At 64.8% G+C, this 55,716-nt stretch carries 55 protein-coding genes and 1 pseudogene (1 of these 56 only partly in view); 33 read left to right on the forward strand and 23 right to left on the reverse strand.

Annotated elements, in window-relative coordinates:
- Positions 1-202, forward strand: a pseudogene (locus Q3C01_RS18885) (IS110 family transposase); the annotation flags it as partial.
- A gap of 78 nt (positions 203-280) precedes the next feature.
- On the opposite strand, the gene Q3C01_RS18890 reads toward Q3C01_RS18885, so the two are convergent.
- Positions 281-931 (reverse strand): S24 family peptidase, encoded by a 651-nt coding sequence (locus Q3C01_RS18890; RefSeq protein WP_458146814.1) that lies wholly within the window; start codon positions 929-931, stop codon positions 281-283.
- 187 nt (positions 932-1,118) lie between these two features.
- Here Q3C01_RS18890 and Q3C01_RS18895 point away from each other — a divergent pair, with 187 nt between their 5' ends.
- Together Q3C01_RS18895 and Q3C01_RS18900 are read left to right on the forward strand one after the other, a co-directional pair.
- On the forward strand, positions 1,119-1,463 hold the full coding sequence (locus tag Q3C01_RS18895; protein ID WP_458146815.1) for a DUF952 domain-containing protein: 345 nt from the start codon (positions 1,119-1,121) through the stop codon (positions 1,461-1,463).
- Complete coding sequence (locus Q3C01_RS18900; RefSeq protein WP_458146816.1) at positions 1,460-2,557, forward strand: quinone-dependent dihydroorotate dehydrogenase; 1,098 nt, start codon at positions 1,460-1,462, stop codon at positions 2,555-2,557. Before Q3C01_RS18895 ends, Q3C01_RS18900 begins: the two co-directional genes overlap by 4 nt.
- 91 nt (positions 2,558-2,648) lie before the next feature.
- Here the strand turns inward: Q3C01_RS18900 and Q3C01_RS18905 are convergent, their stop codons facing one another.
- The 5 genes from Q3C01_RS18905 to Q3C01_RS18925 all read right to left on the reverse strand — a co-directional run bounded on the left by Q3C01_RS18905 (position 2,649) and on the right by Q3C01_RS18925 (position 8,361).
- The gene (locus tag Q3C01_RS18905; RefSeq protein ID WP_458146817.1) at positions 2,649-3,974 is read right to left on the reverse strand and encodes an MATE family efflux transporter; all 1,326 of its coding nucleotides are present in this window, start codon (positions 3,972-3,974) and stop codon (positions 2,649-2,651) included.
- Position 3,975: 1 nt separating this feature from the next.
- Positions 3,976-4,710 (reverse strand): MBL fold metallo-hydrolase, encoded by a 735-nt coding sequence (locus tag Q3C01_RS18910; RefSeq protein ID WP_458146818.1) that lies wholly within the window; start codon positions 4,708-4,710, stop codon positions 3,976-3,978.
- A 96-nt stretch (positions 4,711-4,806) separates the two neighbouring features.
- On the reverse strand, positions 4,807-5,109 hold the full coding sequence (locus Q3C01_RS18915; protein ID WP_283038374.1) for a DUF6460 domain-containing protein: 303 nt from the start codon (positions 5,107-5,109) through the stop codon (positions 4,807-4,809).
- Positions 5,110-5,671: 562 nt separating this feature from the next.
- Positions 5,672-7,327 carry an ATP-dependent DNA ligase gene (locus Q3C01_RS18920; RefSeq protein ID WP_458146819.1) on the reverse strand — a complete coding sequence of 552 codons (1,656 nt, stop codon included), beginning with the start codon at positions 7,325-7,327 and terminating at the stop codon, positions 5,672-5,674.
- Complete coding sequence (locus tag Q3C01_RS18925) at positions 7,324-8,361, reverse strand: ligase-associated DNA damage response exonuclease (RefSeq protein WP_458146913.1); 1,038 nt, start codon at positions 8,359-8,361, stop codon at positions 7,324-7,326. The genes Q3C01_RS18920 and Q3C01_RS18925 overlap by 4 nt, the downstream gene beginning before the upstream one ends.
- 69 nt (positions 8,362-8,430) lie before the next feature.
- Between Q3C01_RS18925 and Q3C01_RS18930 the strand changes: the two genes are divergently transcribed.
- From Q3C01_RS18930 to pdeM, 4 genes are all read left to right on the forward strand, one after another.
- On the forward strand, positions 8,431-9,357 hold the full coding sequence (locus Q3C01_RS18930) for a class I SAM-dependent DNA methyltransferase (RefSeq protein ID WP_458146820.1): 927 nt from the start codon (positions 8,431-8,433) through the stop codon (positions 9,355-9,357).
- A 118-nt stretch (positions 9,358-9,475) separates the two neighbouring features.
- Positions 9,476-10,705: an ABC transporter substrate-binding protein gene (locus Q3C01_RS18935; protein WP_458146821.1), complete on the forward strand. Its 1,230-nt coding sequence runs from the start codon at positions 9,476-9,478 to the stop codon at positions 10,703-10,705.
- Positions 10,706-10,899: 194 nt separating this feature from the next.
- Positions 10,900-13,512 (forward strand): ligase-associated DNA damage response DEXH box helicase, encoded by a 2,613-nt coding sequence (locus tag Q3C01_RS18940; protein ID WP_458146822.1) that lies wholly within the window; start codon positions 10,900-10,902, stop codon positions 13,510-13,512.
- Positions 13,513-13,629: 117 nt separating this feature from the next.
- The gene (gene pdeM / locus Q3C01_RS18945) at positions 13,630-14,328 is read left to right on the forward strand and encodes a ligase-associated DNA damage response endonuclease PdeM (RefSeq protein WP_458146823.1); all 699 of its coding nucleotides are present in this window, start codon (positions 13,630-13,632) and stop codon (positions 14,326-14,328) included.
- A 110-nt stretch (positions 14,329-14,438) separates the two neighbouring features.
- On the opposite strand, the gene Q3C01_RS18950 is transcribed toward pdeM, so the two are convergent.
- Entirely contained in the window at positions 14,439-15,302 is an 864-nt protein-coding gene (locus Q3C01_RS18950; RefSeq protein WP_458146824.1) for a LysR family transcriptional regulator, read from the reverse strand.
- 109 nt (positions 15,303-15,411) lie between these two features.
- Here Q3C01_RS18950 and Q3C01_RS18955 point away from each other — a divergent pair, with 109 nt between their 5' ends.
- Positions 15,412-16,338, forward strand: a complete 927-nt coding sequence (locus Q3C01_RS18955; RefSeq protein WP_458146825.1) for a DMT family transporter — start codon at positions 15,412-15,414, stop codon at positions 16,336-16,338.
- A 28-nt stretch (positions 16,339-16,366) separates the two neighbouring features.
- Complete coding sequence (locus Q3C01_RS18960; RefSeq protein WP_458146826.1) at positions 16,367-17,140, forward strand: MBL fold metallo-hydrolase; 774 nt, start codon at positions 16,367-16,369, stop codon at positions 17,138-17,140.
- 145 nt (positions 17,141-17,285) lie between these two features.
- On the opposite strand, the gene Q3C01_RS18965 is transcribed toward Q3C01_RS18960, so the two are convergent.
- From Q3C01_RS18965 to Q3C01_RS18985, 5 genes are all read right to left on the reverse strand, one after another.
- Positions 17,286-18,071, reverse strand: a complete 786-nt coding sequence (locus Q3C01_RS18965) for a TIGR02186 family protein (protein ID WP_458146827.1) — start codon at positions 18,069-18,071, stop codon at positions 17,286-17,288.
- Positions 18,068-18,985 carry a sulfite exporter TauE/SafE family protein gene (locus Q3C01_RS18970; RefSeq protein ID WP_458146828.1) on the reverse strand — a complete coding sequence of 306 codons (918 nt, stop codon included), beginning with the start codon at positions 18,983-18,985 and terminating at the stop codon, positions 18,068-18,070. Before Q3C01_RS18970 ends, Q3C01_RS18965 begins: the two co-directional genes overlap by 4 nt.
- A gap of 239 nt (positions 18,986-19,224) precedes the next feature.
- A complete protein-coding gene (locus Q3C01_RS18975) occupies positions 19,225-20,028 on the reverse strand; it encodes a COG3904 family protein (protein ID WP_458146829.1) in 804 nt (267 codons plus the stop codon).
- Between the two features lie 212 nt (positions 20,029-20,240).
- Positions 20,241-23,714, reverse strand: a complete 3,474-nt coding sequence (locus Q3C01_RS18980) for a tetratricopeptide repeat protein (protein WP_458146830.1) — start codon at positions 23,712-23,714, stop codon at positions 20,241-20,243.
- Positions 23,715-24,103: 389 nt separating this feature from the next.
- On the reverse strand, positions 24,104-24,691 hold the full coding sequence (locus Q3C01_RS18985) for a PadR family transcriptional regulator (RefSeq protein ID WP_458146831.1): 588 nt from the start codon (positions 24,689-24,691) through the stop codon (positions 24,104-24,106).
- Positions 24,692-24,872: 181 nt separating this feature from the next.
- Here Q3C01_RS18985 and Q3C01_RS18990 point away from each other — a divergent pair, with 181 nt between their 5' ends.
- From Q3C01_RS18990 to Q3C01_RS19005, 4 genes are all read left to right on the forward strand, one after another.
- Positions 24,873-25,256, forward strand: coding sequence for a nuclear transport factor 2-like protein (locus Q3C01_RS18990; RefSeq protein WP_458146832.1), 384 nt, complete (start codon positions 24,873-24,875; stop codon positions 25,254-25,256).
- A gap of 105 nt (positions 25,257-25,361) precedes the next feature.
- The gene (locus Q3C01_RS18995; protein ID WP_458146833.1) at positions 25,362-27,152 is read left to right on the forward strand and encodes an acyl-CoA dehydrogenase C-terminal domain-containing protein; all 1,791 of its coding nucleotides are present in this window, start codon (positions 25,362-25,364) and stop codon (positions 27,150-27,152) included.
- Between the two features lie 57 nt (positions 27,153-27,209).
- Positions 27,210-28,418 carry an acetyl-CoA C-acetyltransferase gene (locus tag Q3C01_RS19000; RefSeq protein ID WP_458146834.1) on the forward strand — a complete coding sequence of 403 codons (1,209 nt, stop codon included), beginning with the start codon at positions 27,210-27,212 and terminating at the stop codon, positions 28,416-28,418.
- 157 nt (positions 28,419-28,575) lie between these two features.
- On the forward strand, positions 28,576-30,789 hold the full coding sequence (locus Q3C01_RS19005; protein WP_458146835.1) for an FAD-dependent oxidoreductase: 2,214 nt from the start codon (positions 28,576-28,578) through the stop codon (positions 30,787-30,789).
- An 82-nt stretch (positions 30,790-30,871) separates the two neighbouring features.
- Here the strand turns inward: Q3C01_RS19005 and gstA are convergent, their stop codons facing one another.
- A complete protein-coding gene (gene gstA, locus Q3C01_RS19010) occupies positions 30,872-31,486 on the reverse strand; it encodes a glutathione transferase GstA (protein ID WP_458146836.1) in 615 nt (204 codons plus the stop codon).
- A 126-nt stretch (positions 31,487-31,612) separates the two neighbouring features.
- On the opposite strand from gstA, the gene Q3C01_RS19015 reads away from it, so the two are divergent.
- The 3 genes from Q3C01_RS19015 to Q3C01_RS19025 all read left to right on the forward strand — a co-directional run bounded on the left by Q3C01_RS19015 (position 31,613) and on the right by Q3C01_RS19025 (position 34,281).
- The gene (locus tag Q3C01_RS19015) at positions 31,613-32,101 is read left to right on the forward strand and encodes a MarR family winged helix-turn-helix transcriptional regulator (RefSeq protein ID WP_254102677.1); all 489 of its coding nucleotides are present in this window, start codon (positions 31,613-31,615) and stop codon (positions 32,099-32,101) included.
- A 99-nt stretch (positions 32,102-32,200) separates the two neighbouring features.
- Positions 32,201-33,571: a glutamate--cysteine ligase gene (locus tag Q3C01_RS19020; protein ID WP_458146837.1), complete on the forward strand. Its 1,371-nt coding sequence runs from the start codon at positions 32,201-32,203 to the stop codon at positions 33,569-33,571.
- 107 nt (positions 33,572-33,678) lie between these two features.
- On the forward strand, positions 33,679-34,281 hold the full coding sequence (locus tag Q3C01_RS19025) for a PAN domain-containing protein (protein WP_458146838.1): 603 nt from the start codon (positions 33,679-33,681) through the stop codon (positions 34,279-34,281).
- Positions 34,282-34,405: 124 nt separating this feature from the next.
- Here the strand turns inward: Q3C01_RS19025 and Q3C01_RS19030 are convergent, their stop codons facing one another.
- The 3 genes from Q3C01_RS19030 to tldD form a co-directional block, all read right to left on the reverse strand.
- Positions 34,406-34,972, reverse strand: coding sequence for a nucleotidyltransferase family protein (locus Q3C01_RS19030; protein ID WP_458146839.1), 567 nt, complete (start codon positions 34,970-34,972; stop codon positions 34,406-34,408).
- Between the two features lie 121 nt (positions 34,973-35,093).
- Positions 35,094-35,891, reverse strand: a complete 798-nt coding sequence (gene lepB / locus Q3C01_RS19035) for a signal peptidase I (protein WP_458146840.1) — start codon at positions 35,889-35,891, stop codon at positions 35,094-35,096.
- Entirely contained in the window at positions 35,888-37,315 is a 1,428-nt protein-coding gene (gene tldD, locus Q3C01_RS19040; RefSeq protein ID WP_458146841.1) for a metalloprotease TldD, read from the reverse strand. Before tldD ends, lepB begins: the two co-directional genes overlap by 4 nt.
- Before the next feature lie 192 nt (positions 37,316-37,507).
- On the opposite strand from tldD, the gene Q3C01_RS19045 reads away from it, so the two are divergent.
- On the forward strand, positions 37,508-37,795 hold the full coding sequence (locus tag Q3C01_RS19045; RefSeq protein WP_458146842.1) for a hypothetical protein: 288 nt from the start codon (positions 37,508-37,510) through the stop codon (positions 37,793-37,795).
- 74 nt (positions 37,796-37,869) lie between these two features.
- Here Q3C01_RS19045 and Q3C01_RS19050 read toward each other — a convergent pair whose 3' ends face one another.
- A complete protein-coding gene (locus Q3C01_RS19050; protein WP_458146843.1) occupies positions 37,870-38,406 on the reverse strand; it encodes an invasion associated locus B family protein in 537 nt (178 codons plus the stop codon).
- Between the two features lie 452 nt (positions 38,407-38,858).
- On the opposite strand from Q3C01_RS19050, the gene coxB reads away from it, so the two are divergent.
- The 14 genes from coxB to Q3C01_RS19120 all read left to right on the forward strand — a co-directional run bounded on the left by coxB (position 38,859) and on the right by Q3C01_RS19120 (position 51,085).
- Positions 38,859-39,698, forward strand: coding sequence for a cytochrome c oxidase subunit II (gene coxB / locus Q3C01_RS19055; RefSeq protein WP_458146844.1), 840 nt, complete (start codon positions 38,859-38,861; stop codon positions 39,696-39,698).
- Positions 39,699-39,766: 68 nt separating this feature from the next.
- On the forward strand, positions 39,767-41,380 hold the full coding sequence (ctaD, locus tag Q3C01_RS19060) for a cytochrome c oxidase subunit I (RefSeq protein WP_458146845.1): 1,614 nt from the start codon (positions 39,767-39,769) through the stop codon (positions 41,378-41,380).
- Between the two features lie 64 nt (positions 41,381-41,444).
- Entirely contained in the window at positions 41,445-42,194 is a 750-nt protein-coding gene (cyoE, locus tag Q3C01_RS19065) for a heme o synthase (RefSeq protein ID WP_458146846.1), read from the forward strand.
- A 7-nt stretch (positions 42,195-42,201) separates the two neighbouring features.
- Positions 42,202-42,369: a CoxF protein gene (locus Q3C01_RS19070; RefSeq protein ID WP_458146847.1), complete on the forward strand. Its 168-nt coding sequence runs from the start codon at positions 42,202-42,204 to the stop codon at positions 42,367-42,369.
- A 6-nt stretch (positions 42,370-42,375) separates the two neighbouring features.
- The gene (locus Q3C01_RS19075) at positions 42,376-43,035 is read left to right on the forward strand and encodes a cytochrome c oxidase assembly protein (RefSeq protein WP_458146848.1); all 660 of its coding nucleotides are present in this window, start codon (positions 42,376-42,378) and stop codon (positions 43,033-43,035) included.
- Positions 43,036-43,112: 77 nt separating this feature from the next.
- On the forward strand, positions 43,113-44,009 hold the full coding sequence (locus Q3C01_RS19080; protein ID WP_458146849.1) for a cytochrome c oxidase subunit 3: 897 nt from the start codon (positions 43,113-43,115) through the stop codon (positions 44,007-44,009).
- An 81-nt stretch (positions 44,010-44,090) separates the two neighbouring features.
- A complete protein-coding gene (locus Q3C01_RS19085; protein ID WP_458146850.1) occupies positions 44,091-44,477 on the forward strand; it encodes a DUF983 domain-containing protein in 387 nt (128 codons plus the stop codon).
- Entirely contained in the window at positions 44,474-45,229 is a 756-nt protein-coding gene (locus Q3C01_RS19090) for an SURF1 family protein (protein ID WP_458146851.1), read from the forward strand. The genes Q3C01_RS19085 and Q3C01_RS19090 overlap by 4 nt, the downstream gene beginning before the upstream one ends.
- A 117-nt stretch (positions 45,230-45,346) precedes the next feature.
- The gene (locus Q3C01_RS19095) at positions 45,347-45,712 is read left to right on the forward strand and encodes a nuclear transport factor 2 family protein (RefSeq protein ID WP_458146852.1); all 366 of its coding nucleotides are present in this window, start codon (positions 45,347-45,349) and stop codon (positions 45,710-45,712) included.
- 147 nt (positions 45,713-45,859) lie between these two features.
- Entirely contained in the window at positions 45,860-46,504 is a 645-nt protein-coding gene (locus tag Q3C01_RS19100; RefSeq protein WP_458146853.1) for a response regulator transcription factor, read from the forward strand.
- Positions 46,505-46,962: 458 nt separating this feature from the next.
- Positions 46,963-48,381, forward strand: a complete 1,419-nt coding sequence (gene thrC, locus Q3C01_RS19105; protein WP_458146854.1) for a threonine synthase — start codon at positions 46,963-46,965, stop codon at positions 48,379-48,381.
- The gene (locus tag Q3C01_RS19110; RefSeq protein ID WP_458146855.1) at positions 48,378-49,667 is read left to right on the forward strand and encodes a M16 family metallopeptidase; all 1,290 of its coding nucleotides are present in this window, start codon (positions 48,378-48,380) and stop codon (positions 49,665-49,667) included. The genes thrC and Q3C01_RS19110 overlap by 4 nt, the downstream gene beginning before the upstream one ends.
- Before the next feature lie 45 nt (positions 49,668-49,712).
- Entirely contained in the window at positions 49,713-50,300 is a 588-nt protein-coding gene (locus Q3C01_RS19115; RefSeq protein ID WP_449379159.1) for a GNAT family N-acetyltransferase, read from the forward strand.
- A gap of 104 nt (positions 50,301-50,404) precedes the next feature.
- The gene (locus Q3C01_RS19120) at positions 50,405-51,085 is read left to right on the forward strand and encodes a hypothetical protein (protein WP_458146856.1); all 681 of its coding nucleotides are present in this window, start codon (positions 50,405-50,407) and stop codon (positions 51,083-51,085) included.
- Positions 51,086-51,354: 269 nt separating this feature from the next.
- Here the strand turns inward: Q3C01_RS19120 and Q3C01_RS19125 are convergent, their stop codons facing one another.
- The 5 genes from Q3C01_RS19125 to Q3C01_RS19145 form a co-directional block, all read right to left on the reverse strand.
- A complete protein-coding gene (locus Q3C01_RS19125) occupies positions 51,355-51,840 on the reverse strand; it encodes a F0F1 ATP synthase subunit B family protein (protein WP_458146857.1) in 486 nt (161 codons plus the stop codon).
- Positions 51,841-51,845: 5 nt separating this feature from the next.
- Positions 51,846-52,412 (reverse strand): F0F1 ATP synthase subunit B, encoded by a 567-nt coding sequence (locus Q3C01_RS19130; protein ID WP_458146858.1) that lies wholly within the window; start codon positions 52,410-52,412, stop codon positions 51,846-51,848.
- Between the two features lie 59 nt (positions 52,413-52,471).
- A complete protein-coding gene (locus Q3C01_RS19135; RefSeq protein ID WP_027521425.1) occupies positions 52,472-52,702 on the reverse strand; it encodes a F0F1 ATP synthase subunit C in 231 nt (76 codons plus the stop codon).
- Positions 52,703-52,756: 54 nt separating this feature from the next.
- Positions 52,757-53,506: a F0F1 ATP synthase subunit A gene (locus Q3C01_RS19140; RefSeq protein WP_458146859.1), complete on the reverse strand. Its 750-nt coding sequence runs from the start codon at positions 53,504-53,506 to the stop codon at positions 52,757-52,759.
- A gap of 107 nt (positions 53,507-53,613) precedes the next feature.
- The gene (locus Q3C01_RS19145) at positions 53,614-53,988 is read right to left on the reverse strand and encodes an AtpZ/AtpI family protein (protein ID WP_458146860.1); all 375 of its coding nucleotides are present in this window, start codon (positions 53,986-53,988) and stop codon (positions 53,614-53,616) included.
- 348 nt (positions 53,989-54,336) lie between these two features.
- Between Q3C01_RS19145 and Q3C01_RS19150 the strand changes: the two genes are divergently transcribed.
- Together Q3C01_RS19150 and Q3C01_RS19155 are read left to right on the forward strand one after the other, a co-directional pair.
- On the forward strand, positions 54,337-54,858 hold the full coding sequence (locus Q3C01_RS19150) for a hypothetical protein (protein WP_458146861.1): 522 nt from the start codon (positions 54,337-54,339) through the stop codon (positions 54,856-54,858).
- Between the two features lie 150 nt (positions 54,859-55,008).
- On the forward strand, positions 55,009-55,473 hold the full coding sequence (locus Q3C01_RS19155; protein WP_458146862.1) for a secondary thiamine-phosphate synthase enzyme YjbQ: 465 nt from the start codon (positions 55,009-55,011) through the stop codon (positions 55,471-55,473).
- Between the two features lie 96 nt (positions 55,474-55,569).
- On the opposite strand, the gene Q3C01_RS19160 is transcribed toward Q3C01_RS19155, so the two are convergent.
- Positions 55,570-55,716 carry the end of an MFS transporter gene (locus Q3C01_RS19160; protein WP_458146914.1) on the reverse strand. The gene runs 1,479 nt beyond the window's last position, so 147 of the gene's 1,626 nt are visible here — the last part of the coding sequence; its start codon lies beyond the right edge, outside the window; it ends in the stop codon at positions 55,570-55,572.

The following is a 55,716-nucleotide window of genomic DNA, read 5'->3' on the forward strand; positions in this document are numbered from 1 at the left end:
AAAGCGCGTTCGCGATGCCCTCTACATGGCCGCTCTCAACGCGGTTCGCCGGGCCGACCTCTTCAAGGCCTTCTACTTGCGACTGAGGCAGGCCGGTAAACCAGCCAAACTCGCCCTCATTGCCGTTGCCAGGAAGCTGCTGACCATCCTCAACGCGATGATGCGCGACGGAAAGCCATATAAAATCGCTCCATCAACATAACAGTTGCCGGCCTTCGCCGGGACGACAATCGAGGTTGTGGTGGCCCCGACTACCGCGCTACGCGTCGCCACGAGTCTCTCACTGGCTCGCCCATACGATCCTTGCGATCCACGCGACATCGGCAACTGCGAGCGTGCGCTCGTCCTGCGCGCCATCGAGTGACTGCAATTCCAGCAACTTCGCCGTGCGGCGCTTCAGCGCCTTCACCAGCATCTCGCCGGCCCGGGTCTTCACCACCACGCGGTCGCCCTTGCGGATCGGTGTGCCCGGCGAGACCAGGATGACGTCGCCGTCGCGATAGGGTGCGAGCGCATCGCCTGCAATCTCCAGCGCAAAGCTGTGATCGTCCTCGGCCAAGGGCAGCGCGACTTCGCTCCAGCCCTTGCCGGCGGGAAGGCCTTGCTCGTCGAAATGGCCGCTTGTCCCAGCCTGCGCGAAACCGAGCAGCGGAACCGAGCGGCCGTCGCGCGCGCCATCGCCGATCAGCTGCACGAAGGTCTCGATCGAGGAGCCGGCGGCCGCGAGCGCTTTTGCGATCGATTCAGTCGAGGGCCAGCGTTCCCGGCCGTCGGAAGTCACGCGCTTGGACTTGTTGAAGGTTGTGGGATCGAGCCCCGCACGCTTGGCCAGCCCCGACGGCGACAGCCCGGCACGCACCGCGAGCCGATCCAGGGCGCCCCAGATCTGCTCGTGAGTCAGCATCCTCTGCGCTTTGGCCTGTCTGATCATCCGCGATCCGGCCCGCCTAGGAAAACTAGCCTCAAATCAACCGGTTTTCCGTTTTCGGTGCAAGAGGCGGCAGGCAAGTCTTGAGTTCGAAAGTTGTGGCCTTTACGGTCGCGCCCGGGTTTGGGACCCTTGGGAGCGAAAACCCCAAGAGACTCAACGAGCAAGCGCAAGCAGGACACCGCGACTGGTGGTCAAGATCTATAAAATTTGTGCCGCTTCGGCCTGGCGTGAGGCCGAGCGGGAGGGTGTGTACCGGGGCAGCACGGATGATGCGCGCGACGGCTTCATCCATTTCTCGACCGCCGCCCAGGTTCCCGAGACCGCGCGGAAGCATTTTTTCGGTCAGCGTGCGCTGTTCCTGGTCGAGATCGACGGCGATGCGCTCGGCGATGCTCTGCGCTGGGAGCGCTCGCGCAACGACGAGCTGTTTCCGCATCTCTATGGCGAGCTCGATCTCGGTGCGGTGATCTCGATCATCAATCTCGCCTTGCGCTCCGACGGCAATCACGACATTCCGGAGCTTGCCCCGTGATCCGCGCGTTCGACGCCCTCTCGCTGCCGGTCCTGCGCTGGCTCGATCCGGAGGATGCGCATCGCCTGGCGATCCAGGGCCTGCGCTTCCTGCCGCCGACCAAGCCGCGCACTGATGATCCGAAACTGGCGGTGCGGGCCTTCGGCCTGAATTTTCCCAATCCGATCGGCATGGCTGCGGGCTTCGACAAGAGCGCGGAAGTGCCGGATGCGCTGCTGCGGCTCGGCTTCGGCTTCGTCGAGATCGGCTCGGTGACGCCGCGCCCGCAGAGCGGCAATCCGCGGCCGCGGCTGTTTCGCCTGGAGCGCGATGAAGCCGTCATCAACCGCATGGGCTTCAACAATGACGGCGCGGCTATTGCGCTGCGGCGCCTTGCGGCGCGCGCAGGGAACGGCGGCATCGTCGGCGTCAATGTCGGAGCCAACAAGGACTCGCCCGATCGCGTCGCCGATTACGTCAAGCTGATCGAGACCTTCGCCCCGGTCGCGAGCTATTTCACCGTCAACGTCTCCTCGCCGAATACGCCGGGCCTGCGCAACTTGCAGGAGGGCGCGCTGCTCGACGATCTCCTCGCGCACGTGATCGACGCGCGCGAGCGGGTGCGCGAAAAGGCCGGTGACACCCCGGTGTTGCTCAAGATCGCGCCGGATTTGAGCCTCGCCCAACTCGACGACGTCGTGCAGGTCGCCCGCGCGCGCAAGGTCGACGGCATGATCGTGTCGAACACGACGATCGCGCGGCCGAGCACGCTGCGCGAGCAGATGCGCGCGAAGGAGCAGGGCGGTCTCTCCGGCCGGCCGCTGTTCCGTCTGTCGACGCGCATGGTTGCGGAGACCTATGTGCGCGTCGAAGGCGCGTTCCCGCTGATCGGCGTCGGAGGCGTGGATTCCGGCGGCGCGGCGCTGACAAAAATCCGCGCCGGAGCGAGCCTGATCCAGCTCTATTCGTCGCTGGTCTACAAGGGCCTCGGCCTCGTCGATGAGATCAAGCGCGATCTGACTTCCACGCTGTTGCGCACCGGGCGCGACTCGCTGTCCGAGATCGTCGGCGCCGACGCCGCAACGCTCACCGCCGAGGATTGGCCCGGGATGTGAGCCGTAGCCGCGTAGCCCGGATGGAGCGAAGCGTAATCCGGGGTGTGTCCGCGCGCTGGGGAGACCCGGATTTCGCTGCGCTCCATCCGGGCTACGGTTTTGAAAACGTCGCCCTGAACAGCGCCGGATAACGCAACCCCTGCAAGCCGCCGCGCGCGACGTAGAAGCCGAGCAGCGCGGTCCACAGTCCGGCGTTGCCGAACGCTTGCAGCGCCCACCATGTGCCCAGAAAAATCCCGAGCGAGGCCAGCATCAGATTGCGCATCTCGCGCGCCCAGGTCGCGCCGACATAGATGCCGTCGAAGCCGAACGCGAACACGCCCGGCAGCGGCGCGAGAATGATGAAGACGAGGAAATCCCGCGCGCTGCGGCGGACCTCTTCGCTGGCGGTCATCAGGTTGATCAGCGCCGGGCCGAACAGGGCGAACAGCACCGCGACGACGACGGAGAAACCGACGCCCCAGAGCAGCACCAGCCGCGTCGAATCGGCAAAGCCGCGTGCGTCGCGCGCGCCAAAGGTGCGGCCGCAGAGCTGCTGCGCGGCGTTGGCAAGGCCGTCGAGGAAGAAGGCGCTGACCAACAGGAAATTGTTGAGCACCGCATTGGCTGCCAGCGTGACGTCGCCGGCCCGCGCGCCCTTGGCGGTGAAGAACAGGAACACGGTGATCAGCGCTGCGGTGCGCACCATGATGTCGGAGTTGACCGACAGCATCCGGATCAGCTTGGCGCGGTCGAACAACCGCGCGTGGGGAATGGCGAGGCCGCCTTTGGCGAGACGCCGTGCCACCACCACGCTGAGCAGGAAACCCGCGGCCTCCGCGATGACGGCGGCGATCGCGGCACCTGCAATCCCGGTGTCATAGACCAGCACCAGCAGTATGGTGGCCGCCATGTTGATGAGGTTGATCACGATCTGCTGGAGCAGCGCAAGATTGGCGCGGGCGAGCCCCACCAGCCAGCCGAGCACGACATAATTCGCGAACGCCAGCGGCGAGGACCAGATGCGGATCGCGAAATAGGCCTTTGCGGCCCGCGTGACGCCCTCGCTGCCGCCCATCAGGCTGAACAGCACGGCGCCGAGCGGCACCTGGAGCGCGATCAGCGCGACGCCGATCAGGCCGGCCACGATAAAGCCGCGCACGAGGATTGCGCTCGTCTCCGCCGTCTCACCGGCGCCGAGCGACTGCGCGGTGAAGGCGAGCGTGCTCATGCGCAGGAAGGCGAACAGCCAGAACAGGCAGTCGAAGATCACCGAGGCCATCGCGACGCCACCGAGCAGCGCGGCATCGTTCAGTCGCCCGATGGCCGTGGTCGAGACCACGCCGATCAGCGGCGTGGTCAGGTTCGCGACCATCGCGGGGCCCGCGATGGCAAACACCTGCCTGGTGGTGACCCTGGGATGGACGGGTGCGTGCATGTCAGAACACGAGCACCATGCCGTCCTCCGCCGCCAGATGCGGCACGTCATCAAGGCGCGACAGCACGTCGTCGCTCATATGGGTGAGGACGAGCCGCTTGGCACCGATCTCGGGTAGATGCTGTTCCAAAGTCTTCAGGCTGAGATGGTTCTTGACCACCTTCTCGTACATGTAGGCCTCGGCGATGAAAAGGTCCGCGCCATGCGCCAGCGGAATGAGCGTCTCCGTCCATTCGGTATCGGCGCTATAGGCGAGCACACGGCCTTCGGCTGCGATGCGATAGCCGAGGAACGGCCCACCGGACTCGCCATGCACGACGGGATAGGGCGTCACCGTCACGCCACCGAAGCTGCGGCTTTCCTCCGGGGAAAGCGCAACGATGGAAAGATCGAAGCGCTGCTTGGTTTTCGATGAAAGCTCGAACAGCGCTTCCATCACCTGCGCGAGCCGCATCTCGATCCCTTGCGGGCCGGCGATCACCAGCGGCCGCGTTCTCTTGGAAAACTGTGCGTCGACCAGGAAGAACGGCAGGCCGGCAAAATGATCGCCGTGGAAATGCGTGATCAGGATCAGGTCGATCGCATCACGATCGATCTCGAGCCGCTTCAAGGCCGACACGGAGGAGGCACCGCAATCGATCAGGAAATTGGCTTCGCGTCCGGTGACGTGGAAGCAGGTGTTCAACCTGCCGCCCGAGCCGAACGCGTCACCGCAGCCGACGAAGCGCAATTGCATCGGCTGCGCGCTCCCTAAAGCATGCTTCGGACCCGAAGGGCCGCGTCAGCGCAAAGTGTGAAGCGGTTTTCCGACAAGATCATGCTCAAAACATGCCTACCGGCCGCGCGGCGCGCCGAACAGGCGCGACAGGAACCACACGGGGATCACGATGACTGCGCCAAGCAGGAAGTAGCGCCACAGCCAGTTGACCGCGTCGAAGCCGAGGTCCCACAGCCGCTGGAACAAGAGGCGAATGCTATGGATGATATTCCAGGGATCGAAGCCGATCGCGGCCAGCACGACGCCGACCAGGATCGAGAGCAGGACGAGGCGGAATGCGACCGCCAGCGGCGAGCCACCGAGAAAGCGGTACAGGCCGTCATGGCTTGCCGGCAAATCTCTGACGTCGTTGGCCATCTCAAAAAAACTCCTCAGCGGATTCGATCCCCATTATAGGGCACGGCGAGGCAGATGGGGAACCCGCGTTCCCCCGTCAATCGGCTTACCGCATTTTAATATCAGGCAAAAACGGGCGCGGCGATCTCCGACGCCACGGCGCGTCGCGGGAAAGCAACAACGGTAAGGTAAATGTGCATGTTCATGGGGGTGTGAACGCCCATCAATTCTCATCCCGTTGCGTCCGCCCCATAAGGGCGCGGCGCGATGTCGATGCCGGCATCGTGCAAGTTCTGGGACCGCCGCCGGGGCCAATTATGGGTTCTGTGCATATATGCTCGCCGGCTTTGCGCTGGCCGGCGGCGGGACCATTTTTTCGCGCAAAGGCGCGGACGGGTTTAGTTGGAGCGATGGGGCCGCGGGCGCACTCCACCTCTCCCGCTTGCGGGAGAGGTCGCGCCGAAGGCGCGGGTGAGGGCTGTGTCCTCTCGGGGGTTCTCGATTGCGGAGACACCCTCTCCCCAACCCTCTCCCGCAAGCGGGAGAGGGGGCGCATTTCCCTCCTGGCCGCGATCGAACGCTTTCAGGCCTCCACTTCTGCCGCTTCGCTCTTCAGCATCCTTTCCAGCGTCTCCAGCCGGTCGGCCTCGCGTGGCGGCTTGTCCCAGCGCAGGCGGCTGATGCGGGGAAAGCGCATGGCGACGCCCGACTTGTGCCGCGGCGAGCGCTGCAATCCTTCGAAGGCGACCCCCAGCACCAGCCCCTTGTCGGGCTCGTGCACGACATGGCGCACGGGGCCGAACTTTTCCGTGGTGTTGCGGCGGACGAAGCGGTCGATCTCGAGCAGTTCCTCGTCGGTGAAGCCGAAATAGGCCTTGCCGACCGGCACCAGCTCGTCGCCGGCTTCGCCTTCGGTCCAGACACCAAAAGTATAGTCGGAATAATACGACGAGCGCTTGCCGTGGCCGCGCTGCGCATACATCAGCACGGCATCGATGATGTGCGGATCGCGTTTCCACTTCCACCATTGTCCCTTCGGCCGCCCCGGCAGATAAGGCGCATCGCGCCGCTTCAGCATCAGGCCTTCGACGGCTTCGGCGTCCTCACCGGCGCCGGCAGGATCGGCGCGTGCGGCGGTGAGCGCGTCCCAGCTATCGAAAGGCACTGTCGGTGACAAATCGATGCGGGAATCGCCGAGCTTCTTGATGAAGGTTTCGAGATGCCTGCGCCGCTCGGCAAAGGGCAGCTCGCGCAAATCGTTCTCGTCATCGCCGAGCAGATCGTAGGCGCGCAGGTGAATCGGAAACTCCTTGATCAGCTTTGGCGAGACGACCTTGCGGTTGAGCCGCTGCTGGAGGACGTTGAAGCTCTGCACGCGGCCGTCGCGTACGACCAGCAGTTCGCCGTCGATAGCGCCGGGCAGGTGCAGCGACGGCACGAGGTCCGGAAAGCTTCCCGTGATGTCCTCGCCGGTGCGCGAATAAAGCCGCACGGTGATATGTCCGCGATCGTCGCGGCCCGCGACCGCCTGCACGCGGATGCCGTCCCATTTCCACTCGGCGATGTAATCGGCGGGATCGAGGTTTTGGAAATCTGAGTCCTCGATCGCATGCGCCAGCATTACCGGGCGGAACGGCGCCGGATCGCGATTGACGGGCTTTTCCGCGCGGCCCTCGAGCCAGGCGAACAGGTCGAGATAGGGCGGGGCGAGGCCGGGCCAGATCAGCTCGATCTCATGCGGATCCTTGTCGCCGAGCGCGGCGGCCGCGGTTTTTGCCAGACGCGCGGAGACGCCGATGCGCAAGGCACCGGTGACGAGCTTCAGCAGCGCCCAGCGGCCGGTCTCGTCGAGCTCGTCGAGCCACCGCGCAAGCTGGCCCGGCAGCTCGGTCTTGCCGAGCGTGCGCAGCGTGGTGACGACGTCGGTGAGGGTTGGAGGCGGCGGATTGTTGTGGGCGGCAAGTTCGGACTTCGGCCACATCAGTGCCACCGTCTCCGAGAGATCGCCGACATAATCATACGACAGCCCGAACAGCACCTCATCGGTGCGCGCCGCGATGAGATCGCGGATCAACCCCGGCTTAGCATGCTTGAAGCTCAACGCGCCCGTGAGCGCGGCCAACGCATAGCCGCGGTCGGGATCGCCGACCTCGCGAAAATAGCTCGTGATCAGCCGCAGCTTGTTGTTGCGGCCGGGCTCGTAGGCAAGGCGATCGAGCAGCTCGGCGAACCGGTTCATGCTTCGGTCTCGCTCGCAAGCGGCGTCTCGCTCTCCTCTTCGTCGCCATAGCCGACGAGATCGAGCGGCTGGGCCCGCAAACCTTTGCTCTTGCACCAATGCACCAGCGCGTCTTCCTGGCCGTGCGTGACCCAGATTTCCCCTGCGCCAGTTGCAGCAATTGTCGCGGTGAGGCCGTCCCAATCGGCATGATCGGAAATCACCAGCGGCAATTCGACGCCACGTTGCCGCGCCCGCGCGCGCACCCGCATCCAGCCCGAGGCGAATGCGGTGACGGGATCGGGAAAGCGGCGCGTCCAGAGATCGGATGTGGCCGACGGCGGCGCCAGCGTGATGGTGCCGGCGAGAGCCGCCTTCTTCACGCCCTTCGCCGGCCGCAGCTCGCCAAGCTCGATGCCGCGGCCCTGATAATATTGCGTGATCGTCTCCATTGCGCCATGCAGATAGATCGGCGCGTCGTATCCGGCCGCGCGCAACAGCGCGATCACGCGCTGCGCCTTGCCGAGCGAATAGGCGCCGACGAGATGCGCGCGCTCCGGAAATAGCGCGACGGAGGCGAGCAGCTTTTTCACCTCGTCTGCGGCATCGCCATGGCGAAACACCGGCAGGCCGAACGTCGCCTCGGTGATGAAGACATCGCAGGACACGAGCTCGAACGGCGCGCAGGTCGGGTCCGGGGCATCCTTGTAGTCGCCGGAGGCGACGATGCAGGTGTCCTGACAGGTCACCGCGATCTGGGCCGAGCCCAGCACGTGGCCTGCGGGGTGAAACTTCACCTTGACGTCGCCGAGCCGGATCTCCTCGCCATAGCGGATCGCCTGCGTCGTGCCGGCAAAGTTCTCGCCATAGCGCAGGCGCATCATGTCCAGTGTCTCCTGCGTCGCCAGCACGGCGCCGTGGCCGGCTCGCGCATGGTCGGAATGGCCGTGGGTGATCACGGCGCGCTCGACCGGGCGGACAGGATCGATATGGAAGCCGCCCGGCTTGCAGCACAGGCCGGCAGCAGTTGGCAACAGGATGTCTTGCGGGCGCATTTCTGTCATATAGGCTGCGCCACCGCGCCCTTCGAGTCATCGGCCTGCATCGTCCTCCTGGTTCCAAAAATGCCCCTGCGCCTGTTTCTGTCCTCCGGCGATCTGATGGCCGACCGCCGTTTCGAGTTCGCGCGCGACCTCCAGCTCAAGGGCGATTTGCCGGCCGCTGCCGATCTGTTGGAGCAGGCGATCGAGCTGGCGCCGAACTTCACTTCGGCCTGGTTCACGCTCGGCGAAATCCGTCAGCAGCTCGGAGAGCGCGACAGCGCGATCGCGGCGTTTCGCAAGGCGCGCGACGCCGATCCCGAGGACCAACACGGCGCCGGCCTGCATCTGATGCGGCTCGGCGACGAGCAGATGGCGGAAATGCCGAAAGCCTATGTGCAGGCGCTGTTCGACCAATACGCGCCGCGCTTCGAGCATGCGCTGATCAACGATCTCGGCTATCGCGCGCCCGCGCTGATCTTCAAGGCGGTGCTGGCGGCGCGCGTCGCCGCGAAGAAGCCGGCCTTCTTCAAACGCACCATAGATCTCGGCTGCGGCACCGGGCTTGCGGCCGCCGCCTTCGCCAGGCAGGTCGATCATTTCATCGGCATCGACCTGTCGCCCGGCATGATCAAGGAAGCGCGCGCCACCGGCTTGTATGCCGAGTTGGAGGTCGCCGACATGATCGAAGGCTTGCGCGGCAAGAGCGATGCAAGCGCAAACCTGGTCGTGGCTGCGGATGCGTTTGTATATCTGTCCGATCTCGCGCCGGTGTTGATGGAAGCACGACGCGTCCTCGCATCCGGCGGCACGCTTGGCTTCACGCTCGAGACCCATGACGGCAGCGGTGTCGTCCTGGGCGAAGGCCTGCGTTATGCCCATGCCGCGGAATATGTGCGTGGCGCCATCGCGAAGGCCGGCCTCAAGCTCCTGACGCTGGAGCCGGCCTCGCCGCGCAACGAGAACAACGAGCCGGTGCGCGGCCTCGTCGTCGTCGCCGAGAAAACTTGAGTCTAGGCGCTAGGGTTGCTGCAAATTGAGCTGCATTGCGCCGCAAAAGCGCAACCTTGCCACTTGCGATGCGCGCCCTGATGTCCGCACAATGCGCGGCATCAGGGAGACAACGCCAATGACAAAAAATCCATCACGGCGTGAATTCAGCGCCGGCGCATTTGCCACCATCGCAGCCTCGACCTTATCAGCGCCTTATGTCTGGGCCGCCGAGAAGAAATATGATGCGGGCGCCAGCGACACCGAGATCAAGATCGGTCAGACCGTGCCGCATTCCGGCCCCGGCTCGCTCTACGGCGTGCTGGGTCGCGTCGGCGAAGCCTATTTCCAGATGCTGAACGAGAAGGGCGGCATCAACGGGCGCAAGGTCAAGTTCCTCACCATGGACGATGCCTACAGTGCGCCGAAATGCGTCGAGGCGACGCGCAGGCTGGTGGAGCAGGAGGAGGTACTGGCGCTCTACGGCTCGCTCGGCACCGCACCGCAGACCGCCGTGCACAAATATCTCAATTCCAAGGGCGTGCCACAGCTCCTGCTCAACACCGGCGCGTCGAAGTGGAATAATCCGAAGGAATTCAAATGGACGATGGCGGGCCTGCCGCTCTATCCGACCGAAGCGCGCATCCTCGCCAAGCACGTCATCAGCGTGAAGCCGAACGCGAAGATCGGTATCCTCTACCAGAACGATGATTTCGGTCGCGACTTCCTCGGTCCTTTCAAGAAGGTGCTTTCCGATGCCGGCGGCGCCGCGCAGGTGATCCTGGAGCAGACCTACGACCTGACCGATCCGACCATCGACTCCCAACTCGTCAATCTCTCCAAGTCGGGCGCCGATGTCTTCTACAACATCTCCACCGGCAAGGCGTCGTCGCAGTCGATCCGCAAAGCGGCCGAGCTCGGCTGGAAGCCGCTGCAATTGCTCTCGGCGGGCTCGACCGGCAAGTCGATCCTCAGCGCCGCCGGCTTCGAGAACGCCAACGGTATCGTCGCGATCCGCTATTCAAAGGACGCCGGCCCCGGCCCCTGGGAGAACGACAAGGACGTGATCGCGTTCGACACGTTGCGCAAGAATTATCTGCCGAACGTCGATCCCGACAATACTATTGCCTATGCCGGTTACGGCCAGGCCGTGACCATGGGCGAGATCCTGCGCCGCTGCGGCGACGAGCTCACGCGCGAAAACGTGCTGAAGCAGGCCGCAAACCTCAACGGCTTCCACTCGCCCTTCTTCCTCGACGGCGTCGACTACAGCTACACGCCCAATGACTACACGCCGATGAAGACGCTCTTCATCTCGACCTTCAACGGCAAAGACTGGCAGGTCTCGGACAAGCCGGTGACGGAGTAGCGGGGGCCCGTACCCCTCGACGAGATGCCCTAGGGTGGGCAAAGGCGCTCTTGCGCCGTGCCACCATCCCTATTTGATTGCGACAGAAGAGGTGGGCACGCTTCCGCTTTGCCCACCCCACGAAAATGCCGACAGCGAACCAAATCGCTCGGTTACCCTCGACGAACCCGTCCCCACGGCTTACCTCTTGTGCCGTGCCGCCCCGTATCCTCACCGCATCGGCCGAGCCGGCCGCGCTGCTCCCCGACCGCTTCCAGACATGGTTCGCGGCCCGCGGCTGGTCGCCGCGCGCGCATCAATTGGCGCTCTTGGAAAAGGCCCGCGAGGATCGCTCCGCGCTCTTGATCGCGCCGACCGGCGCCGGCAAGACGCTGGCGGGATTTTTGCCGACGCTGGTGGAGCTTTCTTCTCCATCCCCCCATGAGGCGCGGGGAGGGGGGTGGCCACGGACACCGCTGCGTGCCGACGAAAAGCCCAAGCTCATCTCCACCGGCCGCGCCGTTCAGCGCACCGGCGGCCTCCACACCCTCTACATCTCGCCGCTGAAAGCGCTCGCCGTCGATATCGCGCGCAATCTGGAACGGCCGATTGCGGAGATGGGGCTGCCGATCAAGGTCGAGACTCGCACCGGCGATACGCCGGTATCGCGGCGCCAGCGCCAGCGCCGCTATCCGCCGGACATCCTGCTGACAACACCCGAGCAGCTCGCATTGCTGCTCTCTTCCGACGATGCGCCGTTCCTGTTCTCTTCGCTGAAGCGCGTGGTGCTCGACGAGTTGCACGCGCTCGTCACCTCCAAGCGCGGCGATCTGCTCTCGCTGGGGCTTGCGCGATTATGGCGGCTCGCGCCCGAAATGCGCATGATTGGCCTGTCCGCGACGGTGGCCGAGCCGGAATCCCTGGCGCGCTTTCTGATGCCGCAGCCCGGCGGCAAGGCCGCTGCGGCCGACATCGTCATGGCCGGCGGCGCGGCCGCGCCGATCGTCGAGATGCTGGATACGAGCGAGCGCCTGCCCTGGGCCGGTCACACCGCGCGCCATGCGCTGGCCGAGGTCTACGAGCTGATCAAGGCGAACAAGACCACGCTGGTCTTCGTCAACACCCGCAGTCAGGCCGAGATGCTGTTCCAGGAGCTCTGGCGGATGAACGACGACGGCCTTGCGATCGCACTGCATCATGGCTCGCTCGACGTCGCGCAGCGCCGCAAGGTCGAGGACGCGATGTCGGCGGGAAAACTGCGCGGCGTGGTCTGCACCTCGTCGCTGGATCTCGGCGTCGACTGGGGCGACGTCGATCTCGTCATCAATATCGGCGCACCAAAAGGCTGCTCGCGGCTGATGCAGCGCATCGGCCGTGCCAATCATCGTCTCGATGAGGCCTCGCGCGCGGTGCTGGTGCCGGCCAACCGGTTCGAGGTGCTGGAGTGCCGCGCCGCGATCGATGCGATCGCGGAGAATGCGCAGGATACGCCGCCGCTCCGAATCGGCGCGCTCGACGTGCTCGCCCAGCACGTGCTCGGCTGCGCCTGCGGCGAGCCGTTCTTCTCGGGCGAGCTCTATGACGAGGTGCGCACGGCCGCGCCTTACGCAGACCTCTTGCGGCAGGATTTCGACGACGTCGTCGATTTCGTCGCCACCGGCGGCTATGCGCTGAAAACCTATGAGCGCTTCGCGCGCATCAAGCAGGACAAGCAGGGGCGCTGGCGCGTCGCCAATCCAAAAGTGCGGCAGAGCTATCGCCTCAACGTCGGCACCATCGTCGAGGAGCCGATGCTCAAGGTGCGGCTGGTGCGCTCGCGCTCGACCGGTACCGGTTCGACCGGTGCGATCGCGCGCGGCGGCCGCGTGCTCGGCGAGATCGAGGAATATTTCATCGAGGGCCTCAGCCCCGGCGACACCTTCGTGTTCGGCGGCGAGGTGGTGCGCTACGAGGCGCTGGCCGAGGACCAGGCCTATGTCTCCCGCGCGCATGACGCCGATCCCAAGGTGCCTTCCTATATGGGCGGCAAATTTCCGTTGTCGACTTATCTGGCCGAGCGCGTGCGCCGGCTGCTGGATGACAGGCGCGCGTGGGGTGCCCTGCCGGAACAGGTGCGCGACTGGCTGTCATTGCAAAAGGATGTTTCTCGCGTGCCTGCGGTGAGCGACCTCCTGGTCGAAACGTTTCCACGCGGCAACAAGCATTACCTGATCTGCTATCCCTTCGAGGGACGGCTCGCGCACCAGACGCTCGGCATGCTGCTCACGCGGCGGCTGGAGCGCACCCGCGCCCGGCCGCTCGGTTTCGTCGCCAATGAATATGCGGTTGCGATCTGGGGGCTGGGCGATGCCTCCTTCATGATCCGCAATGGCCAGCTTGATCTCAACGCGTTGTTCGATCCTGATATGCTCGGCGATGACCTCGAGGCGTGGCTCGCCGAGTCCGCGCTGATGAAGCGCATGTTCCGCAATTGCGCGCTGATCTCCGGCCTGATCGAGCGCCGTTTCACGGATGAAGACAAGAGCCGGCGGCAGGTGCTGTTCTCGACCGACCTCGTCTACGACGTCCTGCGCAAGCACCAGGCCGATCACATGCTGCTGCGCGCCGCGCGCGCCGATGCCGCCACGGGCCTGCTTGACTTGCGCCGGCTGGGGGACATGCTCGCGCGCATCCACGGTCACGTCACGCACCGGGAACTCGACCACGTCTCGCCGCTCGCCGTCCCCGTGATGCTGGAAATCGGCCGCGAGTCAGTTTATGGCGAAGCTGCAGAAGAGCTTCTGGCGGAAGCCGCCGACGAGCTCGTCAAAGAGGCGATGTCTAGATAGCCAGCGAATGATTGTTTGGGGCGCCACTCTCTCAACGTCGTCATGCCCGGGCTTGACCCGGGCATCCACGCCTTTCTTGCCGCGCGCGCTACGTGGATGGCCGGGACAAGCTCGGCCATGACGGAGCAAGGGACACTTTCCATCACGACTTCTCGCACTCTCGATGTTGCGGGTGCATCGCTTGTCACGGATATCTCCGGCGCGCTGTTCTGGGACGAGCAGCGCCTGCTCGTCGTCTCCGACCTGCATCTGGAAAAAGGCTCGAGCTTCGCCGCGCGAGGTGTACTGCTGCCGCCTTACGACACCGTCGCGACACTCGGTCGCCTCGCGGCGGTGATCGCGCGGCACGATCCGCGGATCGTGATCGCACTCGGCGACAGCTTTCACGATCGCTGCGCGCACGAGCGCTTGTCGATTGAGGATCGCGGCGCCATGACCACGCTCCAGACCGGCCGCGACTGGATCTGGATCTCGGGCAATCACGACCCGGCGCTGCCGCGCGATCTCGGCGGTACCGTTGCCGACGAGATCGCGATCGGCCCGATCACTTTTCGCCACGAGCCGACCGGCGCGCATGGCGAGATCGCCGGCCATCTCCATCCGAAGGCGCGCATCACCGCACGCGGCCGTTCGATGGAGCGGCGCTGCTTCGCCTCGGACGGGATGCGCGCCGTGATGCCGGCCTTCGGCGCCTATGCCGGCGGCCTCAGCATCCGCGACGCCGCGTTTGCACGTGTGTTCGGCGCGCGCCACTTCACCGCGCATCTCCTCGGCGACCGCCGCGTCCACGCGATTGCCGCATCGCGGTGTTGTTGATGCACTTCGTAGGGTGGGTTAGCGAAGCGTAACCCACCTCTTTCGTTTCCGCGGAGACAAACAGTGGTGGGTTACGCCTTCCGCTAACCCACCCTACGCATCGCGCAAGATCAAGCCGCCTTCGCCTGCACCGTATCGCAGAACTCGGCCAAGCGATCCGCAAGTCGCAGCGTGGCCGGGCTCGCGCCCGGCGAGGCCATCAGTGCGACCTCCGTCCTGTTGATTGGCGCAAAGCCGTCCTTTGCGGTCAGGACGCGGTGATCGGACTGGATCGCCATTTCCGAGAGAATGCTCAGGCCCATGCCGGCGGCGACGGCGGCCTGGATGCCGGCGAGGCTCGATGACGTATAGGCCATGTGCCAGGGCCGGCCGGCGCTTTCGAGCGCGTGGATGGCGCCGGCGCGGTAGAGGCAGCCGAGCGGAAAGCCGATCAGTGGCACCGACGACGCCTTCGCGTCGATCGGATGGCTCTTGCTGGTCACCCAATGCACCCGCTCCGGCCACACCGCAATCGCCCCCTTCTCGCCGGCCTCGCGCTTGTACAGCGCAAGATCGAGTTCGCCGCGTTCGAGATCGCGGGACAGGTTCTTGCTCTGGTCGGCGCGCACGTCGAGCCGCAGGCCCGGATGCGAGCGCGAGAACGCGCCAAGCAGCTTCGCCAGCCGATAGGCGGCGAAATCCTCGGGGATGCCCAGCCGGATCGCGCCTTCGCTGCCCGGCTGGCCGAGCACGTCGCGCGCCTCCTCGGCGAGCGACAGCAGGCGCCGCGCGTAGGACAACAACCGCTCGCCGGCCTCGGTCGGGCGCACGTCCTTGCCGTCACGGTGCAGCAGCACCTGGCCGACGTCCTCTTCCAGCCGCTTGATCTGCTGGCTGACCGTCGATTGCGTGCGATGGACGCGTTCGCTGGCGCGGGTGAAGCCGCCGGCATCGACCACCGAGACGAAGCTGCGCAGAAGCTCCAGATCGAGCATTTGCCGCCTCCATTCGAAAATCCACTGTATGATAGTAAATCATTTAATTTCCAAATGACAAGGGGACTCCCTAGATCGAGGGCTCAGGAGAATGCCAAGAGAAACTGCCATGTCGCTCGCCCCCTCGATCGCCATCCCCCGCGCCCGCTTCAATCCGCTGCCGCTTTACATCGGCCTGTTCTGCCTGCTCTGGAGCTTTGCCTTCGTCGCCGGCAAGATCGGCGTCACCGACTGCCCGCCGCTGATCCTGCTCGCGGCGCGCTTTTCGCTCGCCGGCATCTTGATCCTCGGCGTCTCGGCGCTGCGCCGCGATGCGTGGGAGATGACCTGGCGTGACGCCGCAATGTTCGCCGTGCTCGGCATAGCCAACAACGCGCTCTATCTCGGGCTCGGCTATACCGGCCTGCAATCGGTCTCCGCCGGCCTCGGCGGATTGATCGTCTCGGCCAATCCGGTGTTCACCGCGGCGCTCGCCGCGCTGCTGCTCGGCGAGGGCATGACCTGGCGCAAGGCGAGCGGCCTGCTGCTCGGCGTTGTCGGGGTCACCTTCATCGTCTGGCATCGCCTCGCGGTCGGCACCGACAGCCTACACGGTATCGCCTTCACGCTGGCCTCGCTCGCCTCCATCGTCGCCGGCACCATTTTGTTCAAGCTGTTCGCGCCGAAGGGGAGCTTATGGATCGGCAACGGCATCCAGAACATTGCCGCCGGGATCGTGCTCACGCCGATCGCGCTTGGTTTCGCCGATATCCGCGCCATCCAGTACACGCCTGGTTTGATCGGCGCCTTCGCCTTCCTGGTGCTCGGCGGCTCGATCCTCGCTTATCTGCTCTGGTTCCATCTCCTGAAAGTGTGTGGCGCGACCGCGGCCAGCGCCTATCATTTCCTGATGCCGCCGCTCGGCATGCTGTTCGCGTTCCTCGTGTTGGGGGAGCATGTCGAGGCGCGCGATCTCCTGGGGATCCTTCCGGTGGCGATCGGCATTTATCTCGTGACGCGGCCCGCCCAAACCGTCGTGACCAAGTCCGTCTCGTAACAAGTCCGCCTCGTAACAGGAGTCCGCCATGCCCATCTCCATTACCCTGATCGGCGGCCCGACCGCGCTGATCGAGATCGACGGCTTTCGGCTCCTCACCGATCCGACCTTCGATGGTCCCGGCGCCTATCAACTGCCGCACGTCAAGCTTGAGAAGACGATCGGCCCCGCGCTGAAGGCCGACGCGATCGGCCCGGTGGATGCGGTGCTGCTGAGCCACGACCAGCACTCGGACAACCTCGACAATTCCGGCCGTGAACTCCTCTTCAAGATGAAACGCGTGCTGACGACGGAAGCGGGCGCAAAGCGGCTCGGCGGTCACATCGAAGGCCTTGCGCCCTGGGACACGACGCAAGTGAGGGATCGCGATGGCAACACGCTGACCATCACCGCAACGCCCGCACGCCATGGTCCAGCAGGCATCGAGCCGCTGTCGGGGGACGTCATCGGCTTCGTGGTGTCCTCCAGCAACAAGGACAGTCGCGCGATCTATATCAGCGGCGACACCACCTGGTTCGATGGTGTTGCGGAAGTCGCGCGCCGTTTCGATTGCGGCGTGGTGCTGCCGTTTGCCGGCGCTGCGCAGACGCGCGGGCCGTTCCATCTCACCATGGACACCAACGACACCGTCGAGACTGCGCGCGCCTTTCCCGATGCGGTGATCGTTCCCGTCCATACCGAAGGCTGGGCGCATTTCCGTCAGAACGGCGAGGATTTGCGCAAGACCTTCGACGTCCTCGGCTTCGGCCCACGCCTGCGCCTGCTCGAGCCCGGCGTGCCCACGGTGATCGAGGCGCCTTAGATTCTTCTGTCATGCCCCGGCTTGACCGGGGCATCCAGTACTCCGCGGCCGTTGTTGCGAGAGCGAGGTCGCCAACGCTGGCCTCTGGAATACTGGGTCGCCCGGTCAAGCCGGGCGACGACGAGTGGAGAGAGCGTAGCCCCCCTCAATCCTTCCTGAACACGATTGACGCGGACCAGCCGCACATCAGCGCCAGGGCAGCGGTGACGAGGCCGTAGATGAATCCGTTCTGCCGCGCGCTCGTGGCGACGAACTGCTCGAAGCCGACCTTGACGATCTCGAACGCCGTCTCGGTCTTGGTCACGAGCGCGCCGCCCGCGAACAGTTTTATCTCGACCTCATAGGTCCCGATCGGGACCTCGGCGGGCAGCGGAATGCCGGTGCGGAACAGCGTCGGCGTCAGGAACGTCACTGCGGACGGATCCTCGCGGTAGAGCCCGCGCTGCGTGCGCAAGCGGATGAAGGCGCTGCGGAACGCGTCGTCCGGTACCACGTCGGCATAATCGGAGCCGACGCGCTGCGTCAGCAGCACGTTGTTGAGCCCGATCTGCTGGCGCCGCGCGATCTCGGGCGAGGTGATCTGGTCGAAGGGGCGATTGGCGAACAGCGCGAGATAGCTCGGCACCTGCAAAAATTGCCGGTAATCGGTGTTGATCCAGATGCCGAACCTTCGCTCCTTGCGCCGCGTCACCATGTCGGCGCGCGGGCCCAGCACGGTGACGACGAGATCGTAGGCATTGCGATTGGCTGGCGTCGCCGCATCCCTCTCCACCGAGCCGAACAGCACCAGCTCCTCGCCGGAATAGTTTGGTGTCACGGTGACGCGGTGGTTGGAGACCGACACGATCAGCCGCTCGGCGCGCGCGGCGCCGCCGGGCAGCAGCATCATGAGAGCCGCCAGGAAATTGGCGATGATTGCGCGCGCGATCATCCCGTCACCCCGATCTCGCGGATGGTGAAGAGATCTTCGGGGCGGAGCACGAGCTCGACCGCAAAGCGCAAGCCGACGGCGAGGATGAGCAGGCCCAGCAGAAGCCGCAACTGCTCACCGCGAATCTTCTGGCCGGCGCGCGCGCCAAATTGTGCACCGGTGACGCCGCCGACCATGAGGATCAGCGCCAGCACCGCATCGACCAGATGATTGGTTACCGCATGCAGCATGGTCGCGAACAGCATGGTGACCAGCGTCAGGATCATCGAGGTCCCGATCACCGTCGAGGTCGGCACCCGCAGCAAATAGATCATGATCGGCACCAGGATGAAGCCGCCGCCAATGCCCATGACGGCACCAATGAAGCCGATGATGATGCCGACCACGACGACAGGGATCACCGACAGATAGATCTTCGAGCGCTTGAAGCGCATCTTCAGCGGCAGGCCGTGAATCCAGTTGTGCGTGCGCCGCAGCGGTACGGCGCCGCGCCGGGTCCGCATCATCGCGCGCAGGCCTTCCGAGAACATCAGGCTGCCCACCGTCGTCAGCAGCACCACGTAGGAGAGCGCGATCATCAGGTCGAGCTGGCCGAGTGCGCGCAGCTGCGTGAAGGTCCACACCCCGAGCGCGGTGCCCGTCACGCCGCCCAATAGCAGGACTGTCGCCAGAGCCGGGTCGATTGCGCGTCGTCGCCAATAGGAGATCGCGCCGGAAAAGGACGAGGCCGCGATGTGGCTCGCGACGGACGCGACCGCGACCGCGGGCGCAATGCCGATGAAGATCAGCAGCGGCGTCATCAGGAATCCGCCGCCGATCCCGAACATGCCCGAGACGAAACCGACCGCGGCGCCCATCGCGAGCACCAGGAACACATTGACCGGAAGATCAGCGATCGGGAGGTAAAGCTGCATCGGGCACGTTCCGGCGAGATGGATCAAGCATGATCCGGAAAAGTGTGACGCGGTTTTCCGATAAGATCATGCTCCATTTGCGGAATGCTCGCGGGAAGGCAGAACGATTGCCGCGTCCCTCATTAGCCGAATTTGGCGGGCCGCGGGACAAGGAATCTTGCGGCGTGCGGCGTTTTCGCCCGTGGTCCGATCGGGATCGCTCGGCGTGGTGAATAGTTCAGATTAACGCGAGCCGATCCTCACCGCTTGCCGACGGGATCAGTGATCAGACTCATCGCCAGGGCCCGGTCGGGCGCGAGCCATCGCACTTCCCTGGTTTGCGACATGGCCTCGACGATCTCGGAGGAGATGCCCATGCGCGTCACATAGCCGAGCACTGCGCCGGCCGTGCGCTGGGCGTCGGCGATGGGGTCACTGCCCGGTGCACTGTTCGTGAAGCGATGAACCCCAAGCGCCGATCCCTCAACGCCATAGCGAATCTTGCCGCCGGCATAGACGAGCACGCAGGCGCTGGCGCAATAGGCCGGCCGCACACGGCCCGAGGCGTCGGCGACACCAACGGCGGTCGATAGCCCGCGCGCACGGATCGTTTCGCCCATGATGACGGCCTGGTTGAGGTTGCCACCCGGCGAGGATAGCAGGACGAGCTCGCCGGGAGCGAGATGCGCGTCGTCCAGCCGGTCACGCAGCCAGCTCGCGGCCGCCGGCCCGATCTCGCCGCTGACGGCGAGTGCGCGCCGGCCACGCGCGGCGCCGCCGAGATCGACATTGGCGATGACGGTCGAACTCAGGCTCGGCGACACATACTGGTCCCTCCAGTAGGCCCAGGCCTCGGGCCGCGACATGTCGCGATAGGCACGGATGAGCACACCCGAGGACAGGAGCAGAAAGATGACGACCGACCAGAACAGCCGCCTGCGCGCCGGCAGGGGCGCCGGCCGCTCGACTGTGAGTCGTGGGGCCTCAGCGCGCGAGGGCGCAATGCGCGGACCGGTGGGAGAGCTGCGGAAGGAGCTTTCCTCCCGGCGATCAGTCTCGGACAAGGGGACCTCTTGCTGCTGGACACCGCGCAGGTGTCACGCAGTTCTACACGGCATCGGCAGAGAGGTATACGACGACGCAACCGCACGTCGCGACGTGATGTTGTCCTAGAACGAGATGAGATTGCGAACCACGAGGGAGGTGCGCTCCCTCTCCCGCTTGCGGGGAGAGGTGCAGCGAGCCTGCGGCCAGATCGACTAATTCTCTTGGCGCTTTAATGCGCCAGCAAGGCCTGGCGCTTGGTCGCAACAGGCTTGGGCGCGGGCTTGGTGCTGGCCTGCGCCGGGGCGCTGTCCCAGCCGCCGGCGGGGGCTGCGACGTTGACGGCATCGTCCGGCTGCGGCTCCGCGCTGAAGGTCTGGATCGCGAGCTTGGCGGCGGCGAGCGACTGCGGGTCGAGCCGTTTGGCAACGTCGTCGCGCTTGGTCGCTGCATCGGCGTCGCCCTGCGCGGCAGCGAGGCTGAACCATTTGTAGGACTCGGCCAGATTCTGTTCGACGCCGATCCCGCGGGCATAGAGGATGCCGAGATTGTACTGGCTGTCGGCGACGCCGCGATCGGCGGCCTTGCGGAACCAGAGCGACGCGCTCTTGTAATTGGGGCCGCGTCCGCCGCCATCGGCGTCGAGCACGGCGAGATTGTGCATGGCCTTGGCGTTGCCGCGCTCGGCAGCCTGCGTGTAGTAGCGGCGGGCGATGTCGGCGTCCTTCTGCACGCCGAGGCCCTTCTCATAGAGCGTGCCGAGCCGGAAGGTCGCAAGCACCACGCCGGCCTGCGCCGCGCGGTCATACCATTTGACGGCTTCCTCGTAGTTTGCAGCCACGCCTTTGCCTTCGGCGAAGCGCAAGCCGATCTCGTAGGCCGCGGTCGCATCGCCCTTCATCGCGGCGGCGCGCAGCACCGGACCGCCGATGCCGTCGGCCAGCCGCTCGCTCGGCGGCACCTGGACGGTGCCGAGCCGCGCGCGCGACGGCGTCGTCGGGATCGCGCCGGTGATATCGCTATTGCCGGACGCCGGCTGCGCAGTCACTGCCGGTGGGGGCGGAATCTCGACCGACGCGGCGCTGCCGGAAGAGGCGGGAACTGCATTGTTCAGGGATTGCCGGCCGAGCGGGGTCGGCGAGGTCATGGACGGCGTGACCTGCTCGGGCACGGCGGGTTTCGCACTGCTCTCGGCGGGGGCAGGAGCTTGCGGCGCCGGCGCGCTTGCGGGGGTCTCCATCGCCGGCACCGGCGGGGCGCTGCCGCCGCCATCGAGCAGGTTCATCGCCATCTTGAAGGTGCCGAGCACGATCACGACCACGCTCGCGCCAACCAGCAGCGAGCGGATCTTCGAGGTGATGGTCGAGCCTTCCTTGCTCTTGTCCTTGGCGGCGCCGCCCGCGGCCGCCTTGCCACCACGGCCGGGCTTCTCGGGCTGCGCCGCGGCGGCCTGCGCGGCCCGGCGTGCGGCGGCGATGAAGCTCGACGACGACACCGGTTCCTTGGGCGGGGCGGGAATTTCGCTGATCGCGCTTTCGGACGCGGCAATGCGCTCCGACGGCGTGGCGGCGCGGCCGCTCGGCCGCGTGCCCGGCTCCAGCGGATGATCCGGCGGCAGCTCGGGCGCGATCGCAGCGCGCGCAGGCGCGGCATGCGGCTCGAGGATTTCGCTGATCGCGCGCGGCGGAACAGGCGGTGCTGCCGGCACCGGCGGCGGAGCAACCGGCGTTGCGGCGTGGAATTCGCGTGGCGCGGCGACGAAGGCCGCTTGCGCTGCGGCCGGATTGGGCAAATCGGGCTTGATGTCGGCCTTGATGTCGGCCTTGGGCAGCTGCTGCGATGGCATCACGCTGCGCGCCGGTTCGGCCGGCATCGCCGGTGCTGCGAAGTTCTGCGGCGCGGCCTGAGGCGGCGCGCTGCGCACCGCGCGCAGGTCGCCCTCGATCATCGAAAGGCGATCGACGACATGGCCGAGCGTGCTGTGCACGGCTTCGAGCGAGTCCTGCGTGTGGCGGTTGGTTTCGGCCTGGCTGAAGCGGATGTCGGAGAGCTCGCGCTTGACGAGATCGACCACGCCGGAATCGGAGGCCGGTGCCGAGCTGCGGCTCTCGGCGAGCGCGGCGTAAGTCGCCTGCTGCCGCTCAAGGTGCCGCAAGATGTCGTGCAGGCCGTCTTCTACGCGGCTCAAATTGCCATTGCGCGGATCCGACGCAGCCTCGATCCGCTCCAGGAGATACGACACGCGCTGCTCGAGATGCGCGAAGGTGGAGGCGGAGTCGCCGCCGACCTGCATGCGGTCGAAGCGATCGGACAGCGCGCGGATCGCGTTTTCCAGATGCTCGCTGCTTTCGGACGGCGCAGGACGCTCGCGCGTCTCCAGCGCCGCGGTGAGCGCGGCGATGCGCTGCTCCAGCACCGCAAAACCGTCGCTGTTGGGGGCGGATGGGCGGGTGATCTGGTCGACCTTGGACGACAGCAGCTGCACGTCCTCGGACAGCCGTGCCAGCGCCTCGTTGGAGGCGACGTTGGACACGATGCCGCGCAGCGCCGAGATCGCGCCTTCGAGCTGCTGCACCGTGCCGGGATCGTCACTGGCGCGCAGGATCAGGTCGAGCTTGGCGCCGAGGTTGCGGATCGCCTCGTCATAGCCGGTGAGCTGCTCGGCCGGCGTCAGCGTGCGCAGCACCTGCTTGATTTCGGACAGCGCGTGCTCGACACCGGCGAGCGCCTGGCCGTCGGTGCTGGAGGTGCGCGTCTCGTCGATGCGACGATGCAGCGAGCGGATCTCGTTCTCGATCGATTCGATCGCGCGGCGCGGCATCGCCTCGGTGATGGCGTGGCGGATCTCCGCAAGCTCGTTGCGGAACGCGGTGATCGACTGCTCGATGTGATCGGGGCGCTGCATCGCCTCGATCTGGCTGGTGATCTTGAGGAGATGCCGTTCGAGCGCGGAGAAGTCGGGCCCCGGCGGCGGAGGCGGCGGTGCGTAGGCTTGGGTAGCGGGCGCCGGGGGCGGAGACATGTGAGGCGCCAAGGGATTGGGAGGCGCCAAGGGAGGTGACATGGCGGGAGCCATCGGCGCGGCGGGTGCGATCGAGGGTGCTGCGCGCGGCGGAATCTGCCGGGGCACAAAGCTGTCGAGCTCGTTCTGCCGCGCGGTGATTTCGGCCACCGCAACGTCGAGCGAGGCGGGGCTGAGCGGCGGCGAGTTGCGATAGACCTGCGCTGCCGCGCGCTCGACCATCTCGGCCTGGCGCTGGCGCGTATCGACCGGGGCGGGCCGCGGTGCCTGCTGGCCCTGCGGCCGCGAGATCTGCGACAGCCGCGCATCGAGCCGCGAGATCGCGTCGTTCAACTGGCGCGCGACGCCCTGCTCGCGCGAGGTGTCCTGACGCGAAGTGTCCTGACGCGAAGTGTCCTGGCGCGGCACGGGCTTTGAGATCCGTTCGATCTGTTGGGTGATCGCATCCAGCCGCTGGTGGATGTCGGCGACGTCGCGGCTTTCCTGACTCGGTGCTTGGCTCAGTGCCTGCGGGGCTTGCGGACGCTGCTCGTAAGGTCCGCGGTAGTTCGGCGGGGTCGTGTCGCCGAGGGTGGAGTTCAGCCAATCGTTGAGTGACATGCCGGCACGGCGCGCTGCTGCTTCGGCGCGCTCCCTGACGGATGGATCAATGCCGTCAACACTCCACGATACGCGCGAATTCATGACTTCTGTCCGGTTCCGACTTCGGCACCCCACCCGATGCCTCCAGCTTCCCCGCGCGTCCCAGTTGTAGAGACAATTCCATTCGGCGCGGGTCGTCTGCCTCAAAAACCGACTTTTCTCTGTTACGGTAAATAACGGGTTAAGGAAGCCGTCGCCGCCGTCTTAAAGTTGGGCGCGGGGAACAAGAGGGGCCGAGAGACCTTGGTGGTTCGTCGTGCAAGGGTGGCCCGCCACATTCACCGGTGTCATGCCCCGGCTTGACCGGGGCATCCAGTACGCCGCGGCCTCTCGGCCCTAGCTGCGCTGCCTCTGGAATACTGGATCGCCCGCTTTCGCGGGCGATGACAGCGGAGTGGGTTGGCGGCAATCGGGCTTTGGAGACGCTATCGTCAGCCCTTCTCGCGCTTGCCCCCGTCGATCGGCACCACGGTGCCGCGCGCGTTCATGGTCGACAGTGCCTCGAGGGTCTCTTCGCAGAAATCGGCCACCATCTGCTCGTGCCGCGCGCCAAGGCGGAGCAGCAGCAGATTGCCGAGGTCGAGCACGCCCGATGCCTCGCCGTCCGGAAAGCGCTTCTTCAGGATGCGCTCGTAGTTCTCGTGGCGGTCGCGGTGGTGCTCGAGCCGGGCCATCAGGTCGGTGCGCAGGGGCTCGATGTCGAGGCTGTCGAGGGCGTGGAGGCGGACCAGGAGGTCGTCCTTGATTGAGGGCGGTGTGCTCGGCCGCGCGGCCCAGTGCCGCAGCGCTGTTCGTCCCTCCTCGGTGAGCGTATAAACCAGCTTGTTGGGCTTGCCGGATTGCACGACCTCGCGGCCCTGGATGTAGCCGCGGTCGCGCAGCTTGGACAGTTCGCGATAGATCTGCTGGTGATCGGCCTTCCAGAAGAAGCCGATCGAGGAGTCGAACGTCTTGGCGAGCTCGTAGCCCGTCATCGGACGTTCCGTCAGGCATGCGAGGATTGCGTCGCCCAGCGCCATGACACCGGCTCCTTCAAGAAGTCCCGACCAATTGACTTGACTTTATGCATATCGGCGCATATGCGTCAATGTGCATATGCGGGCGGGCCGATTGCCTAGCCGGCGTCAGCCTTCGCGCTACTTTGCATGGGGTTGTTTTCAAGTTTTTGCCACGGCCTTTATCAAGGGAGGCACCCTGAGAATGACCGGCCTCGATTCCTGGTACGGCTACATGAAGTCCCATAACCGCGCCGCGCTGTGGGACCTGCTTCACCCCGATGCCATCTTCGAAAGTCCCGTCGTGCACACGCCGCAGCGCGGGCGCGACATCACCTTCAAATATCTGTCGAGCGCCGAGAAGGTGCTCGGCGGCCCCGGCTTCAGCTATGTCGGCGAGTGGCGAAGCGCGAGCGGCGCCGTGCTCGAATTCAAGACCATGATCGATGGCATCGAGATCAACGGCGTCGACATCATCACCTTCGACAACGAGGGCCGCATCACGCATTTCAAGGTGATGGTGCGTCCGCTCAAGGCCATCAACATGCTGCACCGCTTGATGGCGGAGCAGCTCGCCGCACAACAATGACGCTGCCCTGCGGTTGCGGAAACGGTTAGACTCGCGACAAAGACTGCGCCTCAGGGCGTTTTTCAAGAATACCACCACTTAACGGCCCCATGCCGGGAGAACGCCATGCCGATCTATAAAGCCCCCGTCGAAGACGTGAATTTCCTCTTCAACGACGTCTTCCAGATCGACCGCTACGACAACCTGCCGGGCTTCTCCGACGCGTCGAGCGACGTGCGCGAGGCGATCCTGGGCGAAGCCGCCAAGCTCGCCGAAGAGGTGCTCCAGCCGCTGAATCGCGTTGGTGATCTCGAAGGCTGCAAGCGCGCCGACGACGGCAGCGTCACCACGCCGAAAGGTTTCAAGGACGCCTTCAGGCAGCTCGCCGAGGGCGGCTGGCTCGGCCTCTCCGTGCCGACCGAATTTGGCGGGCAGGGCCTGCCGGTGGCGCTGAGTCAGGCGGTCAACGAATTCCAGTGCTCGGCCAACATGGCTTTCGCGATGTACGGCGGTCTGACCATGGGCGCGACCGCAGCGCTGCTGGTGCACGGCAGCCCCGAGCAGAAGAAGACCTACGTTCCGAAGATGGTGGCTGGCGAATGGACCGGCACCATGAACCTGACCGAGCCGCATTGCGGCACCGACCTCGGCATGCTCCGCACCAAGGCGGTGCGCCAGGCCGACGGCAGCTTCAAGATCACGGGCACGAAGATCTTCATCTCGGCCGGCGAGCATGATCTCGCTGGCAACATCATCCACCTCGTGCTCGCTCGCATCGAGGGTGCGCCTGCCGGCATCAAGGGCGTATCGCTGTTCGTGGTGCCCAAGTTCCTGGTCAACGCTGACGGCTCCGTCGGTGCACGCAACGGCGTGGTCTGCGGCTCGATCGAGCACAAGATGGGCATCCACGGCAATTCCACCTGCGTGATGAACTACGACAACGCCACCGGCTGGCTGATCGGCGAAGAGAACAAGGGCATGCAGGGCATGTTCGTGATGATGAACGAGGCCCGCCTCGGCGTCGCCGTGCAGGGTCTCGCGCAGTCGGAAGTCGCCTACCAGAACGCAGTCGCCTATGCCCGCGAGCGTGTCCAGGGCCGCGCGCTCACCGGCGCGAAGGCGCCGGACAAGCCGGCCGATCCGATCATCGTGCATCCCGACGTGCGCCGCACGCTGCTGTCGATCCGCGCCTTCAACGAGGCCGCGCGTGCCTTCGTGGTGTGGACCGCGCTGAAGAGCGACGTCGCCCACCGCTCCGAGGATCCCAAGGACCGCCAGGCCGCCGACGATCACATGGGCCTGATGACCCCCGTGCTGAAGGGCTTCCTCACCGACTACGGCTTTTCCAACGCGGTGCAGGCGCAGCAGATGTATGGTGGCCACGGCTACATTGCCGAGCAGGGCATGGAGCAGTTCGTGCGCGATGCGCGCATTGCCATGATCTATGAAGGCGCCAACGGCATCCAGGCGCTCGACCTCGTCGGCCGCAAGCTGCCGCGCGACGGTGGCCGCGCCATCATGACGTTCTTCGGCGAGGTGATGGGCTTTGCCAAGGAGAACGGCGGCGACGAGGCGCTGAAGCCGTTTGTCGCTCCACTCTCGACCGCGCTCGGCCATCTGCAGCAGGCCACCACCTGGCTGATGCAGAACGCGATGGCGAAGCCAGACAATGCCGGTGCCGCCGCAACCGATTACTTGCACCTCTTCGGCTTCGTTGCGCTCGGCTACATGTGGGCGCGGATGGCCAAGGTCACGCAGGCCAAGATTGCCGAGTCCGGGGCTACGCCCTATCTGTCCACCAAGCTCGTCACCGGCCGCTTCTTCATGGAGCGGATGCTGCCGGAGACCGCCGCCAACCTCGCGCGCATCCAGGCCGGCTGCGCCACCGTCATGGAACTGCCGGCGGAAGCATTTTAAAGCCCGCTTCCGTCGCCAGGTCCCAATCGCATCTAGACATCACATCAGGAGGGCGTCATGCCTGAGGCATTCATTTACGACCACGTTCGCACGCCGCGCGGCCGCGGCAAGCCGGACGGCGCGCTGCATGAGGTCACCGCGCTGGCGCTCGCCACCGTGCCGCTGCAGGCGCTGAAGGAGCGCAACAACCTGCCCGTGGACTCCGTCGATGACGTCGTGCTCGGCGTGGTCGATCCGGTCGGCGAAGCCGGCAGCGACATCGCGCGCTTTGCGGCGCTCAAAGCCGGCCTCGGTGAAGCCGTCCCCGGCGTGCAGATCAGCCGCTTCTGCGCCTCCGGCCTCGATGCCGTGAACTTCGCTGCTGCCCAGGTCATGAGCGGCCAACATGAGCTGGTGATCGGCGGCGGCGCCGAATCCATGAGCCGCGTCGGCATCGGCGCCTCCGGCGGTGCATGGCCGATGGACCCCTCGATGGCCGTGCCGGCCTATTTCATGCCGCAGGGCGTCTCGGCCGATCTGATCGCCACCAAGTACGGCTTCTCCCGCGACGACGTCGACGCCTACGCCGTGCAAAGCCAGCAGCGCGCCGGCAAGGCCTGGGACGAAGGTCGCTTCAACAAGTCGGTCGTTCCGGTGAAGGACATCAACGGACTCACCATCCTCGCCAAGGATGAGCATATGCGGCCCACCACGACGATGCAGTCGCTGGCGCAGCTCCAGCCGTCCTTCACCATGATGGCGCAGATGGGCGGCTTCGATGCGGTTGCGGTCCAGTCGCATCCGGAGATCGAGCGCGTCAATTACGTGCATCACGCCGGCAACTCTTCCGGAATCGTCGACGGCGCCGGCGCCGTGCTGCTCGGCAGCAAGGAGGCGGGCGCGAAATACGGCATGAAGCCGCGTGCAAAGATCCGCGCCTTCGCCAACATCGGCTCGGAGCCTGCGATGATGCTGACCGGCCCGGTGGACGTCACTGAAAAGCTGTTTGCGCGCTCTGGCATGAAGAAGTCGGACATCGACCTGTTCGAGCTCAACGAGGCCTTCGCTTCCGTCGTGCTGCGCTATATCCAGGCCTTCGACATCGACAACGCCAAGATCAACGTCAATGGCGGCGCGATCGCGCTCGGCCATCCCCTTGGCGCCACCGGCGCGATGATCCTGGGCACCGTGCTCGACGAGCTCGAGCGCACCAACAAGTCGACCGCGCTGGTGACGCTGTGCATCGGCGGCGGTATGGGCACCGCGACCATCATCGAGCGGGTGTGACGAGCTGCCGTAGGGTGGGCAAAGCGAAGCGTGCCCACCACTGATGTCTCCGCGAATGATGGTGGGCACGGCGCGAGCGCGCCTTTGCCCACCCTACGAGATCCAGAGTCAACCGCCAGCGCCTGAGATCGGCAGCCGGCACCGAGGAGCAACCAACATGGCTTACAAGAACTTCAAGGTTGAGACCGACGCCGACGGCATCGCGCTCGTCACCTGGGACATCCCGGGTCGTTCGATGAACGTGCTCGACGAAACCTCGACCAGCGAGCTCGATGCGATCGTGAAAGAGACCACGGCGGATGCCGCCGTGAAGGGCGTCGTCATCACCTCCAGCAAGGAGGCGTTCTGCGCCGGCGCCGATCTGTCGATGCTCGAGGGCATGAACCAGGCCTACGCAAAGGTCCTCAAGGAGCAGGGCGAGACGGCCGCGAACCAGATGCTGTTCGACCAGAGCCGGCGCTTCTCGCAGGTGCTGCGCTCCATCGAAACCTCCGGGAAGCCGTGGGCGGCCGCGATCAACGGGCTGGCGCTCGGCGGCGGCTTCGAGATCACGCTGTGCTGCCACTATCGCGTGGCGGCGGAGAATCCCAAGACGCGCCTCGGCCTGCCTGAGGTCAAGGTCGGCCTGTTCCCCGGCGCCGGCGGCACGCAGCGCGTGCCGCGCCTGGTGCCGCCGCAGGATGCCATGACCATCTTGCTCAAGGGCGATCCCGTCGCGCTCGACAAGGCCAAGCAACTCAACCTGATCCACGCCATCGTTCCCGCGGCCGATCTGATCAAGGCGGCAAAGGATTGGATCAAGGGCGGCGGCAAGGCGGTCGCGCCCTGGGACGAAAAGGGCTTCAAGCTGCCCGGTGGCCCGGTGTTCTCCAAGAACGGCATGATGATGTTCCCGGCCGGCAACGCCATCTACCGCCGCGAGACCTACGATAATTATCCCGCCGCGCGCGCGATCATGAGCTGCGTCTATGAAGGTCTGCAGTTGCCGATCGACGCCGCATTGCGCGTCGAGTCGCGCTACTTCACCTCGGTGCTGCGCTCGAAGGAAGCGGCGGCCATGATCCGCAGCCTGTTCCTGTCGATGCAGGAGCTGAACAAGGGGGCGCGCCGTCCGAAGGATGTGCCGCCGACCAAGGTGAAGAAGATCGCCGTGATCGGCGCCGGCTTCATGGGCGCGAGCGTCGGCTACGTTTCGGCCCGCGCAGGTCTTGACGTCGTGCTGATCGACCGCGACCAGGAAAGTGCCGACAAGGGCAAGGCGCATGCCCAGAAGGTGATCGAGGAGCAGATCAAGAAGGGGCGCGCCAAGCCCACGGATGCCGAGGCGCTGCTCGCGCGCATCATGCCGACCGCGGACTATGCCGCGTTGAAGGACGTCGACCTCGTCATCGAGGCCGTCTTCGAGGACCGTAAGGTCAAGGCGGACACCTTCGCCAAGGCGCAGGAATATCTCAAGCCTGACGTGATCTTCGCGTCGAACACGTCCACGCTGCCGATCACCTCGCTGGCCGAGAGCTTCAAGGACCAGGGCAAGTTCGTCGGCATCCACTTCTTCTCGCCGGTCGAGAAGATGATGCTGGTCGAGATCATCCTTGGCAAGAACACCGGCGACGTCGCGCTGGCAACTGCGCTCGACTACGTCCGCACCATCGGCAAGACGCCGATCGTCGTGAACGATAGCCGCGGCTTCTTCGCCAACCGCTGCGTCGGCCGCTACGTCGCCGAAGGCAACGAGATGTTCCTCGAAGGCGTCCCGCCGGCGATGATCGAGAATTGCGCCAAGATGGCCGGCATGCCGGTCGGCCCGCTCTCGCTGTCCGACGAAGTCGCGCTCGACCTCGGCCTGAAGATCATGAAGGCGACGGAGGCCGATCTCGGCCCCAACGCCATCAACCCCGATCAGAAGAAGCTGATGGTGGAGATGGTCGAGACGCAGGGCCGCCTGGGACGCAAGAACAGCAAGGGCTTCTACGACTATCCGGAGAAGGGCAAGGGCCAGAAGAGCCTGTGGCCGGGGTTGTCAGCGCTCCAGCCGAAGCAGCTCGACCCCGACACACTCGACGTCGAGGAGCTCAAGCAGCGCTTCCTGGTGGTGCAGGCGGTGGAAGCCGCGCGCACGGTGGAGGATCACGTCATCACCGATCCCCGTGAAGCGGACGTTGGCTCGATCCTCGGCTTCGGCTTTGCGCCGTTCACCGGCGGTACGCTGTCCTACATCGACTTCATGGGCACGAAGAAGTTCGTCGAGCTCTGCCACAGGCTGGAAGCCAAGTACGGCTCCCGCTTCACCCCGCCGAAGCTGCTCGAGGAGATGGCGGCAAAGGGCGAGACCTTCTACGGCCGCTTCGCGCCGAAGAAGTCGGCGGCGTAAGCCCGTTACCCCGTCTAGCATCCTCGATAGTCAAAAGGCCGGATCGTCGATCCGGCCTTTTCTTGTCCGTGGTCGTGACGGCTCACGCCGCCTGCAAGAGCCCTTCGCGCTTCAGCGCTTCCTGCACCTTCGGCCGCGCGGCGACGCGAGCCTTGTAGGTGAGAAGGTTCGTGAGGGCCGAGAGGTCGAACTTCAGCCGCTCCGCCCAGGTCAGCATGGTGAAGAGATACCCGTCGGCGACGGTGAACTGCTGGCCCATCAAATAGTCGCGACCGGTGAGCTGGCCGTCGATATATTTCAACTTGCCCATCACGCGATCCCTGAAGAACGCCTTGGCATCGTCGGCCAGCACCGGCGAGAACAGCGGACCAAAGCTCTTGTGCACCTCCGAGGTGAGGAAGTTCAGCCACTCCAGCAGCTTGTAGCGCTCGGAACTGTCGCGCGCGGGCACCAGGCCCTTGGCCGAGGCCTGATCGGCGATCATCTGGACAATGACCGGGCCTTCGGTCACGATCTCACCGCTATCGAGACCGAGCGCCGGTACCTGGCCCTTCGGGTTGACCTTCAGAAAATCCTCACCGTTTTCGAGCTTCTTGGCGCGGATATCGACCTTGACGAGTTCGTAGGGCAGGTCGGCTTCGAGGAGGGCGATGTGGGGAGACAACGAGCACGCTCCCGGCGAGTAATAGAGTTTCATAGAATTTTCTCCTCTCGATGGTTGGTTGGGGCGGAAGAACGCCTACATGCATTTGCATGGAATAGTCAAGATTGATGCAGGTGCATCAAGTGCGCTAAGAACGGGCTACTTCACTTGAGCGGGACCATGAAACGCAAACCATCAACCGAGGCGACGTCTGCCTGGATCCGCCTGATGCGGGTGCAGAGCCGCGTGCTCGACTGCGTGGAGCAGGACCTGAAGAAGGCCGGCTTCCCGCCGCTCGCCTGGTATGATGCGCTTCTCGAACTGTCGCGCGCGCCGTCGGGCGAGCTGCGCCCCGTGGAGCTCGAGCGCCAGATGTTGATTCCGCAATATTCGACCTCGCGGCTGATCGACCGCCTGGTCGACGAGGGCCTCGCAGTGCGCCGCGAATGCAAGATCGACAAGCGCGGCCAGTTCGTCGAGATCACGGAGGCCGGTCGCGAGCTGCAGAAGCGGATGTGGGGTGCCTATTCCGCCGCAATCGAGAAGTATGTCGGCTCGAAACTGTCCGATGCGGACGCCGTCAAGCTCAGCGGTCTGCTCGACCGGCTCGGTTGCTCCTGCGGCGAGATGAAGCTGCCGGTCGCCAACGAAAGCACACCGTTGCGATGATCCCGCAGCAAACCAAAATGTCCGCGCAACCTGTGGGTTCGCGGACCATCCCTGTCACCCGCGCGCGTTCGGTCGAAGCGCTTTTGATTAGAGTTTGATATGGCGCGAGACCAGATCGATATGACGCCGCTGCAATCGCGCGACGAGCTCGTCGCGTGGTTCGAGGCCGGCTGCAAGCCGGTGGACGATTTCCGTATCGGCACCGAGCATGAGAAGACGCCGTTCACGCTCGAAGGCCACCGCCCGGTTCCCTATGAGGGAGCGCGAGGCATCGGCGCGCTGCTCGAAGGCATGAAGCTCCTGCTCGGCTGGGAGCCGATCATGGAGAAAGGCAACATCATCGGCCTCTACGACGTTACCGGCGGCGGCGCGATCTCGCTCGAACCGGGCGGGCAGTTCGAATTGTCCGGCGCGCCGGTCGAGACCGTGCACCAGACGCAGAGTGAGCTGATGGCGCATCTGGCGCAGGTGCGTGAGATCGCGACCCCGCTCGGCATCGGCTTCCTTGGCCTCGGCATGACACCGTCCTGGTCGCGCGCCGACATTCCGGTGATGCCGAAAGGCCGCTACAAGATCATGACCAACTACATGCCGAAGGTCGGCAAATACGGCCTCGACATGATGTACCGAACCTGCACGGTGCAGACCAATCTCGACTTCTCCTCCGAAGCCGACATGGTCAAGAAGCTGCGCGTCTCGCTCGCGCTTCAGCCGGTCGCAACCGCCCTGTTTGCCAATTCGCCGTTCACCGAAGGCAAGCCCAACGGCTTGTTGTCGTTCCGCTCGGAAATCTGGCGCGACACCGACAATGCACGCTCCGGCATGCTTCCTTTCGCCTTCGAGGACGGCATGGGCTTTGAGCGCTATATCGACTATGCGCTCGACGTGCCCATGTATTTCGTCAAGCGCGGCGATGATTACATCGACGTGTCGGGCTCCTCCTTCCGCGCCTTTTTCGAAGGCCGCAACAACAACCTTCCCGGCGAGCGTCCGACGTTGTCGGACTGGGCCAATCATCTCTCGACGATCTTCCCGGAAGTGCGGCTGAAGCGCTACCTCGAGATGCGCGGCGCCGATGGTGGTCCCTGGGGCCGGCTGCCGGCGCTGTCGGCGTTCTGGGTCGGGCTGCTCTATGACAACGCCTCGCTCGATGCCGCCTGGGATCTGGTGAAGCACTGGAGCACGCATGAGCGCCAGGCGCTGCGCGACGATGTGCCGCGCTTCGGCTTCAAGGCCCGGATCAAGGACCGCTATCTCTTCGAGATCGCCAAGGAATGCCTGGTGCTGGCCCATGCCGGCCTGCGGCGCCGCGGCCGGGTCGACCAGCTCGGCCGGGATGAGACCCGCCATCTGGAGCCGCTGGACCGCATCATCGATTGCGGACGCACGCCGGCCGAGGAGATGCTTGAGAAATTTCACGGCCCCTGGAAGGAATCGGTGGAACCGGCATACGCGGACTACGCGTTCTAGCTCAGCCGGGTCAGTGGCGCGCGCCGTTCATCGCCCGTACAGGTTTGCGGCGATCAAATGACCGACTGAAAAAACTGAGCGCGTTCAATAACTCGAAAGCTGTTCTGATGGGGAAGGGCCGCCTGGCTGGGGCCTTGATGGCAAAGCTCATGGCAAGAGCCATGACGAGGGTCGTGGCACAGGGTATGGCGTGGGTCATGCTGCTGGCGATCCTGCCTGCCATCGCGCCGGCGAGCGCCCAGACCGCATTCGACCGGCCGGGCGGTGACTATTTCAACACGCCCGTTGCGTCAGGTGATCCCGAGGATTGCGCGCTGCTGTGTGAGCGCGACCGGCGCTGCCGGTCCTGGAGCTTCAGCTATCCCGACGTCGAGGGTGCGCCTGCGGTGTGCTGGCTGAAGAACACCGTGCCGCCGCGCATTCCGGCGAATTGCTGCATCTCGGGCGTCCGCGGCGCGGGCGTCATCGAGCCCCGCGTCGAGGGCGTAGAAACGTCGATCGACCGCCCCGGCGGCGACCTGCGCAATTTCGAACTGAAGGCCGACGACGGCGAGGAGGCCTGCAAGGCCGCCTGCATCGCCGACAACAAATGCCGGGCCTTCACCTTCGCCCGCCCCGGCTACACGGGGCGCGAGGCGAAATGCTTCCTGAAGAAGGAAATCAAGCCGCCGCGCAGGAAGGCGGGGTTCACGTCGGGCGTGGTGAGGTAGGGGTTCTCGTGCCCCGGGCGCAGTGCAGCACGCAAGTGATGCACTGCTGAACCGGGGCCCATGGCGCCAGGTTCCGGCTCTGCGTCGCGTCACTGCGTGCCGCGCCGCGTCCGGGACACGAGACCTACTCCGCCGCAATGATCGTGATTTCCGGCCACAACGATTTCCATCGCTGAGCCTTCGTCGCGTAACTCGCCGCAGAGAAATTCGGGCCTGGATTGGGACGCGCGATCAATCCCGCGACATCATCGAACCCATGCGGCGCATAGACGTCGTAGCCCTCGTCGGCACGCCGGATGCCGATCTGCGTGTTCTGCGTCAGAAAGCGGTCGATGCCATGGGTCGAACAGGTCAGCGGCGGATAGGGCAGGCCGTGCTTGCCGGGATACCACAGATGCACGCGCGCCTGGTTGCGCGCTTCGATCTTCGCGCCGAGATACGCAAGGCTGCCCGCCAGCTTGCGGATCACCGCGTCCTCCGCCTCCCACGAGGTGTCAGGGTCGAAATAGAACACATCGTAGTCGGCGATGCCGTGATCGATCGCACGTCCCGTGATCACGTTCCAAGCCGTCTGGACCAGACATCCCGACACCAGCCAGGCATCCGGCAGCGCAAGCTGCGCGAGCGCGTCGGTGATCGCAACGCTGACCGGATTGCGGAGCGCCAATGCGAGGAATTCGTCGCGGGTCATTGGGAATCGTGGGCAAAGGCGCGCTCTTCGCGCGTCGTGCCCATCATCTCACCTGGATTGCGACAGAAGCGGTGGGCACGCTTTCGCTTTGCCCACCCGACGATCCTTCCGGCTCCGTGCCTCACTTCACCGCGGTAAAGAACCGCGCCATCCGGAAGCCCGACAGCCAGGTCCACACTGGCTGGCCACGCATGCCGAGATCCCAGGAGCCGAGCACGGCATCGGCGCGGCCGACGAGATTGTCGATCGGCAACAGCCCGACGCCGCCGGAGCGCAGTGGCACGCGGCTGTCCGCGGAGTTGTCCCTGTTGTCGCCGAGCACGAAGAGATGCCCGGCCGGCACGGTTACTTCCGGCGTGTTGTCGAGCGGGCCGTTGTCGCGCATCTTGAAAATGAGATGCGAGACGCCGTTCGGCAGCGTCTCGACATAGCGATAGGCGGGCTCGCTGCCGCCGTTGTCGTCCTCGGCCTGGCCAACGCCGTCCGGCTTCAGCTCGGCGGGACGGTCGTTGATGAAGAGCTGGCCCTGTCGCATCTGGATGCGGTCGCCGGGCAGACCGACCACGCGCTTGACCCAGGCCTGCGAGCGATCGCCGGGCCAGCGGAACACGACGACGTCGCCGAGCTTCGGCGTCTCGGCGAAGACGCGGCCGGTTTCCGGCAGGTTGATCTGGATCGGCAGCGACGAGGTGCCATAGCCATAGGGGAATTTCGAGGCAAGCAGTGCGTCGCCGATCAGCAAGGTCGGCTCCATCGAGCCCGACGGCACGTAGAACGGCTCGGCCAGCGCACCCTTGGCGATGAACACGGCAGCGACGATGCCAGCAAGCTGCACTAGCTGTCCGCGCCAGGTGCTCTTGCCGCTGTTCTTGCCGCTAGTCTTGGGCTTGGTTGTTGCAGTCATTTTCTCAACGCTCATGCGCCCGTACCACCCACCGTAATCCGTTCCATCAGAAGCGTCGGCTGGCCGACGCCGACCGGTACGCCCTGGCCGTTCTTGCCGCAGGTGCCGATGCCTGTATCGAGCGCGAGATCGTTGCCGATTGCGCGGATGCGATGCAGGTCGGTCGGCCCGTTGCCGATCAGCATGGCGCCCTTCAGCGGCGCGCCGATCCTGCCGTTCTCGATCTTGTAGGCCTCGGTGCACTGGAAGACGTATTTGCCCGAGGTGATGTCGACCTGGCCGCCACCGAAATTCGCGGCGAAAACGCCGTTCTTGACCGAGGCGAGGATTTCGCCCGGCTCGCGGTCGCCTGCGAGCATGTAGGTGTTGGTCATGCGCGGCATCGGCACATGGGCGTAGCCCTGCCGGCGACCGTTGCCGGTCGGCTTCATGTTCATCAGACGCGCGTTCTGGCGGTCCTGCATGTAGCCGACCAGGATGCCGTCATCGATCAGCACCGTGCGGTTTGTCGGGGTGCCCTCATCGTCGATCGAGAGCGAGCCGCGCCGCGAGGCAATGGTGCCGTCGTCGACCACGGTGACGCCCTTGGCCGCCACCTGCTGGCCCATCAGGCCGGCAAAAGCCGAGGTCTTCTTGCGGTTGAAGTCGCCCTCCAGGCCATGGCCGACCGCTTCATGCAACATCACGCCGGGCCACCCGGCGCCAAGCACCACGTCCATCTCGCCGGCAGGCGCCGGCACGGATTCCAGATTCACCAGCGCCTCGCGCAGCGCGCCGTCGGCCGCGTCGCGCCAGTTCCTGGTCTCGATGAATTCGGCATAGCCGGCGCGGCCGCCAAAGCCCTTGCTGCCGCTTTCCTGACGGTCGCCCTGGCCGGCGACAACGGAAATGTTCACGCGCACCAACGGGCGGATATCGCGATAGCTCTCGCCATCGGGGCGGAGGATTTCAACCACCTGCCAGGTCGCCCCTAAACTCACGCTGACCTGCCGTACGCGCGGATCCTTGTCGCGCAAATACGCGTCGATCTCCGCGAGCAGCCTGACCTTGGCCTCGAAACCCGGCGCGTCGAGCGGATTGTCGTCGGCATAGAGCCGCACATTGGTATGCGGCGGCGGCGCGGCGAAGCTTCCCGAATACCCGCCGCGGACCGCTGCGACCGCATCGGCGGCGCGGATCAGCGCCGGCAGCGACACGTCGGAGGAATGCGCGTAGCCGACCGCGTCGTCCTTCACGGCGCGCAGGCCAAAGCCCTGCGAGGTGTCATAGGTCGCCTGCTTCAGCCGCCCATTGTCGAACATCAGCGCTTCGGTCTGGCTGTATTCGAGGAACAATTCGCCGTCGTCGGCGCCCGAAAGCCCGCGTGCGACTTCGTGGCGAACCTGGTCGCGGTCGAGATTGGCGCGGTCGAGCAGGGAGGTCGTCGCAGGGTTGGTCATCGGCGGTCCATTATCGGGAGATGTGGGGCAAGATAATGGTTTCAAAAGCGTTCGGCGAGGGGGCGGACCGTCACATTACCGAAACGACATGGTCGCCGAGCCGGCGACCGTTTCGGTCGCTTGCGCCTTAAGCCGGTTTTCAAGATTTTCAGCCTATACCGGCGCACCCTTGTGTGAACGGGCGGCCAAAGCATGTGGAATTCCTTGGTTGCATTCTGGGATCAATATCACGGCCTGATCATCGGCTTCGCCGTGCTGGCTCTGGTCTTGTTCGTCAATCAGCTGATCTACCGCCGCGGTTGGAAATCCTATCCCACGCGCGAACAATACGTCGCGGCCCATCCAGGCTCAGCGACAACGGTCGGCGTCGTCTGCGCCAAATGCCGGCAGAAGGCTGCGGGAATGACCGTCGCCAGCGTGGGCCGCATCTACAGCTGCACCTGGTGTGACACGGAGCTTTATCGCGTCGATAAGGCGTGAGGTCAGTCCCGAGCGGCCCGCACTCCCGCTCGTAGCCCCAGGATAACGGACTCGCATCGTCGACGTGCAGGTCCCTACGGCAACTTGTCGTACCCCTCGCCGAGCCCGTTCAAGCTGAGCGGGAAGCCGATGCCTTCCTCGGGGGTCTCGAAGATGATGAAGGTCGCGGTCTTGGCTGAGCGAAGCTGGCCGAGCAGCTTGTCGTCCATGACGACCTCGGCGACGCAGCCATTGGGCAGGCAGCGGACGAAGCCGGCACGGCCGACGTCCTGGTTGTCGAGCTTGAGGCCGAGACCGGAGGGCAGCAGCACGCCGAGCGGCGCGACCACTCGCATCAGCCGGCTCTTCTGGTCGGCCGTCTTGAGCACGATCACGGTCAGGCCAGCGTTCGAGCGGTCTTCGGCGACGACGCTCTGGATCAGGGCGCATTGCTCAGATTGGGCGCCGGGCGGGGTGTCGCAGCGGATCTGCCAGTCGCCATGGACCGAGCGCACCGCGCCTTGCGCGTGTGCAAGGCCCGGCAGGAGGAGGACAGCGGCCACCAGAAGCCAAGCCAGCGAGCCAAAATGGCGGTAAGGAGCGGGTTTCGCCATGCGTGTCGAAAGCCCCATCGGGGTCGATCCCTCTGTTCGCGACCTGCTTGGGAGGCCTCGCTTCCACTCAGGTACGGAAATGACGGCGGCTTGAAGGCGGATCCCAAGCAACCAAAAAGCAAATCTCGCGCCGCGCCGGTCGCCTTTTCCCGCGCGAATCAGGCTGCTGCGGGGGCGGCCGGTCAGTGCCTACAGCGGGCAATCCTGCTGTCAAGGCGCCACACTCCCGGGAACGGTGTTTTTGTCTGAAATATCTTGCGTGTGATGGCTGACAGACCGGGCTCAAGACTGCATTGCGATACATCAAGAATTATGGTTTGAGAGGCTTGATTTCGGCGTTCTAGCGAGCTGGCCCCAATTCCTCTTAGAGGTATTCTTGCGCGGCGGTTTGTCGGACGGGCGGATCGAATAAGCGTTCCCCAAAATAGGGGAGTGCATTGGGGTGATTTCGTAAGGGGAGCGCGAGCGGCATGAGGATGTCGATGGGCCGGATGGGCCGGCACTTGCTGGGATTGGCCGTAGCGGGCCTGACGCTGGGCACCGGCGGCGCGGCGTTTGCCGAGCTGGGACAGCCGGCGCCCTGGGAATGGCGTCTACAGGGCTCTGCCTCTCCGGTGATGGACAACATCACCTGGTTCCATAATTTCCTGTCAGTCCTCATCATCGTCATCACGCTGTTCGTGCTGGGGCTGCTGGTGGCCGTGGTGGTGAAGTTCAACGCGAGGGCCAATCCGGTGCCGTCGCGGACCACCCACAACACGCTGATTGAGGTGGTCTGGACCCTGGTTCCAGTGCTGATCCTGGTCGGGATCGCGGTGCCGTCGTTCCGCCTCCTGTTCCTTGAGCTCGACCTGCCGAAGGCGGATATCACCATCAAGGCCACCGGCAAGCAGTGGTACTGGTCCTACGCCTATCCCGACAACGGCAAGTTCGAGTTCGACTCGCTGATGGCGCAGGACAAGCAGCCGCGGCTGCTTGGCGTGGACAACGAGATGGTGGTGCCGGTCAACAAGGTGATTCGTGTCCAGACCACGGGCGCCGACGTCATCCACTCTTTCGCGGTTCCGGCCTTCGGCATCAAGATCGACGCCATCCCCGGCCGCCTGAACGAGACCTGGTTCAAGGCGACCAAGACCGGCATGTTCTACGGCCAGTGCTCTGAACTGTGCGGCAAGGATCATGCCTTCATGCCGATCGCCGTGCGCGTGGTGGAGGACCAGGAATTCGCCTCCTGGGTCGAGGCGGCGAAGAAGAAATTTGCCGGCGGCGGCACCAGCACCTACGCCGCCGTGGCGGGCCCGACGCAGTAAGCGCCGGTTCAGGGGACTAAGGGCGGGACCTCGCGGGGTCCGAACGGGACGCAAGGCAGGATTTGAAAATGGCAACGAGTGCAGCGACACACGGCGATCACGCCCATGACGAACATGCCCATCCGACCGGATGGCGGCGCTACGTCTATTCGACCAACCACAAGGACATCGGCACGATGTACCTGGTGTTCGCGGTCATCGCCGGCATCATCGGTGCGGCGATGTCGATCGCGATCCGCGCCGAGCTGATGTATCCGGGCGTGCAGATCTTCCACGAAACGCACACTTACAACGTGTTCGTGACCTCGCACGGCCTGATCATGATCTTCTTCATGGTCATGCCTGCGATGATCGGCGGCTTCGGTAACTGGTTCGTGCCGCTGATGATCGGCGCGCCTGACATGGCGTTCCCGCGCATGAACAACATCTCGTTCTGGCTGCTGCCGGCCTCCTTCGCGCTGCTCCTGACTTCGACCTTCGTCGAGGGCGAGCCGGGCGCCAACGGCGTCGGCGCGGGCTGGACGATGTACGCGCCGCTGTCGACCTCGGGCCATCCAGGTCCGGCCGTCGATTTCGCGATCCTGTCGCTGCACCTTGCCGGCGCCTCGTCGATCCTCGGCGCCATCAACTTCATCACCACGATCTTCAACATGCGCGCACCGGGCATGACCCTGCACAAGATGCCGCTGTTCGTGTGGTCGATCCTCGTGACGGTGTTCCTGCTCCTGTTGTCCCTGCCGGTGCTCGCCGGTGCGATCACCATGCTGCTCACCGACCGCAACTTCGGCACCACCTTCTTCGCTGCCGATGGCGGTGGTGACCCCGTGCTGTTCCAGCACCTGTTCTGGTTCTTCGGTCACCCCGAGGTGTACATCCTGATCCTGCCCGGCTTCGGCATGATCAGCCAGATCGTCTCGACCTTCTCGCGCAAGCCCGTGTTCGGCTATCTCGGCATGGCCTACGCCATGGTCGCGATCGGCGGCATCGGCTTCGTGGTGTGGGCGCACCACATGTACACGGTCGGCATGTCGTCGGCGACGCAGGCCTATTTCGTCGCCGCGACCATGGTGATCGCGGTGCCGACCGGCGTGAAGATCTTCTCGTGGATCGCCACCATGTGGGGTGGCTCGATCGAGTTTCGCGCGCCGATGCTTTGGGCCGTGGGCTTCATCTTCCTGTTCACGGTCGGCGGCGTCACCGGTGTGGTTCTGGCCAATGCCGGCGTCGACCGCGTGCTGCAGGACACCTATTACGTCGTCGCGCACTTCCACTACGTGCTGTCGCTCGGCGCCGTGTTCGCGATCTTCGCCGGCTGGTACTACTGGTTCCCGAAGATGACGGGCTACATGTACAACGAAACGCTGGCCAAGGCGCATTTCTGGGTCACGTTCGTCGGCGTCAACATGGTGTTCTTCCCGCAGCACTTCCTTGGCCTGTCGGGCATGCCGCGGCGTTATGTCGACTATCCCGATGCGTTCGCGGGCTGGAACCTGATCTCTTCGATCGGCTCCTACATCTCCGGCTTCGGCGTGCTGATCTTCCTCTACTGCGTGTTCGACGCCTTCATGCGCAGGGTCCCTGCGGGCAACAATCCCTGGGGTGCGGGCGCGACCACGCTGGAGTGGACGCTGTCCTCGCCGCCGCCCTTCCACCAGTTCGAAGTACTGCCCCGCGTGCAGTAAGCAACCCTTCGCCGCGGCGCCTTTGACGGGCGCCGCGGCTCTGTCATCAAGCGAGTTGAATTAAGTGTCGGTCCTCGATCAGAACGCCATCGATATCAGGATCTCCGAGGCGGAGGTCGGCGACTACATCGCTGTCTCTTATACACATCGCGGCCGCGTCACCCGGCCCGAGGCGATGGCCTTCGGCATGACGCTCGCCTTCTTCTCGGTGATGACGCTCGGTATCCTCGTCAACTGGATCGCGGGCGCGCTGCTCGCTTTCACCATCTTCTTCTACGTCGTGATCTATACGCTGCTCCTGAAGCGCTGGACCGCCCAGAACATCGTGATCGGCGGCGCCGCCGGCGCACTGCCGCCGGTGGTGGCCTGGGCCGCGGTGACCGGCACGGTCGACGTCGAGCCGCTGCTGCTGTTCGCCATCATCTTCTTCTGGACGCCGCCGCACTTTTGGGCGCTGGCGCTGTTCCGCTCCGACGACTACGCCCGGGCCGGCATTCCGATGCTGCCCAATGTCGCCGGTCCTGACACGACGCGGCTCCAGATCCTGCTCTACACCGTCGTCCTGATCGCGGTGGCTGCGGCGCCTTGGGCGCTCGGTTATTTCGACTGGATTTACGGCGTCACCTCGCTGGTGCTCGGCGCCGGCATGCTGGTGCTCGCCATCAACGTCTATATGCGGCGCGAGCGCAGCCAGTCGCTGCGCGCGACGCGCAAATTGTTTGCTTTCTCCATTCTTTATCTGTTCGCGCTGTTCGCGACCCTGCTTGCCGAGGTCGTGTTCCGCGCCCTTGCTCCGATGGTAGGGGGCGCATGACGCTGACATGCCCGACAAATCCGAGCCACCAGATGGAATCGTCCTCACCGAGGCGCAGAAGAAGAGCCGCCGTCAGCGCTCGATTGCGATCGCGCTCGCGCTCGGCGTGCTCGTGGTGCTGTTTTTCGCGGTCACCCTGGTCAAGGGACCAGCGGTGCTGAACCGACCATTGTGATGTGTGATGGATCAGAAGCCGACCATATCGCACGACGTGAGCCCTGAAGCGGCAGACAAGGCGGCCGACAGGCCGCCGCGCCGCGGCCTGGGTCGCGATGTCGTTGTCGCGTCCATTTGCGGCGGCGTGGTTGCGCTGATGGTCGGTGCGTCCTATGCGGCCGTGCCGTTCTACAACTGGTTCTGCCGTACCACCGGCTTCAACGGCACGACCCAGGTCGCGACCTCGGGACCCGCCGCGGGGCCGATCGCGCGCAAGATCGCCGTGCGCTTCGATTCCAACGTTGCCCCGGGCCTGCCGTGGAAGTTCGAGCCCGAGCAGACCGAGATCGAGATTAATATCGGCCAGGTCACGACCGTCTATTACACCGTGACCAACCGGGCCGCGCGCACCACCTCGGGCCAGGCGGCCTACAATGTCGCGCCGCTGACGGTCGGGTCGTATTTCCAGAAGATCAACTGCTTCTGCTTCACCGAGCAGACCATGGCGCCCGGCGAGAAGCGGGAGATGCCGGTGGTCTTCTATGTCGATCCGTCGATCGTCAGCGATCACGACAATGACGGGCTGAGCACGATCACGCTGTCCTACACGTTCTATCCGGTACGCGAGCCGGTGGTGAAGCCGCTCGCGTCAGGCGAGGACGACAAGCGCAAAGGCAATCTTTGATCGCCGGGCTCAGATCCGGGGATTGGAATTAAAGGGGATAAGTGCCTGACAGGCACGGGCTAAGGAGAGAGACGGAAATGGCGACCGCGCAAGGCAAGCATCACGACTATCACCTGGTCGATCCGTCTCCGTGGCCGGCCGTCGGCTCGGTCTCGGCCTTCGTCATGGCGGTCGGTGCGATCGCCTGGATGCACCACATGTTCTCGGCGGCGCCGATCATCTTCGGCATCGGCACGGTCGGCGTGCTCTACACCATGGCGAGCTGGTGGGCCGACGTAATCAAGGAAGCCCAGTACAAGGGCGACCACACCCGCGTCGTGCAGCTGCACCACCGCTACGGTATGATTCTGTTCATCGCCTCCGAGGTGATGTTCTTCGTTGCCTGGTTCTGGGCCTTCTTCAACTCGGCGCTGTTCCCGGCCGACCCTGTCCATGCCACGCGCGACGCGGTGTTCGGCTGCGGTCTCGGCACCCAGATGGGTGCGTGCAGCGTGCCCGGAACCTGGCCGCCGCACGGCATCGAGACTTTCGATCCCTGGCATCTGCCGCTCCTGAACACGCTGATCCTCCTGACCTCCGGCACCACCGTGACCTGGGCGCACCACGCGCTCCTGGAGAACGATCGCCAGGGCCTGAAGTACGGCTTGATCCTCACCATCCTCCTGGGCGCGACCTTCACCTGCGTGCAGGCCTATGAGTACAGCCACGCGGCGTTCTCGTTTGCCGGCAACATCTACGGCGCCACCTTCTTCATGGCGACCGGCTTCCACGGCTTCCATGTGCTGGTCGGCACCGTGTTCCTGATCGTGTGCCTGGCGCGTGCCTATGCCGGCCATTTCACGCCGAAGCAGCATCTCGGCTTCGAGTTCGCCGCCTGGTACTGGCACTTCGTCGACGTTGTCTGGCTGTTCCTGTTCCTCTGCATCTACGTCTGGGGTCGCGGCGCCGAGACCATGGCCCACGGCGCGCATTAAGCCCCGGTCGATCGTGTTATAAAGGGGCGGCCTCATCGGCCGCCCCTTTTGCTTAAGGTGTGGAGAGGCGAAGGAAAGTGCATGACCGAGTATCCTCCCACGACCGTTCCCCAGAGCGCGATGCGCGGACTTGCCTGCAAATGCCCGCGCTGCGGGCGGGGCAAGCTGTATGCGGGCTTCCTCACGCTCGCGCCGTCATGTGAGGTCTGTGGTCTCGATTACGCCTTCATCGATTCCGGCGATGGGCCGGCGATCTTCATCATCATGCTGGCCGGCGCCATCGTGGTGGCCTGCGCGCTGATCGTCGAGGTCAAGTACCAGCCACCGTTCTGGCTGCATGCGGCGCTATGGCTGCCGCTGATCCTCGTCACAACGCTGCTGCCGCTGCGCTCAATGAAGTCGTTGTTGATCGCGCTGCAGTTTCACCACAAGGCGGCGCCGGGCCGGTTGGTCGATCGCGCGAAATGAACGGGACCACGACGCGCCACCGCGGCGTGGCGGGCTTTGGCCTGTTCACGCTCGCCATGATCGCAGTTTTCGTCGCGCTCGGTGTCTGGCAATTGCAGCGCCGTGTCGCCAAGCATGAATTGATCGCAGCATTGACCGAGCGGCTGGCAGCACCGCCCGTCGCGCTACCGCCGCCCGCACAGTGGAGCGAGCTCAACGCGGCCAATGACGAGTTTCGCCGCGTGAGCTTCACGGCCAGCTATGCGCCGCTTCCCGACGCGATGGTCTACAGCTCCGGCTCGGCCGTGCGCAAAGATGCTGCCGGTCCCGGCACCTGGGCCTTCCTGCCGGCGCGGCTGCCGACCGGCGAGATGATCGTGATCGATGCCGGCTTCGTCGAGAACACGATGCAGGATCGGTCCGTCGAGGACCGTGCTGTAACCAAGCTCGTTACCGGCGGGCAGGTCGCGCTCACCGGGTACTTGCGTTTTCCGGAAGAGCCGAGCTGGCTCACGCCCGCGGAGAACCGCACCAAGCGGCTGTGGTTCGTGCGCGATCAGCATCTGATGGCGAGTGCGCTCGGCTGGGGCGCGGTCGCACCGTTCTACATCGATCTGGAACAGCCCGTGCCCGAGAACGGCATCCCGCGTCCCGGACCGCTCGATGTGCATCTGAAGGATGACCACCTGCAATACGCCATCACCTGGTTCGCGCTCGCAGGTGCGGTGCTGATCGCATTCGGCGCATGGGTGAGGGGACGGAGGCGGAACTAATCCGCTGGCAGCTTTCGGGGCGGAACCGGAATCTTCCGGGCTTTACCATTCAGCGCGCATTCGCGACTGTGGCATAAGCCGCGAAACGAATTCGCGTGAGCAAATCGGGATGGACGCGTGAGTGATTTCGACCAGATGGGCATTGTCGTCGACTGGCTGGATGCCTGTCGCAAGGGCGACCTCAGGTCGCTGATCGATCTCTACACCGATGATGCCAGCCTCGAATGCCAATGCGGGGGCACGCATCTCTACCGTGGCCGCAGCGAGCTCGAAGCCTATTGGGGATCGCGACTCGGCGCACTCTCCTCCGCCGGATTCGGACTCGAGGACATCAGCCCCGCGCCGCAGGGCGTCGAACTCGAATATTCGATCGCCGGCTCGTTGCGCATCCGCGCCAGCTTCGGCTTCAGCGCCGATGGCAAAATTTCCCGGACCACCTGCGCGCCGGCGCGGCAGAACCCGATGGACTGCTCTGCGTGTTAGCGAGGCAGCGCCGCCAAATATGCAGGCGGGCGCAGTTAGATGCACGCTAGGGTCTTCCCCATTTAGTTAAATTCTAACGCAGGTGGTATTTTCGCTCTTTCCATTTGTTCCCGCTGGCTTATCTGTTGGGGAAAGCGAGCAAGAGCAATGCAAGACATCGTCAAGCCGGCCACGCGGATATTGATCGTCGACGACCATCCGGTCGTCGTGTTCGGTTGCAGGTCGCTGTTCGCGTCGGATCACTCGATCCGAATCGACGAGGCGAGTGACGCAAAGTCCGGTCACCGCGCCTTCGTCAGCAAGCGTCCCGACGTCACCCTCATCGACATCAGCCTGCCCGACGTCTCCGGCTTCGAGCTGATGCGCCGCATCCGCAAGGACGATCCGGACGCCAAGATCATCATGCTCAGCAGCAACGACGATCCGGCCTTCGTGGTCCGGGCGGTCGAGATGGGCGCGCAGGGCTACGTCTCCAAGGGCGACGACATCAAGATCCTGGTCAAGGCGGTGCGCAAGGTCGCGGCCGGCGACAATTTCATCTCGCCTCAGCTCGCGGAGGCCGTGACCTTTTCCGGCGCGGCGATCAAGGCCAACCCCGCCTCGCAGATGACGCCGCGGGAATTGGAAATCCTGCGGCTGTTAGGGCGCGGCGACAAGATCGTCGAGGTCGCCGAAGCCCTCGGCATCTCCTACAAGACCGTCGCCAACACCACGTCGCTGTTGAAGCAGAAGCTTGGCGCGAAAAACCACTCCGACCTGATCCGGATCGCGGTGGCGGTTGAGATGAACTGAGGTTCGGTCGTCTGCACTGAACGGCCACGCTTCCAGCGGCGGGAAAAGACAGCAGGCGTGTCGCGCCGAGCTTTAAATCGCGAAGCGATCCGCGCGCATCGCCTTGGTACGAGCGGGAAAAGTTGGAACGTTCTCCCGCGTAAACCGTTTTTACCCTTGACGATGAGATGACACCCGACCAAAGCTCACGGTGAATGATTTGACGCGGCCTTGGCTCGCGCACCGGCCTCTGAATGCGGATAAAACAGGTCTGCACACGTAACGACAGACCCTTCCAGGAGAGGGCTGCGGCATCGCCGCAGCCCTTTTTCTTGCGTCCCCTTAGGCCGGGGGTGGCACGGGAAGCGGTTTCCCGATGCTGCAAAACGCTTTATGGTGCCCCCAGCTCGCTGCGGCAAAGCAAAGTAACTTCACTTAAATCAAAGGTTTAGGCGATCCGCCGGCCTTTGGAGGGCGGTTTGACTCGATATATCTCCACCAGGGGCGAGGCCCCCGAGCTTGGCTTCTGCGACGTGATGCTGACCGGGCTCGCCCGCGATGGCGGACTCTATGTGCCCCTCGACTGGCCGCAGCTTTCGCCGGAGACGATCGCCGGTTTCTTCGGCCGCCCCTATTGGGAGGTTGCTGTCGACGTGATCCGTCCGTTCACGGGCGGTGAGATTTCAGATGCCGATCTCGGCCGCATGGCGAACGAGGCCTACGCCACCTTCCGCCACCCCGCCGTGGTGCCGTTGCGCCAGATGTCGCCGCATCAATTCGTGCTGGAGCTGTTTCACGGTCCGACGCTCGCCTTCAAGGACGTCGCGATGCAGCTGATCTCGCGGCTGATGGATCACGTTCTCGCCAAGCGCGGCCAGCGCACAACCATCGCGGTCGCGACCTCCGGCGACACCGGTGGCGCCGCCGTCGAAGCCTTCGCGGGTCTGGAGAACGTCGATCTCATCGTGTTGTTTCCGCACAACCGCGTCTCCAACGTGCAGCAGCGCATGATGACGACGACGGGCGCCGCCAACGTGCACGCGCTTGCCATCGAAGGCACGTTCGACGATTGCCAGGCGCTGGTGAAGGGGATGTTCAACCATCACCGCTTCCGCGACAATGTCGCGCTGTCCGGCGTCAACTCGATCAACTGGGCACGCATCGTGGCGCAGGTGGTCTACTACTTCACCTCGGCGGTCGCGGTCGGCGCGCCGGCGCGGCAGGTCGATTTCACCGTGCCGACCGGCAATTTCGGCGACATCTTCGCAGGCTTCGTTGCCAAGCGCATGGGGCTTCCGGTGCGCACCCTGCGCATCGCGGCCAACGTCAACGACATCCTGGCGCGCACGCTCAAGACCGGCATCTACGAGGTGCGCGAGGTGCACGCCACCGCGTCGCCCTCGATGGACATCCAGATCTCCTCGAATTTCGAGCGGCTGATGTTCGAGGCGGGCCGGCGCGATGCGGCCGCTGTCCGCCGGCTGATGGAGTCGCTGAAGCAGTCGGGTCGTTTCGTGCTGCCGGACGCCACGCTCGCTGCGATCCGCGAGGAGTTTGATGCAGGTCGCGCGGACGAGACCGAAACATCGGCTGCAATCCGCGCCGCCTGGCGCGAGGCCGGCGAACTCGTCGATCCCCATACCGCGGTGGCCCTCGCCGTGGCCGATCGCGACACCACGGACACGACGGTGCCCAACATAGTGCTGTCCACCGCGCATCCCGCCAAATTCCCCGACGCGGTCGAGGCCGCCTGCGGCATGCGACCGCAATTGCCGGCGTGGCTCGACGGCCTGATGGCCAAATCCGAACACATGAAGGTGATGAAGAACGATCAGTCCGAGGTGGAGCGGTTCGTGTTGTCGGTCAGCCGCGCCGCAAAGCAGGGAGTTGCCGGATGAGTGTCGAGATCTCCAAGCTTGCCTCCGGCCTCACCGTCGTCACCGACAACATGTCCCATGTAGAGACTGCTGCGCTCGGCGTCTGGGCCGGTGTGGGCGGCCGCGACGAGAAGCCGAACGAGCATGGCATCTCCCACCTCCTCGAGCACATGGCGTTCAAGGGTACGACCCGGCGCTCCTCGCGCGAGATCGTCGAGGAGATCGAGGCAGTCGGCGGCGATCTCAATGCTGGCACCTCGACCGAGACGACCTCCTACTACGCGCGGGTGATGAAGGCCGACGTGCCGCTGGCGCTCGACGTGCTAGCCGACATTCTTGCCAATCCGGCGTTCGAGCCGGAGGAACTCGAGCGCGAGAAGAATGTCATCGTGCAGGAGATCGGTGCGGCCCAGGACACGCCCGACGACGTCGTGTTCGAGCATCTCAACGAGCTCTGCTATCCCGACCAGGCGATGGGCCGCTCGCTGCTCGGCACCGCCAAGACGTTGCGCGGCTTCAACCGCGACATGCTGCGCGGCTATCTCTCCACGCATTATCGCGGCCCCGACATGGTGGTGGCCGCCGCCGGCGCGGTCGATCACCGTCAGGTCGTGGACGAGGTCGAGAAGCGGTTTGCAAGCTTCGAGGCGGCGCCGGGACCAAAGCCGGCGCCTGCGATGTTCGGCAAGGGTGGGGCGAAGGTTGTGCATCGCGAGCTCGAGCAGGCGCATTTGACGCTGGCGTTGGAAGGCGTGCCGCAAACCGACCAGTCGCTGTTCTCGCTGCAGGTCTTCACCAACATCCTCGGCGGCGGAATGTCGTCGCGGCTGTTCCAGGAGGTGCGGGAGAAGCGCGGGCTGTGCTACTCGATCTACAGCTTCCACGCGCCCTATACCGATACCGGCTTCTTCGGACTCTACACCGGCACCGATCCTGCGGATGCGCCGGAGATGATGGAGGTCGTCGTCGACATCATCAATGATTCAGTGGAGACGCTGACCGAAGCCGAGATCGCGCGTGCAAAAGCGCAGATGAAGGCGGGCCTCCTGATGGCGCTGGAGAGCTGCTCTTCGCGCGCCGAGCAACTCGCGCGGCACGTGCTGGCCTATGGGCGGCCGCAGACGGTGCAGGAGTTGGTGGCCCGAATCGACGCCGTCAGCGTCGAATCGACGCGAAATGCGGCACGAGCGCTATTATCGCGGAGCCGCCCCGCGGTCGTTGCATTGGGCAGCGGCAGGGGTCTGGACACGGCGGTGTCTTTTGCGGAAGGATTGACCCGGGCGCGAGCCAAGGCGAGGCTCCACTAGGAGCTGTGCCGGAAGGGCTCGTGTTACGCCCCCGGGAAGCATCACATGGCCCTTTTTCGTTTGCCATCCAGTGGACCTGCCGCCCTCGCCCCACGTGGTAACGGGCTGCTGTTGCGCGCGCCGCAGATGTCCGACTTCCTGCAGTGGGCGCACCTGCGCGAGGGAAGCCGGGATTACCTGACGCCTTGGGAGCCGATCTGGCCGTCCGATGATCTCACGCGCTCCGGCTTCCGCCGGCGCTTGCGTCGCTATGCCGAGGATATCGCCGCGGACCGGTCCTATCCGTTCCTGATCTTTCGGGAACTCGACGGTGCTATGGTCGGCGGCATCACCCTTGCGAATGTCCGCCGCGGCATCGTTCAAGCCGGGACGATCGGCTATTGGGTCGGGCAGTCCTATGCCCATCGCGGCTATATGACCGCGGCGCTGCGGGTGCTGCTACCGACCCTGTTCGGCGAGCTCAACCTGCACCGGGTGGAGGCCGCCTGCATCCCCACCAATGCGCCGTCGATCCGCGTGCTGGAGAAATGCGGCTTCTCCCGCGAGGGGCTGGCGCGTCGCTATCTCTGCATCAACGGGGTCTGGCAGGACCATCTGCTGTTCGGCCTGCTGCACGAGGATTTCCGCGGCTAACCAAGCCGAAACTTGCCCTGTCGTGTTGCCCTATCGTTTGCCTTGGGTTCGCCGATTTTGACGATATAACGCGCAGCAGGCCGGCGATCTGCCGGCACATTGTCATGGAGTATGGCCCCTTGAAGGTGAGAGAGCTTCGGTCCTCGCAGACCGCGCTGCGGCGAGGTCCGGTGATCGCACTGGCATTATCGATTGTGTTCGCGGCGGCTTCGCCTGCGGCGGCGCAGTCGCTGACTGACCGCTTCAAGAGCCTGTTCGGCGGGTCCTCGGACGAGCCGCCGGCCCAGACCACGACGCCGGCGCCCGGCCAGCCGGCCGACGCCCAGACCGAGGTCGACTGCCCGCCGGTCACGGTGCGTGCCGGCGCATCCACCTATGCCGTGGCCGTCCCTGGCAAGCAGGCGGTCGGCAACGATGTGCGCTACCAGGCCTCGATTACCAAGATGGCGCGCGAATGCGTCCGCAACGGCAGCGAGATCACCGCGCGGATCGGTATTCAGGGTCGTATCGTCGCCGGCCCTGCCGGTGCACCCTCATCCGTCGAGATTCCGTTGCGTGTCGCGGTGGTGCAGGGCGGCGTCGGCGAAAAGGTGATCGGGTCGAAGGCCTATCGCACCACGGTGGCAATGTCAGAAGACGGCAGCGTGCCCTTCACCTTCGTCGCGGAGGACATGGTCTATCCGATGCCGTCGGCGGCAGCCGCCGATTCCTACATCTTCTACGTCGGCTTCGACCCGCAGGCGTTGTCGGGATCGTCGAAGCCGGCGCCGAGGAAGAAGAAGTAGGCCGCGTTAAATAACACGCTGTCATGCCCCGGCTTGCCGCCTCCGCTGAAGCTTCGGCGAGCCGAGTTCGCGAGCCTCGTCGGAGCCTTGGCGGAGACGGGACCGGAGCATCCAGTACGCCGCAGCCTTTCCGTATCATTCTCCGTCTCTGGAATACTGGATCGCCCAGTCGAGCCGGGGCATGACACCGAGATTTTGGATGGACCAATCAGCCAACAAAAAAGCCGGCGCTCATCGCGCCGGCTTTTTGATTTGTGAGGAAGCTCGCCTCAGTTCAGCTTCTGCCGAACCTCGGTGATGCCCTTGGCGAGCAGGTCGTCGGCGACCTGGCCCTTGACCGACTGCGACAGGATCGTGGAAGCAGCCTGGACGGCGGCCTCTGCGGCTGCGGCGCGGACGTCGGCGAGCGCCTGGGCCTCGGCGAGCGCAATCTTGCTCTCCGCGGTCTTGGTTCTGCGGGCGACGAAATCCTCCATCTTCGCCTTGGCCTCGGCCGCGATGCGCTCGGCTTCGGCCTTTGCGTTGGCGATGATGTCCTGCGCCTCACGTTCGGCGCTGGCGCTGCGCGCCTTGTAGTCGGCGAGCACCTTGGCGGCCTCTTCCTTCAGGCGCCGGGCGTCGTCGAGCTCGGCCTTGATACGCTCGGCGCGATGGTCGAGCGTGGTCAGCACGGTCTTGTGAATGCCGAGATAGCCAAACACGACCATCAGGATCACAAAGGCGACGGCGACCCAAAATTCAGGTTCGAAGAACATCTCGACTAACCTTTCAGGGACGCATCGACCGCTGCGTTGACCGACGCTGCGTCGGGAACGACGCCGGTCAGCCGCTGCACGATCGAGCCGGCCGCATCGGCCGCGATGCCGCGGACGTTGCTCATGGCGGTGGTGCGTGTCGAGGCAATGGTCTTCTCTGCCTCGGCAAGCTTTTTCGCCAATTGCTCTTCCAGCGTCTTGCGTTCGGCTTCCGCCTGCGCATTCGACTTTTCGCGGGTCTCGTTGCTGATCGCCTGGGCGCGCGAACGCGCCGAAGCGAGCTCGCCTTCATAGGCCTTCAGCGCCGCGTCGGACTGGTCCTTCAGCTTCTGCGCCTCGGCCAGATCACCGTCGATCTTGTTCTGACGTGCCTCGATCACGCCGCCGACGCGCGGCAGCGCAATGCGCGACACGATCAGATAGAGCGCGACGAAGAAGATCGCGAGCGACACCAATTGCGATGGAAAGGTGCTGCTGTCGAACGGCGGAAAGCCGCCGCCGTGGTGACCGCCCTCGGCCTCGGTGTGAGCATTGGCCTCCGGGCCTTTTGCCCCGCCATGACTCTCAGCCATGGAGATCTCCTGTTGCTGTCATGCGCGCCGCCCGTAGGTCGGGCGGCGCGAATACCTCCTCAGAGCGGAACGAACAGCAGAAGCAGCGCGATCAGCAGCGAGAAGATGCCGAGCGCTTCGGTCACGGCGAAGCCGAAGATCAGGTTGCCGAACTGGCCCTGAGCGGCCGACGGATTGCGCACTGCGGCTGCGAGGTAGTTGCCGAAGAGGACGCCAACGCCGACGCCCGCACCGCCCATGCCGATGCACGCGATGCCCGCGCCGATAAGTTTTGCTGCTGCCGGATCCATTTTTGACTCCTTGGAAAGAAAGATTGGGTTGTGGGTGGAAATTCCCCGGACCGCTCAGTGTCCGGGATGAAGGGCGTCGTTGAGGTAGATGCAGGTCAGGATCGCGAACACATAGGCCTGGAGGAACGCGACCAAAAGTTCGAGCGCGGTGAGCGCGACGGTAAGGGCGAGCGGCATCACGCCGCCGATCCAGCCGACGGCGCCGAGCGAGACGCCGAGCATGGCGACGAAGCCCGCGAATACCTTCAGCGCGATGTGGCCGGCCAGCATGTTGGCGAACAGACGCACGCTGTGCGAGACCGGCCGCAGTAAGAACGACAGGATCTCGATGAACATCACCAGCGGCAGGATGTAGCCGGGAACGCCGTGCGGGACAAAAATTTTGAAGAATTTCAGACCGTTCTTGTAGACACCGTAGATCAGGACGGTGAAGAAGACCAGCAGCGCGAGCGTCGCGGTAATGATCAGCTGGCTCGAGACCGTGAAGGTGTAGGGGATGATGCCGATCAGGTTCGAGATGGCGATGAACATGAACAGCGAGAAGATCAGCGGGAAGAACTTCATGCCTTCCGCGCCGGCGTTGCTGCGGATCATGGTCGCGACGAATTCGTAGGAGATTTCGGCGACCGACTGCAGGCGGCCGGGCACGAGCTGCGTGCCGCTGGCGAGCATCAGGAGCGAGATCACCGCCACCGCCACGAGCATGTAGAGCGACGAATTGGTGAAGGCGATCGTGTGGCTGCCGATATGGCCGATCGTGAAGAGAGGCTCGATATTGAACTGATGGATCGGGTCGATTGTCATCCGCGCGGCATCTCTCGGTCTGCCGGGCAAGCCGGCGGGTCTCGGTCGCCGGCCGGGCCGGCCCGTACCGGCGAGGCCGGCACGATCAATTCCTCTGGCCAGAGGGGCTACGAACCACTGCGCCTGTTTTGACCCGCGCCCGCCGATCTCACCACGTTCACCACGCCAGCCACGAAGCCAAGCAGCAGGAACACGATAAATCCGAAAGGCGACGTCGACAGCAAGCGGTCGAACCCCCAGCCAATCCCCGCTCCGACAATGACCCCGGCGATCAACTCGGAGGATAGCCGGAAACCAACCGCCATCGCCGAGGCTCTGGCCGCTTCGTCTCCACCTTCACCTGCGGGTTGCTCGGTCTTGATCCTGCGGTCGCGAAATTCGGACAACCGCTGATTAAGACTTCCGAGCCTTGCGGAAAGCGCAGCCTCCTCAGGCGATTTATCGCCATTTCCATTCTCGCCGTGCCCCGTGCCTGTACTCATGCAACGAAGACCCGAAACGCCGCGGTTGAATGGAAATTACGCCCGCCACCCTCGAAAGCCGCGCGGACCATACTGACCGCACATAATCAAGTCAAGCCAAGTCACGATTGCGTCGTTTTCGTTTATCTCATTGATCTTGCTTGCGATATCGCTGCGTTCCCCAGCGCTGCACACAGCATGACGCCGCACCGCAGCAGCTCGCGCCGCAATCCGCGGGCCCTGCCTGGATTTGGTCGCTCCACGGATATCGAACGAGATGCGGAAATCAGTCGTCCCGCCGGCGCGTTTTTGGCGCGCGGGGTGTAGGATTGCGGGCAGGTTCACATCATCTTCGGACGGAGCAGCGCCATGAGGTCAGCGACGTCATCCAGAGCATCATGGGTCTCGGCGGCTGTCATTGCCGTGGCGGTCGCGGCGGGCGGCAGTCTTGTTTTCGCGCAGGCGGCGCCGGACAGCGAGAACGGCCGCTACACCATGACGCCGACCCCGGACGGCGTGCTGCGGCTCGATACGCGTACCGGGGTCGTGTCCACATGCTCGAACAATGGGACGGGCTGGGCCTGCTACGCCGTTCCCGACGAGCGCTCCGCGCTCGACGCCGAGATCGGCCGCCTGCAGGCCGAGCTCGAGAAGCTGAAGGCGCAGCTGGCCGCCGGGCCGACCGTCTCCGGCAAGATCGACGATGCGCTGCCGAAATCCGACTCGCTGAAGAAGGCCGAACCGAAAGCCGCAGAGAACAATCGCAAGATCGAGGTCCCGCTGCCGAGCGATCAGGACGTCGACCGCGTGGTGTCGTTCCTGGAGCGCGCCTGGCGGCGGTTGATCGAGATGGCCAACCGCGTGCAGAAGGACGTGTCGGGGAAGATTTAGGACCCGCTGGCCTGCCGATGCGTTGAGCCTTCGTAGCGTGGGCAAAGGCGCGAAGCGCCGTGCTCACCGTCTTTCCACGATTGCAACAGAATAGGTGGGCACGCTTCGCTTTGCCCACCCTGCGGCAGTATCCGAATTGAAAGAGTTTCGATGACGTCAACGACGCGCTCTGCGCCATCGACCGTGCAGCCCACGACGATCAGCACATCGCTACTGACCGTGCACACCTCAGGCCGCGGCTTCGTCGACCTCACGGCGGAAGTGGCAAAATTCGTGCACGATGTTCGCGCGCGCGAGGGTGCGTTGACGCTGTTCATCCGTCATACCTCGGCGTCGCTGACGATCCAGGAAAATGCCGATCCCTCCGTGCTCACCGATCTCACCACGGCGCTGTCGCGGCTTGCCCCGGAAAATGCCGGTTGGGTGCACGACACCGAGGGACCCGATGACATGCCTGCGCATATCAAGACCATGCTGACGGAGACGTCGCTCCAGGTGCCGGTCCTGAAGGGCGAGCTGGCACTCGGCACCTGGCAGGGGATCTATCTGGTCGAGCATCGCAGGGCGCCGCACCGGCGCGAAATCGTGCTGCAATTCATCGGCCAGACGGTCTGACCGGCGAGCGCGCTGACAAAACAAAACCGGCCGCGAATTTCGCGGCCGGTTTGCATTTCGGCTTGCGTCGGCGGCCGGCGCCGGCAGCTTGCGCGATCAGGTCGACTTGATGTCGACGTCCTTGGTCTCGGGCAGGAACAGGAAGCCGACCACGGCAGTGATCACCGCGAACACGATCGGATACCAGAGGCCGGCATAGATGTCGCCGGTCGAGGCCACGATCGCGAACGCGGTCGCCGGCAG

The sequence above is a fragment of the Bradyrhizobium sp. UFLA05-109 genome (assembly GCF_054185165.1).

Coding starts and splice junctions, on each gene's coding strand:
- Q3C01_RS19120 (WP_458146856.1), top strand. CDS start 50,405: ATGGAGTATGGCCCCTTGAAGGTGAGAGAGCTTCGGTCCTCGCAGACC.
- Q3C01_RS19085 (WP_458146850.1), top strand. CDS start 44,091: ATGACCGAGTATCCTCCCACGACCGTTCCCCAGAGCGCGATGCGCGGA.
- Q3C01_RS18960 (WP_458146826.1), top strand. CDS start 16,367: ATGCCCATCTCCATTACCCTGATCGGCGGCCCGACCGCGCTGATCGAG.
- Q3C01_RS19020 (WP_458146837.1), top strand. CDS start 32,201: ATGGCGCGAGACCAGATCGATATGACGCCGCTGCAATCGCGCGACGAG.
- Q3C01_RS19080 (WP_458146849.1), top strand. CDS start 43,113: ATGGCGACCGCGCAAGGCAAGCATCACGACTATCACCTGGTCGATCCG.
- coxB (WP_458146844.1), top strand. CDS start 38,859: ATGAGGATGTCGATGGGCCGGATGGGCCGGCACTTGCTGGGATTGGCC.
- Q3C01_RS19145 (WP_458146860.1), bottom strand. CDS start 53,988: ATGAGTACAGGCACGGGGCACGGCGAGAATGGAAATGGCGATAAATCG.
- Q3C01_RS19155 (WP_458146862.1), top strand. CDS start 55,009: ATGACGTCAACGACGCGCTCTGCGCCATCGACCGTGCAGCCCACGACG.
- Q3C01_RS19135 (WP_027521425.1), bottom strand. CDS start 52,702: ATGGATCCGGCAGCAGCAAAACTTATCGGCGCGGGCATCGCGTGCATC.
- Q3C01_RS18930 (WP_458146820.1), top strand. CDS start 8,431: ATGCCCCTGCGCCTGTTTCTGTCCTCCGGCGATCTGATGGCCGACCGC.
- Q3C01_RS19130 (WP_458146858.1), bottom strand. CDS start 52,412: ATGGCTGAGAGTCATGGCGGGGCAAAAGGCCCGGAGGCCAATGCTCAC.
- Q3C01_RS18965 (WP_458146827.1), bottom strand. CDS start 18,071: ATGATCGCGCGCGCAATCATCGCCAATTTCCTGGCGGCTCTCATGATG.
- Q3C01_RS19090 (WP_458146851.1), top strand. CDS start 44,474: ATGAACGGGACCACGACGCGCCACCGCGGCGTGGCGGGCTTTGGCCTG.
- Q3C01_RS19070 (WP_458146847.1), top strand. CDS start 42,202: ATGCCCGACAAATCCGAGCCACCAGATGGAATCGTCCTCACCGAGGCG.
- Q3C01_RS18905 (WP_458146817.1), bottom strand. CDS start 3,974: ATGCACGCACCCGTCCATCCCAGGGTCACCACCAGGCAGGTGTTTGCC.
- Q3C01_RS19100 (WP_458146853.1), top strand. CDS start 45,860: ATGCAAGACATCGTCAAGCCGGCCACGCGGATATTGATCGTCGACGAC.
- lepB (WP_458146840.1), bottom strand. CDS start 35,891: ATGAGCGTTGAGAAAATGACTGCAACAACCAAGCCCAAGACTAGCGGC.
- Q3C01_RS18890 (WP_458146814.1), bottom strand. CDS start 931: ATGATCAGACAGGCCAAAGCGCAGAGGATGCTGACTCACGAGCAGATC.
- Q3C01_RS19050 (WP_458146843.1), bottom strand. CDS start 38,406: ATGGGGCTTTCGACACGCATGGCGAAACCCGCTCCTTACCGCCATTTT.
- Q3C01_RS19140 (WP_458146859.1), bottom strand. CDS start 53,506: ATGACAATCGACCCGATCCATCAGTTCAATATCGAGCCTCTCTTCACG.
- Q3C01_RS19075 (WP_458146848.1), top strand. CDS start 42,376: ATGGATCAGAAGCCGACCATATCGCACGACGTGAGCCCTGAAGCGGCA.
- gstA (WP_458146836.1), bottom strand. CDS start 31,486: ATGAAACTCTATTACTCGCCGGGAGCGTGCTCGTTGTCTCCCCACATC.
- Q3C01_RS18950 (WP_458146824.1), bottom strand. CDS start 15,302: ATGCTCGATCTGGAGCTTCTGCGCAGCTTCGTCTCGGTGGTCGATGCC.
- Q3C01_RS19150 (WP_458146861.1), top strand. CDS start 54,337: ATGAGGTCAGCGACGTCATCCAGAGCATCATGGGTCTCGGCGGCTGTC.
- ctaD (WP_458146845.1), top strand. CDS start 39,767: ATGGCAACGAGTGCAGCGACACACGGCGATCACGCCCATGACGAACAT.
- Q3C01_RS18925 (WP_458146913.1), bottom strand. CDS start 8,361: ATGCGCCCGCAAGACATCCTGTTGCCAACTGCTGCCGGCCTGTGCTGC.
- Q3C01_RS18980 (WP_458146830.1), bottom strand. CDS start 23,714: ATGAATTCGCGCGTATCGTGGAGTGTTGACGGCATTGATCCATCCGTC.
- Q3C01_RS19125 (WP_458146857.1), bottom strand. CDS start 51,840: ATGTTCTTCGAACCTGAATTTTGGGTCGCCGTCGCCTTTGTGATCCTG.
- Q3C01_RS19110 (WP_458146855.1), top strand. CDS start 48,378: ATGAGTGTCGAGATCTCCAAGCTTGCCTCCGGCCTCACCGTCGTCACC.
- Q3C01_RS19015 (WP_254102677.1), top strand. CDS start 31,613: ATGAAACGCAAACCATCAACCGAGGCGACGTCTGCCTGGATCCGCCTG.
- Q3C01_RS19005 (WP_458146835.1), top strand. CDS start 28,576: ATGGCTTACAAGAACTTCAAGGTTGAGACCGACGCCGACGGCATCGCG.
- Q3C01_RS18910 (WP_458146818.1), bottom strand. CDS start 4,710: ATGCAATTGCGCTTCGTCGGCTGCGGTGACGCGTTCGGCTCGGGCGGC.
- Q3C01_RS18985 (WP_458146831.1), bottom strand. CDS start 24,691: ATGGCGCTGGGCGACGCAATCCTCGCATGCCTGACGGAACGTCCGATG.
- Q3C01_RS18990 (WP_458146832.1), top strand. CDS start 24,873: ATGACCGGCCTCGATTCCTGGTACGGCTACATGAAGTCCCATAACCGC.
- tldD (WP_458146841.1), bottom strand. CDS start 37,315: ATGACCAACCCTGCGACGACCTCCCTGCTCGACCGCGCCAATCTCGAC.
- pdeM (WP_458146823.1), top strand. CDS start 13,630: ATGACGGAGCAAGGGACACTTTCCATCACGACTTCTCGCACTCTCGAT.
- Q3C01_RS19025 (WP_458146838.1), top strand. CDS start 33,679: ATGGGGAAGGGCCGCCTGGCTGGGGCCTTGATGGCAAAGCTCATGGCA.
- Q3C01_RS19030 (WP_458146839.1), bottom strand. CDS start 34,972: ATGACCCGCGACGAATTCCTCGCATTGGCGCTCCGCAATCCGGTCAGC.
- Q3C01_RS19115 (WP_449379159.1), top strand. CDS start 49,713: ATGGCCCTTTTTCGTTTGCCATCCAGTGGACCTGCCGCCCTCGCCCCA.
- Q3C01_RS18995 (WP_458146833.1), top strand. CDS start 25,362: ATGCCGATCTATAAAGCCCCCGTCGAAGACGTGAATTTCCTCTTCAAC.
- Q3C01_RS18915 (WP_283038374.1), bottom strand. CDS start 5,109: ATGGCCAACGACGTCAGAGATTTGCCGGCAAGCCATGACGGCCTGTAC.
- Q3C01_RS18955 (WP_458146825.1), top strand. CDS start 15,412: ATGTCGCTCGCCCCCTCGATCGCCATCCCCCGCGCCCGCTTCAATCCG.
- Q3C01_RS19045 (WP_458146842.1), top strand. CDS start 37,508: ATGTGGAATTCCTTGGTTGCATTCTGGGATCAATATCACGGCCTGATC.
- Q3C01_RS18920 (WP_458146819.1), bottom strand. CDS start 7,327: ATGAACCGGTTCGCCGAGCTGCTCGATCGCCTTGCCTACGAGCCCGGC.
- Q3C01_RS18970 (WP_458146828.1), bottom strand. CDS start 18,985: ATGCAGCTTTACCTCCCGATCGCTGATCTTCCGGTCAATGTGTTCCTG.
- Q3C01_RS18935 (WP_458146821.1), top strand. CDS start 9,476: ATGACAAAAAATCCATCACGGCGTGAATTCAGCGCCGGCGCATTTGCC.
- Q3C01_RS19000 (WP_458146834.1), top strand. CDS start 27,210: ATGCCTGAGGCATTCATTTACGACCACGTTCGCACGCCGCGCGGCCGC.